Source organism: Synechococcus sp. RC10A2 (assembly GCF_047502605.1).
The window spans coordinates 1-45,133 of sequence record NZ_JANSHP010000090.1 but is presented as its reverse complement, the minus strand read 5'-3'; the positions used below and the strand labels follow the sequence as shown (position 1 = coordinate 45,133).

Below are 45,133 nucleotides of genomic sequence, written 5' to 3'. Positions count from 1 at the left end.
GGTTTGCTAAGTGCTGCTATTGTACCCCTTGAGCCCTTAACAGGCTGTACCACCCATCAACCTTGCGGGTAACGGTAGCAGTCTTGATCGTAAAACCGTCGGGCAAAGGACGGTGCTGGATCAGCTTAACCGGCCCAATTTTGGGCAGATGGATAAACTTCCCTCGAATGCAGTCCTGCTTCATTTGGGGGAAGGTAAAGGAGCGGTACCGCCCAACACCCTTAAATCTCGGCCTTCCTGCCCGCTTGCCGTTGGAGTCACCTTTGATCCATCTATCAAAGGCCCTTTGTACCCGCCGTATGCAGTCTTGGAGCACCTGGGAATAAATCTCTCGGTATTCAGGAAACAAAGCCTTGGTATTGGGCAAGTCCCGCTGCTGCGAGTACAAGTCGGGCTGCTCCTTCAACTCAGGCAGATGACAGACCGTTAAGGAGCAAGCATGGATACCGCAGCGATTTTGCTCCCACCAGCGGAAGCGCTCCGCCAAGCGATAGTTGTACTGTTTACGCAACAACTCCAGCCACTCACCCATTAGGGCGACTTGGCTAGAAGTAGGGCGCAAGCGGTACTGGTAGGCAATTCGCACATGAGATTACGATATCTGTTCATGAGTGTCTTCGCCATTCATCCCGACCCTGACCGGCCCCCCAGTCCCCCCGTGTACGGGGGGATATAGGGGGGTACAGGGCAGGCCTTCCTGGCGAATTAGGTAAACCTTGAACGCTATGACCTCCGCTTCTGCCCCGCCAGACCTGAAAGCCCACGGCCTTTCCCCAGAGGAATACCGCCAGATCCAGCAGCAACTGGGCCGGGATCCCAACCCCACCGAGCTGGCCATGTTTGGGGTGATGTGGTCGGAGCACTGCTGCTACAAGAACTCCCGCCCTCTGCTAAAGCACTTTCCCACCACGGGCGAGCGGGTGGTGGTGGGGCCGGGGGAAAATGCCGGCGTGGTGGATCTGGGGGATGGGGACTGGCTGGCCTTTAAGATCGAGTCCCACAACCATCCTTCCGCCGTGGAACCCTTCCAGGGGGCGGCCACCGGGGTGGGGGGCATCCTGCGGGATATCTTTACCCTGGGCGCCCGCCCCATTGCGCTCTTGAACTCCCTGCGCTTTGGGCCGCTGACGGATCCCCGCAACCGCCGCTTGATGGCCAGAGTGGTGGAGGGGATCGCCCACTACGGCAACTGCGTGGGGGTGCCCACGGTGGGGGGCGAAGTGGCCGTGGATCCCTGCTACAGCGGCAACCCCCTAGTCAACGTCATGGCTTTGGGGCTTTTGGAGACGCCAGCGGTGGTGAAGTCGGCAGCGCGGGGAGTGGGCAACCCGATCTTGTACGTCGGCGCCACCACCGGGCGGGACGGGATCCGCGGGGCCAGCTTTGCCAGCGCCGAGCTCAAGGAGGACGCGCAGCAGGATCGGCCGGCGGTGCAGGTGGGGGATCCCTTTCTGGGCAAATGTCTCATCGAGGCCTGCCTGGAGGCCTTTGCCACGGGAGCGGTGGTGGCGGCCCAGGACATGGGGGCAGCCGGGATCACCTGCTCCACCGCAGAGATGGCCGCCAAAGGAGGGGTGGGGATCCGCTTTGACCTCGACCGCGTGCCGGCGCGGGAAAGCGGCATGGCGGCTTGGGAATACTTGCTCTCGGAGTCCCAGGAGCGGATGCTGCTGGTGGTGCAAAAAGGCCGCGAGGCGGAGGTAATGGAGATCTTCCATCGCTGGGGCCTGCAGGCCAGCGTGGCCGGAGAAGTCATTGCCGAGCCGCTGGTGGAGATCTGGCACCAGGGATCCTGCGTGGTGAGGGTGCCGGCGCGGGCCTTGGCGGAGGATACTCCTGTTTACGTCCGCCCCCTGTTGCCAGAGCCGCCGGAGTATGTGCAAGCGGCATGGCAATGGGATCCCGCCACTCTACCCCCCTGCGATCGCGAAGGGATTCACCTAGGTCAGGCAACGCTGGCCTGGCAAGAGGTGCTGCTGCAGCTTTTGGCCCGCCCCACCCTGGCCAGCAAAGCCTGGATCTATCGCCAGTACGACCACCAGGTGCAAAACAACACCGTCCTTTGGCCGGGACAGGGAGATGCGGCAGTCATCCGCATCCGCCCCCAGAAATTTGGCGTAGGCGAAGTGCCACCCCTGCAGGCTTCCCGCAAGGCGATTGCCGCCACCGTAGACGGCAATGGTCGCTGGGTGTACCTGGATCCCTATGAGGGGGCCAAAGCTGCGGTGGCCGAAGCCGCCCGCAACCTCTCCTGCGTGGGGGCGGATCCCTTGGCCGTAACCGACAACCTTAACTTCGGCAACCCGGAAAATCCGGTGGTGTACTGGCAGTTGGCCCTGGCCTGTCGGGGGATTGGGGATGCCTGCCGCACCCTGGGCACGCCGGTAACCGGGGGGAACGTCTCCCTCTACAACGAGAAGGGATCCCAGGCCATCTACCCCACTCCTGTCATCGGCATGGTGGGTCTCATTCCGGACTTGAAATGCATCTGTGGCCAGGGGTGGCAGCAAGAAGGGGATCTCGTCTACCTCTTGGGATCCCAGGCCGTCACCAGCCTGGGCGGCAGCGAGTATTTGGCGGCAATCTACAACAAGGTCACGGGTCGTCCTGCCCCCGTGGATCTGGAGCTGGAAAAGCGCGTGCAAGGGGCCTGCCGCCACGGCATCCGCCAGGGGTGGGTGCGCTCCGCCCACGACTGCAGCGAGGGAGGGCTGGCGGTGGCCTTGGCAGAAGCCTGCCTGAGTGGGGGCCGCGGCGCCAGCGTCTCCCTAGCTCCTGGATCCCTGCGCTGGGATCAGGCCCTCTTTGGCGAGGGATCCAGCCGCATCCTCGTTTCCGTCGATCCAGCCCAGCGCTCCCCTTGGGAAGCCTACCTAGAGTCGCAGCTTCCCGGCCAGTGGCAGCTTCTAGGAGAGGTGGGCGGGCCAGCGGATCCCTTGGTGGTGACTACTGCAGAAGGGGATCCCCTGTTGTCAGTCTCTTTGGCCGCCCTGCAGGGTGCCTACTACAGCGCCTTTGCCGACTAGCCGCCTAGCTCCCCTCTCCCTCAGGGAGAGGGGCTGGGAGAGGGGCCGGGGGTGAGGGGGACTACCTCAAGCTGATTTTGCCTCAGACAAATTGGCCTGGATCACCTCCCGGTAGTGGGACTTGGGCTTGACACCCACCACCTGAGCCACCAGCTCCTTGTTTTTGAAAAACTGCACCGTCGGCGTGCAGGTGACCCCCCCTGCCTCGGCGATCTCCGGGTCTTTCTCGATGTCGATCTCCACCACATGCAGCTTGTCGGCAAACTCTTCGATGACCTTGTTCAAGATCAGCTTGAGGGCATGACAAGGGGCACAGGTGGGGGCGGTGTACTTGACCATCAGCAGGCGATCGCTTTCGTGGTAGAGCCGCCGCAGGGCATAGCTCCCCTCGTGGCAGGTCTGGCTGAAGTCGAGGTCATCTTGCACCTCCTGCTCAAAACTGGCCTCCTCAACAGCCGAGTCTCCCTCCGGCTCTACCTCGACAGCAGAGGCAGAAGCGGGCTCAAGATGGCTTTGAGGGACGACGTGATACTCCTGTGCCAGGCCGTGTTCGGAGAGCCAGCGCTCCGCCAGCATGGCCGCCATACAGCCGGTGCCGGCAGCGGTGATGGCCTGGCGAAACTCGTGATCCTGCACATCCCCGGCGGCAAACACGCCCTCTACACTGGTGGCTACAGATCCTGGGCGGGTGACAATGTAGCCCACTTCATCCAGTTCCAGTTGCCCTTTGAACAAGTCGGTGTTGGGCTTGTGGCCGATGGCGTAGAACAGGCCGCCCACTGCCATCTCCCGGATCTCGCCCGTCTGGTTGTTGCGCACCTTCACCCCCGTCAGGCGCAGGCCGTCGCCCAGAACCTCCACCGCCTCCGTGTGCCAGTGGACGGTAATCTTGGGGTGGTTGAGCACCCGGTCTTGCATGGCCTTGCTGGCCCGCATCTTGCCACTGCGCACCAGCATGTGGATATGGGATCCAAACTTGGTCAGGTAGGTGGCCTCCTCACAGGCGGTATCGCCGCCGCCAATGACCACCAGCTCCACCCCCCTAAACATGGGCATGGCCCCATCGCAGACGGCGCAGGCCGACATGCCCCGGTTCCAGTAGATCTCCTCTCCGGGCAAGTGCAGGCGCTTGGCCGTGGCCCCGGTGGCAATAATCAGGCTGTGGGTGCGCACTTCCCGTTCGTCAGAGCGAACCACAAAAGGCCGCTGGCTCAGATCCACAAAGGTGACGTCCTCGGGGTAAAGCTCTGCCCCCCACCGCTGCGCCTGGGCACGCATGTTTTTCATCAGTTGGGGGCCACTGATGCCCTCGGGAAAACCCGGAAAGTTCTCCACCTCGGTGGTGGTCATCAACTGCCCGCCCGGGATCCCGCCCACCTGAAACCCCTCAAACACAACCGGCTTCAGGTTGGCACGCCCGGCATAAATGGCCGCCGTAAACCCAGCAGGGCCAGAACCAATAATCACCACGTTCTCAACCCGACTTTGCTCTGTCATCCGATGTCGCTCCTTGCTGTTGCTGAAAACTAAACCAAACTCATAACGACTACGTTTTAGCCTAACACGAGCTGGTACCCTCGGCGAGGCTGGAGCTTGTTAGTCCCATTTTCGCTTTCCTCTAGCTAGGGGGACAGGGTTTTGTCTCTGTCTGGAGGACAACAGGGCAGAAACGCCTGGCTGAGAGGCGCGATGGCCAACCTCTGGAGCAGAAGGCCAAAGCCAGGGCAATTTCGTATCAGAAACTACAAAATGCTGAGATCGGCCTTTCTAGGATGGGTGAGCGCTTTTGGCCCATTCAAGTCGAAGCGTGGGGATCCCGTCTACCTTTGATTACCCCAGTCTCAACCGCAACCCAATCAGGAGAGAGTAATGGCATCCACGCCCCAAGATGTGCTTCAGATGATCCAGGACAACGATGTCCAGATGGTGGATCTCAAGTTTGTGGACATCTTCGGCACCTGGCAGCATGTCTCCTTCCACTCTTCAATGCTGACGGAGCAAGTTTTTAGCGAAGGGCTGCCCTTTGATGGCTCCAGCATCCGGGGTTGGAAAGCGATCAACGAGTCAGACATGTACATGGTGCCAGACCCCAAAACGGCCTGGATCGACCCCTTTTTCCAAGTGCCCACCCTCAGCCTCATCTGTAGCATCATTGAACCCCGCACCGGCCAGCCCTACAGCCGTTGTCCTCGGAGCCTGGCCATGCGGGCTGTGGCTTACCTGCAATCGACAGGCATTGCCGATACGGCTTACTTTGGGCCCGAGGCGGAGTTTTTCATCTTTGAAGATGTACGGTTTGACCAAACTCAGAACGCCGGCTACTACTTCGTCGATTCCATTGAGGGCCGCTGGAACTCAGGCCGGGAGGAGAAAGGGGGCAACCTCGGTTACAAGCCGCGCTACAAAGAAGGCTATTTCCCCGTCCCGCCTACCGATGCTCATCAAGACCTCCGCACCGAGATGCTGCTGACGATGGCCAAGTTGGGGGTGCCTATCGAGAAGCACCACCACGAGGTGGCTACCGGCGGGCAAGGGGAGCTGGGCTACCGCTTTGCCGATCTGATCACGGCTGCCGACTACATGATGATTTACAAGTACGTGATCCGGAACGTGGCTCGCAAGCACGGCAAGACGGTGACGTTCATGCCCAAGCCCCTCTTCAATGACAACGGCAGCGGCATGCACACGCACCAGTCCCTCTGGAAAGACGGTCAGCCCCTGTTCTACCAAGAGGGCAACTATGCCGATCTCAGCGAAACGGCTCTCTACTACATCGGCGGCCTGCTCAAGCACGCCCCGGCCATCCTGGCCTTCACCAATCCCACCACCAACTCCTACAAGCGCTTGGTGCCCGGGTTTGAGGCGCCGGTAAACCTGGCCTACTCGCAGGGCAACCGCTCGGCTTCCATTCGCATTCCGGTCACGGGCAAAAATCCCAAGGCCAAGCGGCTGGAGTTTCGCTGCCCCGATGCCACCTGCAACCCTTACCTTGCCTTCTCGGCTATGCTGATGGCTGGCTTGGACGGGATCAAGAACAAGATCCACCCCGGCGAGCCTCTCGACAAAGACATCTACGATCTAGAGCCAGACGAGCTGGCCAAGATCCCCTCCACGCCCGGATCCCTGCTGGATGCTCTGGAAAACCTGCAGAAGGATCACGCTTTCTTGTTGGAGGGAGGTGTCTTTACCGAAGATCTCATCGAGGCCTACATCGAGTACAAAATTGACAACGAGATCAACCCCATTAATCTGCGGCCTCACCCCTACGAGTTTGCCCTCTATTTCGACGCCTAATCGAGGTTTTCATCTAAAGCATTAGTTCTCGACCAAGGCTTTTGAACGGGATCCCTTCTTGCTGGAGGGATCCCTTTTTTGTGCCTGCTATGGTACTCTGGATGGGGGTGCTGAGTTTACAAACTCAGGGGGGGTTTGGATGGGATCGCTTATTATTTGGGTCCTTATTCTCTTAGGCCTTCTGGCGCTTGTCGTCTATCTAGGTGACTATCTAGAGAAGAAGCGTCGGGAAGCTTTGGAGCAGGTGGCCAGGAGCCTGGGCATGTCGTCTTCAGCAGAGCTACCCGAAGGGATCCGCTCCCGCTTGCTTCAGGCTGGCTTTGAGCTATTCCAACGAAGCGGCGCTCGTTTCTACAACTCGATGTTCAAACGACTGAACGATGGAACCGAAATCGCCATCTTTGACTACAGCTGGAAGGCTTCCAGAAGAAGAAGAAGAGAGAGAGGGTATTACTTTTCTGTTTTCTGGGCCTATTGCGAAGACCTACGGCTACCTCATTTTCGGCTGCACCCAGAAGTTCCCTTGTTCCACGACGTTGCTAAAGCTTTTGGCATGCAGGATATCAATTTCGAGAACCATCCCGACTTTTCTCGCCGCTACCTTTTGCGCGGAGAAGATGAGGCTAAGATTCGCCTGCGCTTCCACCCCAGTTTCCTCAACTTCTTGGAGCAGCATCCTCCTTGTTGCGCTGAGGGATCCGGGCCGCAGCTTATTGTTTGGCGGGACGACCAACAGGTGAGTCCAGAAAAAATGGCAGACTGGCTGCGCTTCGGGGAAGAATGGGTGCAACGACTGCGGCTGCGTCGCGTTTAACTCTCTGGATCGTCCCTCAAGGCCACTCCCTGGGTATGATGAGAGGAAGAGTTTAAAAAACGTAACGTGTCTTCCTCATTGTCCCAGGCGGTTGTTCTCATTACAGGGGCCACAGGGGGCATTGGCAGCGCCCTTGTGCCTCTCCTGGCCCAGGCCGGAGCCCATCTGGTGCTGGCGGCGCGGCGAGAGGATCCCTTGCGCACGCTGGCGGAGAAAGCGATGTCCCTGGGGGCTGCCTCCGGGCTGGGGATCCCTGCCGATGTGACGGATTACGCTCAGGCGGAGGCCCTGGTCAACCAGACCCTCCAAAGGCACGGGCGGATCGACGTGGTGATCAACTTGGCCGGAGCCGGGATCCTCAAGCCTGCCCAGCACATTACCCCTGTTGAGCTGGAGCGGATGCTGGCGGTCAACCTCAAGGGCAGCTTCTACACCAGCCAACTGGCGGCCAACGCCATGCGGGAGCAAAAATCCGGCCACATCCTCAACTTCCCCGGCATTCTGGGCCGCCACCCCATGGCCATGGCCTCTGCCTACTGTGCTGCCAAGTTTGGCGTGGTCGGTTTTACCAAGTGCATGGCTGACGAGCTGAAGCGCTTTGGGGTACGCTTTACTCTGTTTTACTTTGGCGGCATCGACTCCCCCTTCTGGGATCCCATCAGCCTCAAGGTGCAGCGGGACAAAATGCTCAGCCCTGCCACGGCTGCCGAGGCGATTCGCTTTGTCCTGACGATGCCTGCCAATGCCGTGCCCAACGAGGTGGTGTTGCAGCCGGAAAGCCACCAGTTTCTCTAAGGCTTGCCGAGTTCTGGAAGAAATCCCTGCTGCAGGATCCAGAGCTGGCACAAGTCGGTATTGCCAGCGGGAACTTCCCCAGGCAAGAGAGGGTGGGTTGGGGCTGGCCAGATCTCCTTGCGGCCCTTTGGGCAGATTGCCTCCATAATCAGGAAGACGTCCAGCCGGGGGCCTAGCCGATGGAGGCCATACGCTCACTTGTGCAAGAGGAGCCCATCCTCTCCTTTGCTCTGTTGCTGGGGGTGATCCTGGTGGTGCCGCCGCTATTTGAGCGGCTGCGCCTGCCGGGGTTGGTGGGCCTTTTGGTGGCGGGGATCGCCCTGGGTCCTCAGGGACTGAACCTGTTGACTTCAGAGCTGCCGACGGTGCAGTTGCTCTCGGAGATCGGCGTGGTCTATTTGCTGTTTGTGGCCGGGCTGGAGATCGACCTGGAGCAATTTCGGCAGACCCGCAACCGCTCTGCCACCTTTGGCTTGTTGACCTTTGCCATTCCCCTAACCGTGGGCACCGCCATTGGGCGGCTGTTTGGCTTTGGCTGGAACGCGGCCATCCTGCTGGGATCCCTGTTTGCCTCCCACACCCCCCTGGGCTACCCCATCGTCAGCCGCTACGGTTTGGTGAAAAACGAGGCGGTGCTGGTCACCATCGGCGGCACCATCTTCACCGACATTGCCGCGCTGCTGGTCTTGGCGGTCTGTGTCGGCATCCACGGCGGCGAGTTTTCCCTCTGGAGCTTGGTGCGGCTGCTGGGATCCCTGCTGCTGTATGCGGCTGCTGTGCTGTTTGGGGTGGACTGGCTGGGGCAGCGGTTTTTTCGGGTCACCGGCAGCGAAGAGGGCAACCAATTTTTGTTTGTGCTGCTGGCTCTGTTTGTGGCGGCTCTGGGGGCGCAGTGGATTGGGGTAGAGAAGATCATCGGCGCCTTTCTGGCGGGGCTGGCCGTGAACGATGTGCTGCGGGAGGGCTCTGTCAAAGAAAAGATCGTCTTTGTCGGCAGCATCTTGTTCATCCCCGTCTTCTTTGTGGATATAGGGCTGTTGCTTGATCTACGCGCTTTTTTGCAGACCCTTAGCTCCCTTTGGCTGCTGTTGAGTATCCTGCTGGGGCTGGGCCTCAGCAAGTACGCTGCTGCCCAACTCTGTCAGTGGCTCTACCGCTACACCCCGACCCAAAAGCTGATGATGTGGTCGCTCTCCTTGCCCCAGGTGGCGGCTACCTTGGCGGCAACCCTGGTGGGGTACCGCGTGGGGTTGCTCAATGCAGACGTGCTCAACAGCGTGGTGGTGTTGATGTTGGTAACGGCCACCCTGGGCCCAATTTTGACCAGTCGGGCGGCCACGCAAATGGCTATGGAGGAGGAACAGAGTCGGTTCCCATCTCCACCAGGAGTCGCTCCCGCCTCCGCAGCGCCGCCTCCCCAGCCCTACGTGGTCGTGGTGCCGCTGGCCAATCCCGAAACCGAGGAAAACCTGCTGGAGATGGCCTGCCTCCTGGCCAAGCAGGAGGGCGGGCGGGTGGTTCCCCTCTCGGTGGCGACCGGCCACCTGCACATGGACTCTCCCTTGCTGCAAACTTCCCTGGAGCACGGAGACCACCTCCTCAAGCGGGCGACGGAGTTTTGTCGGCCCTTTGGGGTGGAGGTCACCCCTCTCTGCCGCATCGACAGCCACGTGGCCCAGGGGATCAGCCACGCCAGCCGTGAGCAGAACGCCAGCCTCATCGTCATGGGCTGGAGCGATCCCACCCGCTTACAGGCCCGCCTCTTTGGCAGCGTCATCAACAGCGTCCTCTGGGCTGCCCATTGCCCAGTTGCCGTAGCACGCCTGCTCCATCCCCCCCACAAGCTGCGGCGGATCCTGGTGGTGCTGGAAAACTTTCGCTCGCAGACGGCTCGGGCGGTGCGCCTAGCCCAGATCTTGGCCGCCGCCAGCCAGGGAGAAGTTACCTTGCTTCACATCTGCTTCGCCAGCACCCCCGAAAGCGATCGCCAGTGGCTGGAGGCGCAGCTTTTATCCCTAGCCCAACAGCCAGACTTGGGCTACCCCGTCCAGGTCAAGGTCTTGGCCAGTGACGAGGTCGTCAAAACCCTCTTGCAGGAGGCCCAAGGATTTGACCTGGTGGTGCTGCCCTCTTTTCGTCGGCGCAACCCCAGCGGGAGCCTATCCTTCAGCGACACGACCACTCGCCTCCTAGAACGCCTCACCTGCTCTCTGATCATGCTCGGAGAGCCACTGTAAACTGCTCTTCCAAGGGTAGGCCCTGAGGTGGGACTCGATGTATTTGCCTAGTTTCGGCAACAGGGATGTGGTAGCGATAGCTGCTAGCGGGCTTAGAAATGCTGATGGGTGTGGGGGTGCTGCTTGATGTTGTCGGCATCCCTCACTTCCATTGCCGCATTGAGAATCCGCCGCGGCTCAGCGCTGAAATGGAGCTTGAACACCCCCCTCTCTGGCGTGCAGACCTGGTGCAGAGGGATGTGACGAAATTGGGGCTTGCTGCGGTACGTACGGGCCGCCGCTTGTAGCCGCTCCACAAAATCTTCTCCCAGCACCACCCCTGGCGGGAAAACATCGGCGGGCAAAGTCGGGATCCCGTTGTCGACAACTTCTGCGTAAGTAGTGGCGTAGAGAAGGCAGTAGGAAGTGCTGCGGCGCTCTTGGGCCAGGCAATCCAGGGCGGCGGCGGGAACCGGCTCGGCCACCAACACCTCCCTGAGGCGACCGTCCTCATCCCGTTGGAAGCAAGAGGCCACTCCCAGAACTACATAGTCCAGCCCCTGGACGGTGCCTGAGCTGAGGTGAGTTTGTGCCGTATCCGCCATCGCTGCCCTCTCCGCGTTGCTGGTTGAACTTTCTTGACCTCAGGTAAGTGCCGGGATCCCATGACAAGACCCGTGGTCCTCACCTTAGCAACAACTTCAGGGTTGGACACCTTGCTCTGGGCAAGCCCAGCCCGCAGTTACCTGGGCCTAAAACTCCTGCCGCGCTTCTAGGGCACGGGCCAGGGTAACCTCGTCGGCATACTCCAACTCCGATCCCATGGGCAGGCCAAAGGCCAGACGGGTCATGCGCAGGCCGGGGGCAACCGGCTTCAGGTAATCTTTAACCACGTGCATAGTGACCTCCCCCTCCACGCTAGGGCTGAGGGCGAAGATCAGCTCTTGGGGCTTCTCCCGCGCCACCCGGGCCACCAGCTCGCGGATGCGCAACTGCTCGGCCCCGATCCCGTTCATGGGCGAGATCAGACCCCCCAAAACGTGGTAAAGGCCCTTGAACTCGCGGGTGCGCTCCATGGCGATGAGATCCTTGACATCGGCCACTACGCACCAGGTCGACGGATCCCTCTGCGGCGAGCGACAGATCTCGCAGGGATCCTCCGCCGACCAGTTAAAACAGATGGAGCAATGCTTAACGGTTTGCTTAGCCTCCAGCAGGGCTTTGGCCAGGGCCTCGACCTCGCCAGCAGGCCGGTTGAGCAAGTGCAAGGCCAGGCGCTGAGCTGTTTTGGAGCCAATGCCGGGCAGGCGCTGCAGCTCCTCGATCAGGCGAGCCAAAGGGCGAGTGTACATAGGAAGCCAGGCTGGCCGGGATCAGCCCAACCCCAACCCCGGCAGGCTGATGTTTCCGGTCAGCTCCTCCATGCGCTTGCGCATCGTCTCGGCGGACTGAGTGTAGGCGTTCACCATCGCCGTCAGGAGCAAGTCCTCCACCACATCCACCGGCTCCTGGAGCACTTGGGGATCCAGAGAGACCTTGAGGGGCTCCTGGTTGCCGTTCACTGTCACCTTCACTAGCCCATTGCCGGCCTCGCCGACGATCTCCATTTCTTCTAGCTCTTTTTGCAGCCTTTGAGCGCCGTCGCGCACCTCTTGGGCCTTCTTGAGGGCTTCTTGGATTTTGCCGAAGGGACCAAAGCCTCGGGTCATGGGATCCTCTTCTAGACACTGCTGTTCTACTCTACCCCTTTCCTCTTGTCGGTAAAAGTACCCGCCAAGCTGGAAACCCAGGTCAGATCGGCCTTTTTAGCCTGGGGTTAACCCTGACGAATTATCCTCAACAGAGAGGGCAAAAGCGTCCCCTGCCTGGAGGTGTCATGGCTCAACTGTTGCAGGATCCGCAGTCGCTAGCCGCCCAGCCCAGCCCCGTGCGCCAAAAGGCTTCTCCCTTGTCCTGGCGGCGCTGGATCCCGGAGCGCTGGTATGTTCACCTAGGCCTGTGGCTGGCCTGTTTGGCGCTGGGGTTTCCGGTGCTGTATGCGCTGATCGTGAGCACCCAAAACAATGCCGAGGTATTTCGCTATCAATTGACCTTTGGCTCCTCGTTGGCCTTTAACTGGCAGCAGGTGATGGTGGCGCGTCACCTAGGCCATTACATGGTCAACAGCGCCATCGTGGCCACGGCCATCACGGTGGGCAAAACGGTTTTGTCACTATTGGCGGGGCTGGCCTTTGTCTACTTTCGCTTTCCGGGCAAGGGGCTGGCCTTCGGCTTTGTGCTCATTACCCTGATGATGCCCACAGAAATTCTGATCATCGCTCTGCTGCGGCTGGTCACCAACCTGGGCTGGGGATCCACCTACTACGCCCTGATCGTGCCCTTTCTGGCCAGCGCCACCTCGACGTTTTTGTTTCGCCAACATTTTTCCAACATCCCCCGCGAGCTGGCGGAGGCGGCTCAACTGGACGGGGCCAACCCGCTGCAGTTTCTCACCCAGGTGCTGATCCCCCTGAGCTGGAACGCCATCGGAGCCCAGGCGGTGATTCACTTCGTCTACGCTTGGAATATGTACCTGTGGCCCCGCTTGATCGTGCAAGGCCGGGAGCGGCAGGTGGTGCAGGTGGGGCTGCAATCCCTGCTCAACCTGGATAGTTCCGCCTCCTATGGCCCCATGATGCTGGGGGCGATCATCGCCAGTATTCCGCCGCTGGTGGTGTTCATTGCCCTGCAAAAGCCTTTCATGAGCGGCCTGGCCCTCAGCCGCGACAAGTAAGTTAGCGAGATCCTCATCCCCGCGAGTGCTCCCTTCATGCCCAGAGATCTGCGCCGTTTCATCGCCCTGCTGGAGTCCCGTGGCCAGCTTCGCCGCATTTCAGCAGAAGTAGATCCCGACCTGGAAATTGCCGAGATCGCCGATCGCCTCTTGGCCTGCGGGGGGCCGGCGCTGCTGTTTGAGCGGGTGAAGGGATCCTCGATGCCCCTGCTGATCAACGTTTTGGGCACGGTGGAGCGCATCTGCTGGGCGCTGGGGATGGAGCAGCCGCGGGAGCTGGAGGAGCTGGGGAAAAAACTGGCCTTGCTCTACCAGCCGCGCCCGCCCAAAAATTTTGCCCAGGCCCTGGAGCTGGGGCAGGCGCTGTTCCGAGTCTTCCAAGCTCGACCCAGCCGGGATCTCTTCCCCCCCTGTCAGCAGGTGGTGCTGCTGGGTGAGGCGGTGGATCTCACCCAACTGCCCCTGCTGCGGGTCTATCCCGGCGATGCCGGGCGGGTGCTGACCTTGGGGCTGATGGTTACCAAAGACCCGGAAAATGGCATTCCCAATGTGGGGGTGTACCGCCTGCAGCTCCAGAGCCGCAACACGATGACGGTGCAGTGGCTGTCGGTGCGGGGGGCCACCCGGCATTTGCGCAAGGCGGCGGCCCTGGGCCGGAAGCTGGAAGTGGCAGTGGCCATCGGGGTGGATCCCGCCGTGATCCTGGCGGCGGCTACGCCCCTGCCGGTGGATCTGTCGGAGTGGCTGTTTGCCGGCCTCTACGCCGGCGAAGGGTTACACCTGGCCCGCTGCAAGACGGTGGATCTGGAGGTGCCGGCCCACGCCGAGATTGTTCTGGAGGGCACCATCACGCCAGGGGAGGTGGCCCCCGACGGCCCTGCCGGGGATCACATCGGCTACTACGGCCCTCGCAACGAGCAAGCTCCGCTCATCCGCTTCCACTGCCTCACCCACCGCCGCGATCCCATCTACCTCACCACCTTCAGCGGCAAGCCTCCCAAAGAAAACGACATGATGGCGCTGGCCCTGAACCGCATTTACACCCCCATTCTGCGGCAGCAGGTGCCGGAGATCGTGGATTTCTTTTTGCCCATGGAGGGCTTGGGCTACAAGGTGGCGATTCTGTCCATCGACAAGGCCTATCCCGGCCAGGCGCGGCGGGCGGCCCTGGCTTTTTGGAGCGCCTTGCCCCAGTTTAGCTACACCAAGTTCGTCATCGTGGTGGACAAGGACATCAATGTGCGGGATCCGCGGCAGGTGCTCTGGTGCCTGTGTTCGCGGGTGGATCCGCAGCGGGATGTGTTTATTCTGCCGGACAACCCCTTTGACGCCCTGGACTTTGCCACCGAAAAACGGGGTCTGGGGGGCAAGATGGGGATCGATGCCACCACCAAGATCCCCCCGGAAACCGACACCCCCTGGCGGCAACCGCTTGCCCCGGATCCGCAAGTGGCCCGTCTGGTGGATCGCCGCTGGGCGGAATACGGCCTGGCGGATCTGGACTTGCAGCCGGCGGATCCGCGCCTATTTGGCTACGAGTTCTAGGGGTGGCTAAGAGGCTGGCAGGTGCAACAAGCGCTGTCTTGGCTGGTGCTGCTCCTGAGCTATGTCGGGCTGGGGCTGGGATCCCTGCCCAGGCTGCGCATGAACCGGGCCACGATTGCCCTGGCGGGATCCGCTTTGCTGATTGCCCTAGGAACAGTGCCGCTGCTGGAGGCTTGGGCAGCCATCGACGCGACCACGATTGTCTTTCTCCTCAGCATGATGGTGGTGAACGCCAGCTTGTCCCAGGGCGGCGCCTTCCAGCTAGCTTTGCTGGGCCTGATTCGGGTTAGCCGCAGTCCCTTTGGCCTTTTGCTCATGCTGGTGTTCGGCAGCGGGCTGCTCTCGGCCTTTCTCCTCAACGATACCCTGGCACTGGTGTTTACCCCCCTCACGTTGCAGGTGACAGCCGTGCTGGGGCTGAACCCTATTCCTTACCTCTTGGGCTTGGCGGCGGCCACCAACCTAGGGTCTGTAGCCACCCTGAGCGGCAACCCGCAGAACATCCTCATCAGCTCCTTCTCCGGGATCGGCTACCTGGAGTTTGCCGCCCAGATGACCCCGATTGCCGTGGTGGGGCTGCTGTTGGAGGTGGGGCTGCTGTGGCTCTACTACCCCGAGGTGCGCTCGCTGCAGCCCTTCGCCCAGGTGCCTTGGACGCCGCTGCGCCTCTATCCCCCCCTGTTGCGCAAGAGCGTGGCCATTACAGCGGGCCTGTTTGGGGCCTTTGTGGCCGGCCTGCCCCTAGCGGAGTCGGCCCTGGTGGCGGCGGCCTTGCTGCTGATTACCCGCCGGCTGAAGCCGGAGCGGTTTTTGGGGCAGGTGGACTGGAACTTGCTGGTGATGTTCTCCGGGCTGTTTATCCTGACACGGGCAACCCGAGAGCTGCTGGCCGGCTGGGGAACGAGTCTGGGGCCCTGGGCGGAGCAGGTGGCGGGATCCCCGTTGGCGCTGCTGGCCGCTGTCGCCCTCTTGTCCAACCTCATCTCCAACGTGCCGGCGGTGCTGCTGCTGCAGTCGCTGCTCCCGCTGCAGGGAAAGACGGCCTGGCTGTTGCTGTCTGCCGGCTCTACGCTGGCCAGTAACTTGACTCTGTTTGGGGCAGTGGCCAATTTAATTACCGTCGAAGCGGCAGCTAGAAAGGGGTATGTGTTAACGTTCGGGGAACATCTCCGCTTTGGCCTGCCCCTGACGCTGCTTACCCTTGGGTTTAGCGGTCTGTGGCTGGGTCAGCCCTGAGCCTTGCCGGGAGCCCTCACTGGGCACTAAGGGCGGCCAAAAGCTCATCTGCCAACAACACTGCCGTGTAGACCAAAGCCTGTCGCTGCTCAGGCGAGAGATTGCCAATGGCAGTTTGGGGATTGCTGAGCATGCCCTGCAACACCCTGCTGGCCACGTATTCCCGTTTGGAAACGCCGGGGCTAGAGATGGTGGGGTTATCCAGGGAAAACTTCTGGTGGTGCTCGAAGGGAAAGGCATATTCAGAAGCTACCGGCATGGCTCCACTCCAAACCTGGACTCTACGCTGCGCTTGGCCTATTTTCGCATTGTCCCTTGCGGGGAAGCTCCAAAAACAGATGCGCCGTACGCCTATTTGCTTCACCTGAACCGCGTGCGGCATCCCGGCTCCAAAGAGCTTGCCCGTCGCCTGGAGCAGGCGGCCAGGGAGCCCTCCAGTTGTTACCCTGGGGCTCCGGCAGGGGCAGCAGCGTTAGCGACAGGATTGGGCATTCCCAAAAAGATGCAGGAAAATCAGGAGAAGTTGAGCCGGGATCCCAGACCCACCGGCTCTCCATCTCGTTTGCTGAGGAAACCCGATGCACGACCTGGACAGTTTGCCAGAACCGGTAGCCGATGCCCTAATCAAAAGCCTGCTTACAGATGTGGAGCGGCTGATCAACCAGCACGGTTTGTCGGAGGTTTTGGTGGGGTTGGCCATGTATTGCAATGTGCAGTTCAAGGCCAAGTTCAATAAACCCAACCGCACCGAAAAGGATGAGGAGCTGGGATTTTACTTCCGCGACGCCGCCAAAGCTCTGGAGGTAGCGGCCAGCCTCACCTATCGCACCATCGATCGCTCTCGGCCCACCTCGCCTGGCACCTAGACTTTAGGGATCCCTTTTCAACCCTCACCCCCGGCCCCTCTCCCAGCCCTCACCCCCGACCCCTCTCCCAAAGGGAGAGGGGAGTTGGTGAGCGCTCCGGGGTGGCAAGGGATCCCCCTGAGTTTTTATGCTGGTGGGCGAAAGTTGCAGTGAGGCCGCGCGTGAGAGTTGTCTGGGAACGCAGCATTTACGGGGGCAATGGCCGGGTGCCCTGCATCGTCTGCGGTGGATGGGCCGCCCCTATCCCAAAAAAGGGGCAGCAGGTGTTGCTGGCGGTGGTCTATAACGACCGCGGCCAAATCTACGGCGAGATCTGCCGCAGTTGCCTCAGCCTGGGGCCCAAGGGCATCAAAGAGTATCTACGAGAGCGGATTGCCCGCCTGCGCAGGCAACTGCAAGACCTAGAGGAGCTGGAACGAGGAGAGGTGCAGTTGCCCACCCTGGAGCAGGAGCTGAGCGCCTACTTGGATTAACCGCTATACCTTCTTCTCGACCGAAACCTGCAGCCAGCAGCCCAGCTCGGCGGCCAGCCATTGCAACTCCGGATCGTGCAAGTTCTTCAGCTCGTACTTGCAAACGCCCGCCCAGATGTTCAACTGTGGGCCCACCTCTACCCGATCCCCATCGCAATCGCGTCGGGTATGGCGCGGCATCAGCTCCAGCCGGTGAGGAGATCCCGCGCCAGGCGGGTGGGTCTGCCGCTGCACCTGCTCAGCCGCCGCTCCGGTCGATGCCGCTGCTGCCAGGGTGGGCGCTCTGAGACCATATCCCCTCGCTTCTGGGGCTTCTAAACAGGGATCCCTTGAGAAAGTTGTTCTGGATCCCAGAATCATCCCTGGAAAGCCTGTCCGCAAGCCCCCACGCATGGGCCAGCAGCTTTCCCGAAACGGGGAGGATATGCTGGGCGACAGAGAGGGATCCCCACTTGCCGAGGCGATGGTTTTCTAGCTGAGTCTTCCATGTCTACTCCGTCTGTTTTCCCCACCTACTACCAACAGTTGGGGCTTTCTCCCCAAGCCAGCCTGGAGGAGATCAAAGCCGTCTACCGCCGGCGGGTGCGCGAGATTCATCCGGATCGTCTGCCTGCCGATCTCCCCGAGGGGTTGCGGCAATTGGCCCAGCGAGAGTTTCTTCAGCTCCAACAGGCCTACCGCGTCCTCAGCGACAGCCGGCAGCGCCGGGCCTACGATCTCAGCCTCCAGCCTTCTCCTTTGCCGGTGCCGCAGCCGACCGTGGCCCCTGCCGGTTGGCTGGCCCTCTTGAGCGCTGTCTTGAGCGGAGCTGCTCTCTGTTTGGCAAGCTTGGCCCTTTGGAATGCTCGCATCCCGGCCCAAGGTTTGGATGTGGCCGGCAAAACGGCTGTTGTTGGCGCCCCTCAGTTGTCCGGCAACGCGGATCCCTCCCTGGCCACCGTCCCCCAGACATCCGAGACGGGCAACGCCTCGGAAAGGAGGATCTCGGCCCCAGCCGCCCCTTCTGAAGACTTCTTGAAGCCTTCCCCAGAGCAGGTCGACCGCTTCGCCCGCGCTCTGCTGGCGGTGCAGCCCCTTCTGGCGGCCACCCAAACTCGCCTGCAGCAGGCCAAGGGCAGCGAGGAACGTCGGCAAATTGAACAACAGTTTGAAACCGCAGCCGCCAAGATCATCGCCGCCCATCAACTGACCCCAGAGGACTATCACCGCATCTCTGCCAGCGCCCAGTCGGATCCGGGTGTGGCAGCCGCAGTCACCGCAGCCGTGCGCCGCTGGATGTCGCCCTAGCCCGACAAGACCCTGGCCTGTAGGCGGGAAGAAAAAACTTCGTAAATAACAGTCAAAGGCTGGCCTCGGTGCAGCAAAAGATAATGCCTAGCCCAAAAAGGGCCGCGACAGTTGAGCAGCCGGGCAACTGGCTCGGCTTCGCCATAGTAGAGGCGACGCACTTCGCGAAAGGTCTCCAGTTTTTCTTGGATCAGATTTTGGCCAATGGGCAAATCGGGATGGGGCAAGTATTGGGCCAGATGGTCGGAGTTCCACCAAGAGGTGGCATAGAGCAAGGGCTGCTGAGAGGTTGCTCCACACAGCCAAACCCGCCGCCGCATCAAGGGGGATCCCAGCCGCGCCAGATCCTTGGTCAGCCGTTGCATGGACTGGGGGGCGGCGCTCTGCTCTGCCAGCAGCTCGACCCGGCCCGTGTCGAGCAGATGGGCCTGAATCGGCTCTTGGGTCAAGGCAGCCAGAGTGCGGGTGGTCAAGCCATCCCCCAAAAGCAGCAAGCGCAACACAGGATCCACCTGCACCAACTCAGGCTGTAGCGGATCTGCCTCCCCCTGCCAATACAGTTGCAGGGGCCACCAATCGCCTTGGCCAGAGGAGACGTTAGAACAGAGGGCAGCGCTCCAAGGGGATCCCGCAGCGTCGCCATGGCAGGTGAGTGAAGAAGGGAAAAGTTCCAAGGCGGAGGTTGAGTTGTTAAGTTCTGTATCGCTCCTTAGTCTAGCCCACCCCATGTCTCTGCTCTAGGGATGTTCCTAGCTGGTGCCCGGCTGGATCAGCAGCCGTACCAGCCAGGGGACGACCACGATGACGCTGATCAGGCGGGCCAGGTGCATGACCACCACCGTGCTGGCTTGCGCCCCCATGTCCAGGGCTATCAGGCTCATGTCCGAAATGCCTCCCGGAGCGGTGCCCAAGATGGCGGTCAGGCGCTCGATCCCCAGCCAACGGGAGATCAAGTACCCCGACAAAACTCCCGTGCCCACCGCAATCACCGTACAGAGCAGGGCCGGTCGCCACAGATCTTTCAAGGCCAACAGCGTATCGGCGGTGAGCTTGCTGCCCAAAAGAATGCCCAGCACCACCTGCATGACAAAGCGGATCCCGGCTGGGGGAGTGGGGATCGGGATCGCTCCCCAAACATTGACCAAACCCACTGCTACCATCGAACCCACCAAAGCTCCTGCCGGCAGCCTCAGCTTGACTGCAATCAGGGCGCCCGCCAATCCGATTAACAGCGTCCAGAGATAGTTCATCATTGCGGTTTGGCCTCAAGGCAAGAGGATCGCTGTGAGCCAGGGTTGGAGCTGCTCTCCCCACGGCATTCGGCGCAGATGCCGTAGAAGTCAAGCACATGGTACTCGATGACAAATTGGTAGCGGCTGGCAAGCTGCTCCTCCAGGTCTCCCACTGGGCAATCCGGCAGAGGCACCACCCGCCGACATTCGGTGCAAATGAGGTGATGGCGGTTGTGGCCGTTGCTGGGCAAAACCTGATAGTAGGTCTGCTGATCTCCCAAGTTGACCGCTTGCAGCTTGCCCTCGTTGCGCAGAGCCTCCAAAGCCCGGTAGACCGTGGCCAAGCCAACGCTATGGTTGGCATTGCGCAACTCCAGGAAGATCTCTTGGGCCGAGAGGGGCCGCAAGCTCTGCTTCAAGACTTCCAGGATCAGTTTTTGGCTGCGGGTCTGGCGGGAGGAGGACATGATCCCTTTTCGTTCTGAGGGGTCACCAGCAAGGTTAGCGCTCGGCGTCGGCCTCGGCTTTCATGCGCTCTAGGGTTTGGTGCATTTGGTCGAACATTTGGCTGAGGGTGAGCCCAAACCCCCCAAGCTGGGTTTGCAGTTGTTTGATGGTCATCTGAGCCATAAAGTCGTCGGAGAGCTCCAGCCGCTTCATGAAAATGCGCTGCCGCTCCAGCAATTCTTCCATTCGCTCGATGAAGATTTTTTTGCCTTCCCGGTCGAATTGGCCGTAGCGCTCGCCAAGTCGCATCAGGTTTTGGAAGTCCTGAAACAGCTGCTTGGCTTCTTCTTGAACGATCTCCGAGTCGAAGAAGCTCATGGCCTTTCGTCTGCCCTAAATAAACTGCATTGGGTATACCCATCCTATCCGATCGGGTTGGGGGGTCGCAGTCCCTGCCGTTTTCCGGCCAGTACGGGATCCCGTCCTTCGCTTGGGTGGAGAATGGAGTTTTGACCTGTCTGCCCCGCTTATGTTCCCCTTTCCTGGTGTGAAGGCTTATACGCAGCCGTCTTTGGCCCAGCAGTGGTGCCAACGGGTGCAGGGATCCCGACCGCTGTTTTTGGCCTGCCTGGGGTTTACGGAAACGGCCCTTATTCCCGGCATCTCGGCTGCCGGCGCCACGCCCTCCTTGCGGCGCTACACGGCCCTTGCCGATGGAGAGGTGTTGCTGGGGGACTATTCTCACCGCCTGCCCACCTCTCCCGATGGCTATCCTTCACCGGTGGTGATCAGCCGCGCCGTCCTGAGGGAGTTGGGGATCCCCTGTCGCGTGTTCGACTGTGGTTTGCCGGAGCCTCTGCCGGGGGCAGAAACGGTCAGCGCCAGGGGAATAGCCCGCTGCTTGAGCACAGGGCAGGCTCTGTCTTTGGAGCAGGTGGGATCCCTGTGGCAGGAGGGGTATGAGCGGGGATCCCGGCTGGAGTCGAGCTACTGCGTCATCGGAGAATGTGTGGCGGGAGGCACCACCACGGCGCTGGCAGTGTTGTTGGGGCTGGGCTGGCAAGCAGAGGGCATGGTCAACAGCAGCCACCCGGTCTGTAACCACGCCCAAAAGCTGGCCTTGGCCCGGCAGGGATTGGCCAGACTTCCCGCCAGGGCTACCGCCCCAGAGGTGGTGGCCGCTGTGGGGGATCCGATGCAGCCTTTTGTAGCCGGGCTGGCGATGGCGGCAGCCCAGCGGGGGCCGGTGCTGCTGGCGGGCGGCACCCAAATGCTGGCGGTGCTGGCCCTGATGCGGCGCTGGGGGGAAGAGCAAGGGATCCCCTGGCCCCCGGAGAATGTAGCCATAGGTACCACCCGCTGGGTGGCCGAGGATCCCTCGGGCAATACGGTGGGTTTGGCGGAGCTGCTGGGCGAGGTTCCCCTTTTGGCCACCCAACTCAGCTTTGCCCAAAGCCGCTATGCCCCCCTCCGGGCCTACGAGCGGGGCTATGTCAAGGAAGGGGTGGGGGCGGGTGGGCTGGCCATTGTCAGCAGCCTCTATGCCGGCTGGGGCCAGGCAGAGCTACTGGCCGCCGTTGAGCGCAGCTACGAGCAGCTCGTGCTTCAGGCCGGCTCCAGGGGGGCCATCGTCAGGCCCTCCCGCAGCAACTGTTGATGGTAGAGCTCTGCTTGCTCTTGCGGGCCGACCCAAACCACCGCCTGCCCTTCGGCATCCACCTGCACGGTCAGTTGCCGTGCCAGGGGCAGGGTCATGCCGGGGATGTACTTGAGCAAGCATTCGGTAACATGCTGAAAGGTGTTGAAATCGTCATCCAAGACGATCACCTTGAAGTGGGGGTAGGGCTGGCGAACCCGGGTTCTCGACGGAGACGACTGCTGAGCAGGTCGAGTGGGAGCTTCCGTGGTCATAGCAGCAGAACTCAGGACAACATCTGGATACCTAGGTCACATTCAACTTTCTCAACAGCCAAAAATCGGTCGCTGTTGATTCTGAGTCCATTCTAGTTCCTAGTCTCCAGTGGACGCATGGGGTCTGCCGGCAGCCCGTATTTGCCTTTGGATCCCTTGCCGGTGCAAGAGATGGGAAAGAGGTGCGGATCCCCGATCCGCTCTCACAACATCAGCTCTTGCCGCAGGGAGCGACGGGGCTTTTTGCCACCGAAGTGGCGCTCAAAATAGAGGGCGGTGGCTTGCGACAGGATCCCGGCTTCGACAAGCGCCTGGCAGAGGGATCCCCCAGGGGGTAGGTGCTCTTGGATCTGCTGGATTTGCGCGGCGCTGACCAGCCCCGAAGCCTTAAGGTAGTCGGCCACGTGCCGTCCGCCTGCCAGGTAGACAGAGTAGCCGTCTTCGCTGAAAAACTTGACTGTCTCCGGCTTGAGGCCGCTGTGGTGGGTCAGCACGTCTGTGAAAGTGCCGCCCTCTGTTTCCCAGGCGTGGAGGACGGTTTCGATGCCGGCGTTGTCGAGGAGACCGGCTGCGCGCAACTGGGTCAAGATCCGCCGCACCCAAGGGTTGGCCCGCTGCAGCGCTTCCAGATCTTCTTCTCCCAAATACTCCTGAGGCGGCAGCTCGGCATCTGCGGTCGATTCGGCCACGCTCGCAGTTTGGGTAGCCGGGGCAGGCGACGGCGTCCGGTTGGCCTGCACTTGGGCCTGGAGCTGGCGCACCTGCTCTCGGGCCTGTTGGAGCTGGGCTTCGGTGGACTGCAGATGGCTTTGGGTGGCTTGCAGTTGGGCTTGGACTTCCTGCAGGCGTTCTTGAGTTACCTGGAGTTGGGTCTGGGCTTCCTGAAGTTCCCCCCGCAGCCGGTGGATGGTCTGGCTGGCTTCTTGGCGGGCGTGGGCCAGGTCGGCAATGAGGCGGGCCTTCGTCGATTGGGCCACTTGAAGCTGGTGCTGCTGCTCCTGCAGCGATTGGCTGAGAGCGGCCAATTCGGCTTCCTTGTGCTCAAGAGCCTGGCGCAGTTGAGCCTCAGCTTGCTGATGCTGCTGCAGCCGGGATCCCAACTCTTGCAGCTTGAGCTTGGCCTGAGATTGCCATTCCGTCAGCTCGTGGGAGTGGCGCCGCAGGGTCTCCAGCTCGGCCTGGGCAGCTTGCAACTGCTCGGCCAGTGCCTGGACTTGCGCGGATCCCCGATCTTGCTGCGCTCGGAGCTGCTCCTCCAACTCCTGAATGCGCTGCTGGGCAGCCCTGTGTTGCTCGGATCCCTGCTGGATTTGAGCCGCCAGTTGGGCTTCCAACTCGGCAATGCGCTGTTGCTGCTGCTGCTGGCGGGATTGAGACTCAACGAGCTGCTGTCGCTCCCGCTCCAGTTGCGCTTCTAGGGCGGCAACCTGCTCTTGGTAGCGCTCCAGTTGGGCTTGGTATTGCGCGGTAGCTTTGTGAACTTGCTGCGCCACCTGCAGCGGCGAAGCGTAGAGGGGGGGCTGATCCGGAATGGTGGACCACTGCTCCAGCATCACTTCCCAACTGTTGGCAGCTCCTCGCCGTCGCCGGAGCTGCTGCTGCTTGTCGAGGGCCCACTCCAACCAGTGGGGCTGCACCCAGCCCTGCTGCACCAGGATCTGCCCCAACTTGCGCTCGGGGTGGTGCTTTTGCTGAAGCAAAGCTTGATACACGTGCTCCAGTTCCAGATACCCATGCAGCACCAGGATCTCGCCGATGCGCACCAACTCGACCGGGATAAAGGGATAGAGATCTTGCGGGGCAACCCAGCCGTGCTGCATGCACAGCTCCCCCAACATCAAGGGGTTATCCGCCTTTTCCCACATGGCCTGAGCCAACTGGGCGGGGGTGAGCAACCCCGCTTTGTTGAGGGCTTCCCCCAAACGGATCTCAAACTTTTCCTGGTCGGCTGCAGCTAGGGGAGGGTTCATCGGGCTCCTTCGCTGTGACTAGTAAATCTAGTACATCTCTCGTAGCAGAAAACCCTTGAGGAAGGGAGATTTAAACCTACAAGTTAGCTCGATAAACCGCGGATCCACGGATTTTATTGCAGCGCCCGCTTTGGTTAATTCCTGCTCAGGAGGGCTGTTGTTCTTGGCGTCGGGCAAACTGTTGCAACTGCCTCAGGAGCAGCAACTGCCCCAGTCCAAGGGGCAGGAGGGAGACGGCCTCAACCCGGAGCTGTACCCAGCCGTTGCCCCACATCCAGTCGCAGTAGCCATCGGCTCCGCCCCACATTAGTAGGCGTAGCCGTTTCGGCAGCAGGGTTTCCACCTGGTGCGTGATCGAGACGGGGCCCCACTGGACGGCAAAGGTGCTGCCCAGCTCCAGCCTAGCGGGCAGGGATCCCTGCAACTGCTGCGGCCAGAGCCACTGCTGCAACAGCCCCACCTCGGTCAAGCAGCGCTGCAAGGTCGAGGAACTGGCCTCGACCTCGATGCGGATGGTGGAAGATTGGAATGTCCCGAGCATACTTATCCGGCTGAGGCGACCCCAGAACCGAAGCGGCAGCCGGGGCGACAACTTCTAACTCCATTCTGGCCAATTGTTCGAGAGTTGCCTTTGAAAACAGCTCGTCCTCACGTGGTTGCCATCCTGGCCCAGAGTCTGGACGGCAGGATCGCCACCCACCGCGGGCAAAGGCCCCACTTCGCCAGCGCCGAAGACCACCAGCACCTGGAAACCCAAGCTGCCCGGCAACAGGCTTTGATCATGGGGGCGGCCACGCTGCGGGCCTACGGCACCAGCCTGCGCATCCGGGATCCCGAGCTCATCCAACGCCGACTCCAGCAGGGCCTCTCCCCTCAGCCCCTGACGATCATCTGCTCCGGCAGCGGGGAGATTCCTGAGGATTTGCCGTTTTTTCGCCAGCCCCTCACCCGCTGGCTGTGGACAACTCCCCAGGGATCCCGGCTTTGGCAGAACCGAACCGGCTTTGAAGAGATCTGGGTGGCTGCCGATTGGGATCTGCCGGCACGGCTGGCGCGCCTGCGCAGTTTGGGCATCGAACGGGTGGGGTTGCTGGGCGGGGGCCGGCTTTTGGGGGCGTTTTTGCAGGCAGGGGCCTTGGATGAGCTGTGGGTGACCCTGGCGCCGGTGCTGCTGAGTGGGTATGCCGATGCGCCCGCCAGCATCGAGGGCTGGCAGCTGCAGGGATCCCCGCCCCAACTGGAGCTGCTGGAGTGCCACCGTGGCTCTAAGGAGCTGTTTTTGCGCTACCGGGTCGAGTGGCCCTGAGGGGGCTCGCGAGAAAAATTTTTGGACAAATTTAGATTTCTCAGAAATCCACAGGTTTTCCCCAGACTTTCCACAGAGAGGAGGCCTGTTTTCCACAGGCCTGTGACCTCAGGAAACGGCAGCGAGGGTTTTTGTGGAAAAGTCCAAACTGGAAAGTTCAGACGGATACACCTTGAGAAACGCAACGGGATCGCGCCGTTTTTGCCGATGGCATCAAAGCCGGCGGCGGGCTTGAACAAACTTGGAGCCGCTGCCCAGGATTGACACCCCCCATGGGGCAGAGGGCAGAATAGCCGCACCTGAGGTGAGGGGGAGATTTTCCTGGCAGCTCTCCTCAGAGGCAAAGAACCCTTTGCCCAAAAACTCTATCCCTTCTCCTGCCTGAGACAAGGCCAAGGGGCAGTTTGGTATCCTCTGGTCGCTGCCGGACGGGCTAGGGGCAAACTTCTACACACTGTCTTGCTTTTGGCGGGGCCGATGCGGCCCCCGGCGTACCCAAGTTAGAGAGCTGGGTTGGCTTGTTTTTTCCCTTCTGGGCAGGCCCGGTTTTGGCCGGCTCCTTAGGTTTTCTTGGTTTCCCTGTTAACCCCGAGTAGGTGGTTGGGCTATGGATTCTCCCACCGTCAGCATTTTGAGCGAAATTCCCGAGGAGCTACACGACACCCTCAAAAACTACCTCTCTCGTCACCCCGATTGGGATCAAGATCGGGTCGTAACGGCAGCGCTCTCGTTATTCCTGCTCCAGAGCGGAGACACGGATCGGCGCGCTGCCCGTATTTACTTAGACAGCCTGTTTCGCCGCAACTGAGCCCTCGCAAGGCAAGCGCCGAGGATGGCCCGATTCAGGAGCGGGGGGGTAGGAACGCTCTGTCAAGAACGTCCTATTCACCTGAACTGTTAACCTGAGTAGGGAGATGTCCCGCTGTTGCTGAATACCGGCGGGAAGGGCAAAAAAGGGATCCACCAAGGGAAAAACCGTGCCACAGGGCTTTGGGCGAGGAAAGGGCGACCGGCAGACGGCTGGGCCAAAAGGCCTAGGAAGAGGCTCCGGTCTATCCCCCTTCCCTTCCCCAGAGGCGACCCTGGCGCTGGCCGAGCGCCACCGACAAGCAGGGGATCTGGAGACAGCACTGCACCTCTGCCGGCAGCTTACCCGGGCCCATCCCCACCTGTTCGCCGCCCAGGCGTTGCTGGGATCCCTCTATCTGCAGATGGGGGATCCCCGCCAAGCTTTGACCCCTTTGCAACTGGCGCTGCACCTACGGAGAGATTGGGTGCCGGCCTGGCAGGAGCTGGGCGATGCCTGGATGCTGCTGGGCAACCCGGAGGAGGCGGCGCGCGCCTACAAGCAGGGGCTGGCCTTTGCCCCTAACGACGGGCAACTGCTCTTCCGGTTGGGCAGTTGTTGGCTGGCTTTGGGGAAACGGGAGCAGGCGATTGCAGTGCTGCGACAGGCGGCAGCGGCCCAACCTCCTCAGGCTTATGCGCTGGCAGCTCTGGGCAATGCCCTCCTATTCGACAACCAGCTTGCAGAAGCCGAAGCCTGGTTTCGCCGCGCTCTTGTCCTGGCGCCGCAGGAGGGGCGGATCCTCGTCAACCTCGGCCACTGCCTACACCTGCAAGATCGCCTGGAGGAGGCCGCCGACTGTCTGCTACGGGCCATCCCGCTGCTGCCAGGGGAGGCGCAGCCCCACAACAACCTGGGCACCGTCCTGCAAGAGCAAAACCGACTCGAGGCCGCTATCGAGGCCTATCGGCGCGGCCTGCAGTTGGCCCCCGACTGGCCGGAGATCCACTACAACCTGGGCACGGCCCTGCTCACCCTGGGCCGCTACGAGGAGGGGTGGCAGGAGTACGAGTGGCGGCTGCAGCGCCAGGGAGCGGCCTACCCCTGCTTCCCTTTGCCCCTGTGGACGGGATCCCCCTTGGGCCGGCAGACGCTGCTTGTCTACGCCGAACAAGGGCTGGGAGACACAATTCAGTTCGCGCGCTACCTGCCCCTTTTGGCCGCCGCCCATCCGCAGGCCTCCCTCTATTTCCGCTGCCCTCACTCCCTAGTCGAGTTGCTGCGAGCCTCCTTTCCTCAAGTCCAGGTCATTTCCGATACGGATCCCCTGCCCCCCTTCGACTGGCACCTGCCCTTGCTTAGCCTGCCCCATCGCCTGGGCACCACGCTGGAGACAATTCCCGACCGCATCCCCTATCTGGTTTGTCCCGATGGGAGCTCCGCCTGGCCGGAAGATTGGCCAGAGCTTCCCCAGAGGGGGATAAAGGTGGGGCTGGTGTGGGCCAGTGGCCGCCGCGACGACCTCGCCCTCAGCCGGGTGCAGAGGTTAAAAAGCTGTTCTCTTAACCTCTTCCTCGAGTACCTTAATCTGCCCCAGGTGCAGTGGGTTAGCCTGCAGGTGGGTGAAGATCTAAGCCAGGTAGAACCCCTTCTCAAGCAGCACCAGGTGGTGGAGCTGGGATCCCGTTTCCGGAATTTTGTTGATACTGCTAGGGCAGTTGCCCAGTTGGATCTGGTAATTAGCGTCGATACTGCCGTTGCCCACCTGGCTGGGGCGCTGGGCAAGCCGGTGTGGGTGCTGCTGCCCTTTGCCGCTGATTGGCGCTGGCTACTGCAGCGGCAAGACAGCCCCTGGTACCCCAGGGTGATGCGCCTATTCCGCCAAGAAGCCCGCGGCAACTGGGTTGGTGTGCTGCAACAGGTGCGGGCAGCCCTGGAAGAGCTACTAAGGGGGATCCCGTCCTACTCCTCGCCTTTTGGAACGATGCGCTGAAACAGATAGCCGGTACCGCGGGCTGTCAGGATAAGCTCAGGGTTGCTCGGGTCATCCTCCAACTTGGCCCGCAGCCGCGAGATGTGGACATCCACCACCCGCGTATCCACGTGGCGCTCCGGCGTGTAGCCCCACACCTCTTGCAAAATCTCGGCGCGGGAAAACGGCTCCCCCGACCGGCTGACCAGCAGCTCCAGCAAACTAAACTCCATCCCCGTCAGGCGGATGCGCTCGTCCCGCTTGTAAACCTGCCGCTTGTTGGTATCGATGCGAAGATCCCCCACCTGAATTACCCCTGAGCTGGGGATCCCTTCATGGGACGACCGCGCCACCCGCCTCAGCACCGAACGAATGCGGGCCTCCAGTTCTTTGGGCGAAAACGGCTTAACCACGTAGTCGTCTGCCCCCAGTTCCAAGCCAGTAATGCGGTCGGCCACGTCCCCCAACGCCGTGAGCATGATGATCGGGATGTCGGATTCTTTGCGCAACTCCTGGCAGACCCCGTAGCCATCCAGCTTCGGCATCATCACATCCAGCACCACCAGGTCAGGATCCTGCTTGCGAAAAACCTCCAGCGCCTCCTCTCCGTCGGCAGCAGTAACCACGTCGTACCCGATCATCGAGAGGCGGGTCTCCAAAATGCGGCGGATGCTGGCCTCATCATCGACCACGAGAATCCGTTCTTTGCGCTGGGCTTCCACGGTGCTGCAACTCCTAAACTTCTAAATGAAAAGGATTGGAAAAAATTGAGGTGAGCGCGAACTCGAGGTGGTCAGATGCAGCCTCCTCAGGGGCTCCTCCTGGAGGGGTGGACTCACCCCGGGAGCTGCAACGCTGCCAAACCCTTGTTTGTCGGCAACGGAAACCGCAACCCAAGGATGGAGCTTCAGAAAACAAACACCGAAGGCTCGCCCGGCAGTCGATTCAATCTTGTTAAAAGCGCCAACTTCAACTTCACTTGCTCCTGCTCGGTAGCACAGGTGTGGCACTCCTCCCCAAACGCTACCCCGGTCGACCGCCGCCAAACCTGAGAGGCCTTCGTAAGAAGTTACTAAGAGGTTACTTTCTACCACCCAATTTATCATCCAGAAGCGGCTGCTAACCCGCCTTAACCCTTTATTGTGCAGCTATTTTGCTCGACTTGATACATACCTTCACAACTTCTTCAGGTTGCTGCCAAGCGTTTCGGAATCCTCCTCAGAAAAAGCTGCTGCCGCCACTGGGGATCCCTGGCCACTGGGGGTAGGAGGGAGGGTTTCGGCAACAGGGACAGAGTAGCAACTGGCCAGCAGGCCAGCGGAACGGATTGCGCGGTCGGCATGCAGCTCCAAAACCCGCCGCAACAGACGTTCTGCCGCCAGCCAACTCGCCAGAGGCAGCGCACGCTCGGCCAGCGAGGGCAAGGTCGGGTTGGGCAGGGATCCTAAGGCCTGCAGGACAGAACTGGAGACCCAGGCAACTGGGCTGAGCCGCTGCGCCAGCCGACAAGGATCGCAGACCAGGCCACCCGCGTGGGGAGAGAAGAAAGCCTCACCTGCTAACTCCTCCCCACAGGAGTAGCAGGCTTGTACTGAGGGGGCAACCCCCCCCACCACTAAAAGGTGGTAGAGCCCATGGACAAGGAGCGGCAAAACGGCCTCTGTCGCAGGGGCCTGCTCGATGCGCTCCAGATGCTCCACCAGCAGCACAAACAGCTCTTCCTGGGGCTGGTTGGGCAGGGCCAAAAGCAGGGCCACCTCTGCCAAGTACTGCGCCGCCGTCAGATGGGCCAGGCTGCGGCCAAGACGGGGAAAACTCTGCAGGGTTTCTGCCTGGGCGATGCGCTGGAGACACTGCGAGGGATCCGTTTGGGCCGACCAACGCCCCCGCGCCACCAGCAGATCGTTGACAACAAAGGGCTCCATCCGCCCTCCCCACTTGGAAAGCTGCTTACGGGATCCCTTGGCCACCGCCCGAATCAAGCCCTGCTCGCGGGTCAAAATAGTAATAATCCGATCCGCCTCCCCCAGCGGCATCGCTTTGAGGTTAATACCCGTCACCCGGTAGGTGACCCCGCTCATGGGCCGCCGGCTCCTCTAGCCTCCAGCTCTCGCATCAGCTCCAGCCCCCAGGAGGTGCCGATGCGGCTCGCCCCCGCGGCGATCATCGCCTCCGCCTGCGCCACGGTGCGGATGCCGCCGGAAGCTTTGACTCCCACCCTGCCGCGGCTAAGCTGCCACAGCAGTTGCACATCGGCCGGTGTCGCCCCTCCCATCCAGCCGGTGGAGGTCATCAAGAAGGCAACTCCCGCGTCCATGCAGATCTCGGCGGCCAGCTTTTTTTCCTCGTCAGTGAGCTGGGCAGTTTCCAAAATGGCCTTGACGCAAACCCCCGTTTCTTCCACCAGTTGGGCAATCTCGGCATGGAGGCGATCCAGCTCCCCCGCCTTGAGCCAGGCCAAGTTGATGCGGACATCCAGCTCCCGGCACCCCTGCTCCACCGCCAGTTGAGCTTCGTAGAGCTTGACCTCCGCCGTGTTGGTGCCCAGGGGAAACCCCACCACTGTGCTCACCCGTACTGGCGACCCGTGCAGCCGCTCAACCACCCGCGGCACGTAGCAGGGAGGCACACAAAAGGTGGGGAAGCCATAGCGCAGAGCAATTTCACACCCCTGGTCGATCTCCTCTGGGGTCACCATCGGCAGCAGCAGGGTATGGTCGATGTACTCCGCCAAGTTGATCGGGCCGTCTGCCATGATCGGGCCGTCTGCCAGGCCCTTGGGCTCCAGAGAGAGCATCAGTTGCCAGATCCCACAGCACTACCTCTACTTTAGCCCCAAGGATCCCGGAGAGCAGCCGCAGCAGCCAATCCCCCCTACCCCTGAGATTTCAGCCAATTCGACGCCTCCACGGCAAAGCACAGCATCATTTGATAGTCTGGTTTGGGGGCCACCTGTATCCCCCCTCAACCCTGGCAAGGCATGGCGGAAAACCGGACTGGCGCGTTTGTCGGCGGGCTGCTGTTGGGAACGGCGGTGGGCACGGTCATCGGTCTGCTTTTGGCTCCCCGCAGCGGACGGGAGACGCGGCGACTGCTGAAAAAATCGGCAGAGGCCCTGCCGGAAGTGGCAGAAGACGTGACCACCAGCCTGCAATACCAATCGGAAAAGCTGCTCGACTCCGCCCAAAAAAGTCTGGATGAGGCCCTGCTGCGGCTGCAGCAGGCAGTGGCGGTGGGCAGGGAAGCCATGTTGCAGAAACGGCAAGAGCTGATGCAAGCCCAAAACCTGCGTCCCCTCGCCCGGGAGGAAGCCGACTCAGAAGCCCAAGGTCGGGAGGAGGCGGCGCGATGACCGAGCCGGTATTTTGGTTGGGCCTCTCGGTAGGTCTGGTGGCAGTGGCCATTTTGGCGGTGATCCTGACCCTGTTGCCCGCCGTCATTCAATTGGGTCGAGCCGCCCAGAGCGTGGAACGCTTTTTCGACACGCTGCTGCGGGAGTTACCGCCCACGCTGGAGGCTCTGCGTCTGACCAGCTTGGAAGTGAGCGAGATCGCCGACAGCCTCGACGAAGGGGTCAAGGGGGCCGGACAGGTGGTGAAGCAGGTGAACCGCTCCCTGGAAGGGGCCCGCAAGCAAGCCCGCGGCGCTCAGGTCAATGTCCGCAGCTTTTGGGCAGGGGTACGGGCGGCCTGGCAGGCGCTGTCCAGCGAGACTCCCCCCACCGCCATGGGTAACTCTCAGCTGCGCTCGGGCCAGGCTGGCCGTTCTTTCTCTGCTGCTGTGCCAAGCATTTCCTTGGGAGATATGGGTCTTTCCGCCGGCAAGGCAACACCAGAGGGATCCCAGCCTTCCCAACCCGATGCCGCCAATTCTTAGGAGCTACTTGAGTATTCTCTGGAAGACGGGCACAGGAGGTTGGGGCTCTTGCCCAGGCGGAAGCCGGCCCCAACGGGCATCGGGATCCCAGCGCAGTTGTGCGACATCCTGCAAAGGAAACCCCATCTGCTGCAGGATCTTGAGGCTGAGGTTGGGAATGATGGGCGAAAGGGCCACGGCCACCCAGCGCACGCTTTCCAAAACGGCGTAGAGGATCTGGGCCACCTGCTCGCTTTGCCCTTGTTTGTGCAACGTCCAGGGGGCCTGCTCGTCGAGGTATTTGTTGCTGGCCTGGGCCAAGCTGAGAGCTTTGCGGGCGGCAGAGCTGGGATCCAGCCGCTCGTAGGCGTCGGCCACTGTCGGGGCCAGGCGCTCGGCCAGGGTTTTGAGGGGGTGATCCGCAGGGATCTCGACGGCGGGGATGCGGTAGTCGGGCTGGTATTTTTTGAGCATATTGAGGGTGCGGTTGAGCAGGTTCCCCAGGTCGTTGGCTAGGTCAGCGTTGAGAACCTCGATGAAGCGGCCCTCACTAAAGTCTCCATCCTTGCCCAGCTCAATTTCAGTCAAGAAATAGTAGCGCACGGCATCGGCACCGTAGCGCTGCACCAGCTCAAAGGGATCCAGCGTGTTGCCCAGGCTTTTGCCCATCTTGAGGCCATCTTTGGTGAGAAAGCCGTGGCCAAAGATCTGTCTGGGCAGCGGCAGCCCTGCCGACATGAGCATGGCCGGCCAGTAGATGGCGTGGAAGCGGACAATGTCTTTGCCCACTAGGTGCACATCGGCGGGCCAGTAGCGGCGCAAGGCGTTTTCCAGCGTCGGCTCGTCCTCGGGATCCACGGCGGCGCTGAGGTAGTTGATGAGGGCATCAAACCAGACGTAAAGGGTTTGGCTGGGATCCGCCGGGAAGGGGATCCCCCAGGAGACGCTGGGGCGAGAGATGGAGAAGTCCCGCAGGCCCTGCTTGACAAAGTTGATCACCTCATTGCGGCGGCTTTCTGGTTGAATGAACTCCGGGTGCTCCGCATAGAGGGCTTCCAGTTTTTCCTGGTAGCGAGAGAGGCGAAAAAAGTAGTTTTCTTCGTCTTTCCACTCCACTTTTTTGTTGGGGTGAAGCGGGCAAAATCCGCCTTCTAAGAGCTCTGACTCGTCCTTGAACTCCTCGCAGGCAACACAGTACCAGCCCTGCTGCCGGCCAACGAAAATATCCCCCCGATCCCACACTCGCTGGAAAAACTCCCGCACAATGGCTTTGTGGCGAGGGTCGGTGGTGCGGATAAAGCGGTCGTAGCGGATGTCCAGCAACTGCCAAAGCTGGGCAAACTGGGCCGCGATCTCGTCGCAGTGCTGCTGCGGGGGAAGGCCGCGCTCTTCGGCGGTGCGCTGGATCTTCTGGCCGTGCTCGTCGGTTCCCGTTACCATCAGCACATCCTTGCCCCGCAGGCGATGGTAACGGGCGATGGCATCCGCCGCCAGGGTGGTGTAGGCGCTGCCGATGTGGGGGGCAGCGTTGACGTAGTAGATCGGCGTGGTGATGACGAAGGTGGAATTCGGCATGAGCACTCGCAGCGCTTTCCCCCATGATAAAAGTTGCCGGAAAGTCCGACAGGCCCAGTTACGGGGCGGAGGTGGGATGAAACTTCTGTTCAACCTCAAGGGATGGGGCGGCGGCCTTGTGGGGGCCGGGATCCTGGGCGCCGGGGCGGCTCTGGCCCAGCCCTTGTCGGAAACCCGCATCCCCTGTGAGATCTTCATCGCCGGGGGCGGGCTGGGGGGGGTGGCAGCGGCCTACGAGGCTCTGCAACTGGGCCGACAGGTGTGCATGACCGAGATCACCGACTGGATTGGCGGCCAGGTGAGCGCCCAGGGGGTCTCGGCTTTGGATGAGCGGCCCTTGCAGCGGGAAAACGAGATCTTTCCCCAGGGCTATAGAGAGTTTCGCCGCCGGGTGCGGGAAAAGTACGGCGGTGATCCCAATCCCGGCAAGTGCTGGGTGAGTGTGCTCTGCTTCTCGCCCCAGGTGGGCCACCAGGTCCTGCGGGAGATGGTGGATCCCTATCTGCAGTCGGGGCAGTTGCGGCTGTTTACCGAGACGGTGGTCAAGGACTTGCAGATCGAGGATTACCAAATCCGCAGCGTGCAGGCCATCCGCAACATCCCCAAACACGCCGGCGTCCAGCCGGAGAATCGGGGGGATCTCTCCAGCTACTTTCTGGATTTTTACCGCCTAGAGCCCACCGAGGATTGGGACAAAGAGATCCTGCGCTTTGAGCCGCCGCCAGAACGCCAAGGCAAAACCCTGCCCTGGGTGGTTATCGATGCTACCGAAACCGGCGAGCTGCTGCCGCTGGCGCGGGTGCCCTACCGCCTCGGCACGGATGGGGAAAGCCGCTGGGAGCCCAGCTCCAAGCCCTACAGGGATCCCTACTGCACCCAGGGGTTTACCTACACCTTTGTTATGGAGCGCTCTGCTGTGCCGCAGGTGCCCATCAAGCCCAAGTTCTACAACGACCCGCTGCACGGCCCCTACTACAGCTTTGAACATCCACGCTTTAACTTTGGGATGGTCTTTACCTACCGCCGCATCCGCGGCCAGGTGTTTGGCTTTGGGGAAGAGGCCATCCGGGTGGGGGATCAATCCATGCAAAACTGGACCTGGGGCAACGACTGGCGCATCACCGGGCCGGAGATGAACCTGATTCTCACCCACGAGCAACTGCAAGCCTCAGGCCAACTGGATCCCGGCGGCTGGATGGGGGGCTTGCGGGTGGAGGCGCTGCGGCGGGCCGAGCAGCATGCCAAGGGCTTTTTCTACTGGCTGGTGGCGGGGCGGACGGATTTTCTGTTGCAGCAGGCGGATCCCGACTTTCAAAAAGACTTTTACCTGCGCTATGCCTACCTGCGGGGGCCCGATAGCCCCATGGGAACTGCCAGCGGCCTTTCCAAGTACCCCTACATTCGCGAGTCGCGGCGCATCATCGGTCGGCCCAGCCCTGCCTACCCGCAGGGATTTACCATCTACGAGTCGGATATCACCACGCGAGAATCGGAGCTCAATCGCGGGCGGCCCTTTATTTTCTACGACTCGGTGGGGGTGGGCCAGTACCCCATCGACTTTCACGATTGTCTATTGCCGGATTTTTCCCTGCCCCCCAGCCACAACCAGGATGCCCAGGCCCCCAGCTACCCCTACCAGATCCCACTGCGCGCCCTGATCCCACAGCGCATCGACAACCTCTTGGCCGGCAACAAGAACATTGCCACCAGCCGCATTGCCAGCGCCTCCTATCGGGTGCACCCGGTGGAATGGGCCATCGGCACAGCCGCCGGCCACACGGCCCACTTTGCCCTGGAGCGGGATCTGATCCCGGCGGAGATCCTGCGCGAGCCGCTGCTGGACTTGCGGCTGTTGCCGGCTCTCCAGGCCCAGATCCAGAGCCTGGGCAATCCCATCCAATTTCCCGGCACCACCATCACCGCCACTGAGTGGGCCCAATCTCGCTAGCCTAGAAAGGCAAGGTTGGGAGCTGGCCGATGGATGCTATGGGGGTTGAACTGGGGGGACTGGAGGCGATCCGCCCTTCGTTGTGGGCGGCCACAGCCCTGTGGAGTCTGGGGCTGATGTGGGGCTTGTCGCCGCTGCACCGCCGCCTGCAGGAGGGTTGGGAAAAACAGTTGGCCTGGGATCCCAGCGGAGCTCTGGCCTCTTTGCTCAGCGTCCTTCCTTTCTTGCTGGCAGCAGCGGTGGTGGTGGCCCTCACCGAACTCTCTTTGGGCAACAGCTGGGCCGTCTCCTGGGGTCTGATTGCCTGCGTTGGCGGTGGCCTCTACGAGCTGGGCCGGCGGGACAATGCCCGCTAAGCGCTCTGGGCCGGCCCTCACCCCCAGCCCCTTTGACAACGCCAAGTTAGAGCGACTTGAAGCGATGACCCCCCTCGAAGAAGCGGCGGAAGCGGCGGCTAAGCTGCTGGTGTTTCGGGAAATCTGCGCCCACCCCTTGGCCCTGACCTGGCAGGAGCTCACCCAGGAGTTGATGAGCGGGGATCCCTTGCCCTGCTGGAGAGCCTACGGACGCTGGTTTGAGCTTTTGGCCCAGGAGGGCTTGAGCTGGCGGGAGTGGCTAATCCGAGAGATCCGCTGGGCCGATAACCCTTTCTCGCGGGCGGCGCTTCGACCCCAAGGGATCCCAGCCCCCCTTGTGCAAGCGGCCCGCCACGATCTCCGCTGCCTGCAGATCCTGGCCGATAGCCAGGAGACCATTGCCGAGCAGATGCGGGCGCTGGGCCTGGGGATCCCTTGGCCGGATGGGGAAGGGGAGAGCCCTGGCTGGGATCCGCGCTCTTTTGCCGACTGGGGCCTGAGCCTGGAGGCGCTGATCGCCCACTACCGCCGAGCGGGGGTGGGGCTCTGTGGCCGCTATTGGGCCTTTCGCTGGGGGCCGGCAGGGCTAGAGGGGATCCCCACTCCCGACTTGCCCGACTGGGAAGAGATCTACGGCTATGAACGGCAGAAACGGCAGTTGGCTGCCAACACCGAAGCCCTGCTGCGGGGGGATCCGGCGTTGCATGTGCTGCTCTATGGGGCGCGGGGCACCGGCAAGTCTTCGCTGGTGAAGGCGTTGCTGCGCCGCTACGGTTCCCAGGGGCTGCGCCTTTTGGAGCTGAGACGGGGAGATTTGGGTCAATTGCCTCAGATCTTGGCAGATCTGGGAGGGTGGGGGCTGCCCTTTGTCCTGTTTGTGGACGATCTCTCCTTTGAGGCCGACGAAACTGAGTTTAAGCAGCTCAAGGTGCTCCTGGAAGGAGATCTTGTTCCACCACCGCCCAACGTCCGTCTCTACGCCACCAGCAACCGCCGCCACCTTATCCGCGAGTTTTTTGGCGATCGTCCCAGTCCCCAAGATCAAGAGGTCCACGCCTGGGATACGGTGCAGGAAAAGCTGTCGCTGCGGGATCGCTTCGGCCTTACCCTTACCTTCACCCCTTTTAGCCAAGCTGACTACCTGGCCACGGTAGAACACCTGGCGCAACGGCTGGGCCTCCCGCACCCTTTAGATACCTTGCGCCGCCAAGCCCTCCTCTGGGCGCAACAGCAGAACGGCTTTTCCGGTCGCACCGCCCGCCAGTTCCTGCATGCCTTGCAGGCCGGCCTGGTGGAAGTTGGATAGCCGAAGGCCGGCTGAGGTCTGGAGTTTTCGTCATAGGGACGAACCTGTCGGTTGCTGCAATTGCAAACTCCCCTTCAGGGAAGAGCCGGGGGCGAGGAAGACTACAGCAGCCACTCGGAGGCGCGCTCTCCCACCCCTTGCAAATTCAAAGGAATGGCCACCGCCTTGCCTATGCGGGGTTTCTGACGGGTAGCCTCAATTTCTCGCTGCACCGCTTCCCACACGCCCCACGCCTGCAAATGGGCCATGACAGACTCCAGGCGAGCCAGATACTCGGCCTCGCTCAAGGGGAAAGAGGGCTGCTCCAGGTAGCGCCACATCACCAACAGAACCACCCTGCCCCCCATGCGGCGCAGTTGCACGTCGTAGGAATAGCCCCACTTCTCCCGCAGCAAAGCTTGAAAGTCGGATCCCGTCATGGTCTGGCTCGGATTGGGTTGGGACTGAGCTGGGCCGCAGCAGAAAAACCGCCGCCTCTTCCCTTGCACTTCCTTTAGCTTTGCATTTCTTAATGATATTAGCCAAGGAGCTCGGTTAGGATGATGTCGTTTGTCAACGAACATTAAAACTTCTCAGGTTTGTACTGGCCATTATGACGGAAGCGGTTAGCAACTTCGAGGCACCCCCCATGAGCCGGCGGGTTTTTCTGAATGCCCTCCTCAGCAGCTCGGTGGGGGTGGTGGTGGTGGGCACCCTCTACCCGGTGGTGAAGTATTTTATTCCGCCCTCTTCCGGTGGGGCAGGAGAAGGTGTGATAGCTCAAGATGCTCTCGGCAAGCCCATCAGCGTCAGTGAGCTGTTGGCCACTCACGCCGCCACGGATCGCGTGCTGGCCCAAGGCTTGAAGGGGGATCCCACCTACATTGTGATCGACAACGGGGCGGTGGCCAACTACGGCCTCAACGCGGTTTGCACCCACCTCGGCTGTGTGGTGCCCTGGAACGCGGGGGAAAACCTGTTCAAGTGCCCCTGCCACGGATCCCAGTACGCGGCCAACGGCAAGGTCATCCGGGGGCCGGCTCCCCGCTCCCTGGAGCTGGTGAGCGCCACGGTGGACGGCGACAACGTTCGCTTCAGCCCCTGGCAAGGCCCCGATTTCCGCGAGGCCTGAGGCGTTACGATAGGCTCCAGAGAGACCCCTGTAAGGGGCCACAGCCGGGTCAGAAGTGGGGGAAAAGGCCAGAGAGGTTGCTGCGCTAGTCCTGGCTAGAGCATGAGTTGTGAGCTTTGAGGAGATTGCCCCAAAGGGCTTGCGAGAATTTTGATTGAGATTCTGAGCTAACTTATGAAGCGAATTTACTTGGCCTTGTGTGCGCTGCTGCTGTTGCTGGGGACGGGATCCCGTCCGGCAGCAGCCTATCCGTACTACGCCCAGATGGCCTACGACAACCCGCGCGAGGCCACCGGGAAAATCGTCTGTGCCAACTGCCACCTGAACGCCATGCCTGCCCGTGCCGAAGTGCCGCAGGCAGTTACCCCGGGCCAGGTGTTCACCATCAAGGTCGGGATCCCCTATGACTTGAGCAAGCAACAGGTGTTGGCGGATGGCAGCAAGGGCGGCTTGAACGTTGGCGCTGTGGTGGTGTTGCCAGAAGGCTTCCGCCTGGCCACCGAGGAGGAGATGACGGAGGAGCAGCGCCAGGAAACCGCTGAGACCTACATCACTCCCTACAGCGACGAGAAGCCCAACATTCTCCTGGTGGGTCCCCTGCCCGGCGAGCAGCACCAGGAAATCGTCTTCCCGGTGGTCGCCCCTGACCCGAAGGAGGATCCCTCCGTGGCCTTCATGAAATATCGGGTTTACATTGGCGCCAACCGCGGTCGTGGCCAGATCAACCCCGATGGCAGCCTCAGCAACAACAACGTCTTCCGCGCTCCTGCCACGGGTCGTCTGACAAGCATCGCCACCATCGAATCTGACCTCAGCGATCTGCCGCCTGAGCTGGCCGCCCTGGTGCCGCCCGAATACGAGTTGCCGGGCACGCGGGTGCTCAGCTTCGAGACTGAAGGCGGACTGAAGCACTTGGTGGTGCCGCCGGGGCCGGAGTTGGTGGTTAACATTGGCGACAGCGTCCAAGAAGGGGATCCGGTTACCAACAACCCCAACGTGGGCGGCTTTGGCCAAGTGGAGCGGGATCTGGTGGTGCAGAACCCGGAACGGGTGAAGTGGTTGGTGGCCTTCCTGGCAGCGGTGGCCATCACCCAGCTTCTGCTAGTGCTCAAGAAAAAGCAAGTGGAGCTCATCCAGGCGGCAGAACTTTTGGGCTAGCTTGCGCACTTATTCTTCGCGAGAGTCTTCCCAGCACCTCGGAGCCAGCCGGGGTGTTTTTTTAGGGAATCCTCAGCTCTCCCGCTATCACCAGCACCGCCTGCCCGGCAATCTCCACCCGAGTGCCGAGATCGCGACACCACAGCTCGCCTCCCCGCGCCGAGAGCTGGCGGGCTTTGAGCTCAGTCCGGCCCAGGCGCTGCGACCAATAGGGTGTCAACAGGCACTGGGCAGACCCGGTCACCGGATCCTCCGGGATCCCCAACTGGGGGGCAAAAACACGACAGACAAAATCTGGCTGGTCTTCTAGATCCCCTCCCGAGGCAGTGACGATCAACCCAGAAACAGGCAGTGCCTGAACCCGCTCCCAATCCGGCTGCAGCTGCTGCACCTGCTGGGCCGAAGTCAGCACCGCTACCCCCATGCTGCCGCGGTACAACTCCAGAGGAGGGATCCCCAATGCCGCAGCCACCTGCTCTTGGCCTTCCGGCCAGGGTTGCGGGAACTGGGCGGGAAAATCCATCGCCAGCCGCTCCCCCTGCCGCCGCACCTGCAGCCGGCCACTGCGGGTGGAAAAGGCCACCCCCTGAGCTTCCGGGTGAATCTCGGTCAAGAGCACATAGGCGCTGCCCAACGTGGCATGGCCACAGAGTTCTACCTCCGTGGTGGGAGTAAACCAGCGCAGCCCATAGTGGGGAACCTCGCCTTCGGATCCCTGGGGAAGTAAAAAAGCCGTCTCCGACAAATTGTTCTCTGCGGCAATGGCCTGCATCAGCGCCTCTGGCAACTCCTGGGGCAGCAGACACACCGCCGCGGGGTTACCTGCAAAAGGCACTGCCGTAAACGCATCCACCTGAAACAACGGGATCCACACCTTCTCAACCCAGCCCAACTCAGGCCATGATCCCACACCGGCACCAAAAGTAGGGGGATCCGCACCCCGACCGTACCCGCCAAAAGCGGGATCCCACCGACAAAGGCTATTGTCAGGCCAGAAAGTTGGCTGATAAACTAGCACTCGTAAGTCGAGAGTGCTAAGTCGCTTCCCCTCGGGAAGCGGAATTAATGGAAAGAGGAGGACATTCGTCATGGCTGCAGTGGCTCTTAACGTCTCTACCCTGAAGCCGCTGGGCGACCGCGTGCTGGTCAAAATCGCTCAGCAGGACGAGAAAACCGCAGGTGGGATCTTCTTGCCGGACACTGCCAAGGAAAAGCCCCAGGTGGGGGAAGTGGTTGCTGTTGGCCCTGGCAAGCGCAACGACGAGGGCAAGCTGATCCCGATGGAACTGAAAGCCGGCGACAGAGTGCTCTACTCCAAGTACGCCGGCACGGAAGTGAAGCTGGGCAGCGATGAGTACGTGCTGCTGGCCGAGCGGGATATTCTCGCTATCGTTCAGTAATTTTCAGTCCTTCAGCGATCGATCCTCTACATCGCCCTTAGTTCATTCAGCGATCGATCCTCTACATCGCCCTTAGTTCATTCACGTCTGAGAGGTTGAGTATGGCCAAGTCGATCATTTTTAGCGAAGAAGCCCGTCGTGCCCTTGAACACGGCATGGACATTTTGGCGGAAGCTGTAGCCGTTACTCTCGGCCCCAAAGGGCGCAACGTCGTCCTGGAGAAGAAGTTTGGCGCACCCCAAATTGTTAACGATGGGGTAACCATCGCCAAAGAGATCGAGCTGGAAGACCACATTGAAAACACTGGCGTCTCCTTGATCCGTCAGGCGGCTTCCAAGACCAATGACACGGCTGGGGACGGCACCACCACCGCCACCGTCCTGGCCCACGCCATGGTTAAAGAAGGGCTGAAAAACGTGGCCGCCGGCGCCAACCCGATTGCCCTCAAGCGCGGCATCGACAAAGCCGTGAAGTTCCTGGTGGACAAGATCGCCGAACATGCCCGCCCGGTGGAAGACTCCAAAGCCATTGCCCAGGTGGCGGCCATTTCCGCCGGCAACGATGAGGAAGTGGGCCGCATGATCGCCGAGGCCATGGACAAAGTGGGCCGCGAAGGGGTGATCTCCCTGGAAGAAGGCAAGTCCATGACCACTGAGCTGGAAGTGACGGAGGGGATGCGCTTTGACAAAGGCTACATCTCCCCCTACTTCGTCACCGACACGGAGCGGATGGAGGCGGTTCTGGAAAACCCCTACATCCTGATTACCGATAAGAAAATCACCCTGGTACAAGACCTGGTGCCGGTGCTGGAGCAAGTGGCCCGCGCCGGTCGTCCGCTGCTGATCATCGCCGAAGACATCGAGAAAGAAGCCCTGGCCACTCTGGTGGTGAACAAGCTGCGGGGCGTGCTGAGCGTGGTGGCGGTGAAAGCGCCTGGCTTTGGGGATCGCCGTAAGGCCATGCTGGAAGACATCGCCATCCTCACTGGCGGTGAGGTCATCAGCGAAGAGCGCGGCCTGAAGCTAGAGAACGCCCGTCTCGACTCCTTCGGCTCGGCCCGTCGCGTCACGGTAACCAAAGACCACACCACCATCGTGGCGGAAGGCAACGAAGCGGCTGTCAAAGCCCGCTGTGAGCAAATCCGTCGCCAAATTGAAGAAACCGACTCCACCTACGACAAAGAAAAACTGCAAGAGCGCCTGGCCAAGCTCTCCGGCGGTGTGGCGGTGATCAAAGTGGGCGCGGCCACCGAAACTGAGATGAAGGATCGCAAGCTGCGCCTGGAGGACGCCATCAACGCCACCAAGGCGGCGGTGGAAGAGGGGATCGTCCCCGGCGGCGGCACTACCCTGGCGCACCTGATGCCGGCGGTAACGGAGTGGGCGCAGGCCAACTTGTCCGGCGATGAGCTGGTAGGGGCCATGCTGGTTGCCCGCGCGCTGGGCGCTCCGCTGCGCCGCATTGCCGAGAATGCCGGCCAGAACGGCTCGATCGTGCTGGAGCGGGTGAAAGAGAAACCCTTCACGGTGGGTTACGACGCCCAGAACGACGCCTATGTGGATATGTTTGAGGCGGGCATCGTTGACCCGGCCAAAGTCACTCGCTCTGCCCTGCAAAACGCCGCCTCGATTGCCAGCATGGTGCTCACCACCGAGGCCATCGTGGTAGACAAGCCGGAGCCCAAGAGCAACAAGCCCGCTGGCGGTGGCGGCGGCGTGGATGACTACGACTACTAATCTTCGGGCAGGAAGAGGCAGAGGCTTCGCCAGCTAGCGGAAAGTCTGCTGCCTTGTCAGAGCAACCATCTTCCGGGATCCCGGCTGGGATCCCTTTATTCTTGGGCATTTCCCTCTCCCAGGCGTCCGGGGGGTGAGGGCGAGCCATCCTACTAACGGAAGGAGAAGGCGGCGTGGCACGGTTAATCTGCATTGGCCTAGACCTGGCCTGGTCGGCCCGCAACCCCTCTGGCGTGGCAACGCTGGAGGTTGAGAGCGGGGATCCCCAAGCCCCGAACCTGACGGGCCACCTGCGGGACAACCGCCTCTTGCAAACCGACCAGGAGATTGTGGACTTCATCCAAGCCCAAGCGGGAGGGGATCCCTGCCTGGTGGCGGTGGATGCCCCCCTGCGCGTCCCCAACCCCAGCGGCCAGCGGCGGGCGGAAGCCGAGCTGAACCGGGTGTTTCGCGCCTATGCCGCTGGCGCCCACCCGGCCAACCGCCGCCTCTTGGCCAAAAACGGCCAGGTGCGAGGGGAGGCCCTGGTGCAAGCTCTCTCCCGTTATGGCTTTCGCGAGCAGGCCAGCATCGAGCAGGGATCCCTGGCCCGGCAGATCACCGAAGTCTTCCCCCACAGCGCCATGGTGAGCCTGTTTGGCCTCAGCCGCAGCCTCCCCTACAAAGCGCGTCCCCGCCGCACCTGGCTGCAACGAGAACAGGCGTGGCGGCTGTACCAGCAACATCTGCGCGCCTTGGCCAGCGCCGATCCGTCTCTGCAAGGCCACGAGCCCCTGCTCCAAGTGGAGGTGGGATCCCTTAGGGGCCGCCAACTCAAAAACTACGAAGACCAAGTCGATGCCTTAATGTGCGCCTACATCGCCCTCTACGGCTTCCGCTGGGGATCCGAGCGCTGCCACAGCTTCGGCAACCTGCAAGAAGGCCACATTTTCACTCCCCTGCCCCCCTCATTGCAAGGGAAGAGCCCTGTTTCCTCGCCGGAAACTCCACAAGGGCTTTAACTCGGGCGAGGGTATGGCTTCTGCCAGACCGGCCAGACTTCCGTTGAGGCAGAGACAAGCGAAGCTAAACCGGAGGGAAAACCCGGCTCTTGCTAGTCTCAAATCACACGTTGGCGGCATGATAGGAAGAAGGGATCCTGTCAGAGGGGAGGGAAATGAACGCACAACTGGGGCGCAATCGGCAGGCAAGACGCGCTTACGGGCTGGATGAGATCGCGCTGGTGCCGGGCAGGCGAACCCTGGATCCCAGCCTGGTGGATACCCACTTCACCCTGGGAGGGATCCAACGGCCCATCCCCATCATCGCCAGCGCCATGGACGGCGTGGTGGACGTCAAGATGGCCATCTTGCTCTCCAAGCTGGGGGCAATGGGCGTGCTCAACCTGGACGGGATCCAAACCCGCTACGCCGATCCCGACGAGGTGCTGGATCAGATTGCCGCGGTCGGCAAAGACGAGTTCGTTCCCCTGATGCAGCGCCTCTACAGCGAGCCGGTCAAGCCGGAGCTGATCCAAGAGCGCATCCGCCAAATCAAAGCGGCCGGCGCCATCGCGGCCGCTAGCTGTGTGCCCGCCCACGCAGCTGAATATGGCCCCCTGGTGGCGGAAGCAGGCGGGGATCTGTTCTTCGTCCAGGCCACCGTGGTTTCCGTCCACCACAAGGTGCCTGAAGGCATGCAAAAGCTGGATCTGGCCGCCTTCTGCCGCTCCATGCCCATTCCCGTGGTGGTCGGCAACTGCGTCACCTATGATGTCGCCCTGGAGCTGATGCAAGCGGGAGCCGCAGGAGTCCTGGTGGGCATCGGCCCCGGCGCTGCCTGCACCTCCCGCGGCGTGCTGGGGGTGGGAGTACCTCAGGCTACCGCCATCGCCGACTGTGCAGCCGCCCGCGACCAGTTCTTGACGGAAAGTGGCACCTACGTTCCCATCATTGCCGACGGCGGCTTGGTAACCGGCGGGGATATTTGCAAGGCCATCGCCTGCGGAGCCGACGCCGTGATGATCGGATCTCCCTTGGCCCGTGCTCAGGAGGCGCCGGGTCGCGGCTTTCACTGGGGCATGGCCACCCCCAGCCCCGTTTTGCCCCGCGGCACCCGCATCCGCGTGGGATCCACCGGCACCCTGGAAGAGATCTTGTGCGGCCCCGCCCGCCTGGACGACGGCACCCACAACCTCTGGGGTGCTCTGCGCACTAGCATGGCCACCCTGGGGGCTGCCAATCTCCGAGAAATGCAGCAGGTGGAGATCTGCATCGCCCCCTCCCTCCTGACCGAGGGCAAGGTGTACCAGAAGGCGCAGAGCTTGGGTATGGGGAAATAGTCCTTTGGGAATGCTAAACTCGGTGGACTGGGATCCCTCGGGGGCGGTTAGCTCAGCGGTAGAGCGCCTGCCTTACAAGCAGGATGTCACTGGTTCGAGTCCGGTACCGCCCATCCCCACCGGAGCTTGCAGCTTGAGAGCTCTGTCTCAGTTTGAGATACACCCGCTAGCCAGAGCCGGATCCCTGAGGTAGAGTAGTGGATATCGAGCCTCGATCATCTACCGCAGTTGGGTCTCGCATTGAGTCTCGCGCAGAAAGTGTGTAAAGTGGTAGACGATGTGGACTTCGGCTGTATCATGTCTTCCCAGAGTCCGCGATTGCCAGGCTCGTTGTTGAGGTAGGCAGTTTGTCGCTTCTATGAGGACATCCCTACAGCCAAAAAGGTGTGAGGAAAAGAACAAGGAGAGAAACATGCCC

The 45,133-nt window shown here is 61.5% G+C and carries 46 protein-coding genes and 1 tRNA gene; 27 read left to right on the top strand and 20 right to left on the bottom strand.

Features of this window, described 5'->3' with window-relative positions; translation table 11 throughout:
* Positions 1-16: 16 nt before the first annotated feature.
* On the bottom strand, positions 17-586 hold the full coding sequence (locus NW848_RS12375; RefSeq protein ID WP_011430209.1) for an RNA-guided endonuclease InsQ/TnpB family protein: 570 nt from the start codon (positions 584-586) through the stop codon (positions 17-19).
* A 139-nt stretch (positions 587-725) separates the two neighbouring features.
* On the opposite strand from NW848_RS12375, the gene purL reads away from it, so the two are divergent.
* On the top strand, positions 726-3,026 hold the full coding sequence (purL, locus tag NW848_RS12370) for a phosphoribosylformylglycinamidine synthase subunit PurL (RefSeq protein ID WP_414508736.1): 2,301 nt from the start codon (positions 726-728) through the stop codon (positions 3,024-3,026).
* A gap of 66 nt (positions 3,027-3,092) precedes the next feature.
* Here the strand turns inward: purL and trxB are convergent, their stop codons facing one another.
* On the bottom strand, positions 3,093-4,523 hold the full coding sequence (gene trxB, locus NW848_RS12365) for a thioredoxin-disulfide reductase (RefSeq protein WP_011430211.1): 1,431 nt from the start codon (positions 4,521-4,523) through the stop codon (positions 3,093-3,095).
* A 372-nt stretch (positions 4,524-4,895) separates the two neighbouring features.
* Here trxB and glnA point away from each other — a divergent pair, with 372 nt between their 5' ends.
* The 4 genes from glnA to NW848_RS12345 all read left to right on the top strand — a co-directional run bounded on the left by glnA (position 4,896) and on the right by NW848_RS12345 (position 10,166).
* Positions 4,896-6,320, top strand: a complete 1,425-nt coding sequence (gene glnA / locus NW848_RS12360) for a type I glutamate--ammonia ligase (RefSeq protein ID WP_414508737.1) — start codon at positions 4,896-4,898, stop codon at positions 6,318-6,320.
* A 262-nt stretch (positions 6,321-6,582) separates the two neighbouring features.
* Positions 6,583-7,134 (top strand): hypothetical protein, encoded by a 552-nt coding sequence (locus NW848_RS12355; protein WP_414402738.1) that lies wholly within the window; start codon positions 6,583-6,585, stop codon positions 7,132-7,134.
* Positions 7,135-7,200: 66 nt separating this feature from the next.
* On the top strand, positions 7,201-7,929 hold the full coding sequence (locus tag NW848_RS12350; RefSeq protein ID WP_099834908.1) for an SDR family oxidoreductase: 729 nt from the start codon (positions 7,201-7,203) through the stop codon (positions 7,927-7,929).
* 179 nt (positions 7,930-8,108) lie between these two features.
* Positions 8,109-10,166 carry a cation:proton antiporter gene (locus tag NW848_RS12345; protein WP_011430215.1) on the top strand — a complete coding sequence of 686 codons (2,058 nt, stop codon included), beginning with the start codon at positions 8,109-8,111 and terminating at the stop codon, positions 10,164-10,166.
* A gap of 92 nt (positions 10,167-10,258) precedes the next feature.
* Here NW848_RS12345 and NW848_RS12340 read toward each other — a convergent pair whose 3' ends face one another.
* The 3 genes from NW848_RS12340 to NW848_RS12330 all read right to left on the bottom strand — a co-directional run bounded on the left by NW848_RS12340 (position 10,259) and on the right by NW848_RS12330 (position 11,854).
* On the bottom strand, positions 10,259-10,750 hold the full coding sequence (locus NW848_RS12340) for a hypothetical protein (RefSeq protein WP_011430216.1): 492 nt from the start codon (positions 10,748-10,750) through the stop codon (positions 10,259-10,261).
* Between the two features lie 147 nt (positions 10,751-10,897).
* Positions 10,898-11,497 carry a recombination mediator RecR gene (gene recR / locus NW848_RS12335; protein WP_011430217.1) on the bottom strand — a complete coding sequence of 200 codons (600 nt, stop codon included), beginning with the start codon at positions 11,495-11,497 and terminating at the stop codon, positions 10,898-10,900.
* Positions 11,498-11,518: 21 nt separating this feature from the next.
* Positions 11,519-11,854, bottom strand: coding sequence for a YbaB/EbfC family nucleoid-associated protein (locus NW848_RS12330; protein ID WP_011430218.1), 336 nt, complete (start codon positions 11,852-11,854; stop codon positions 11,519-11,521).
* 167 nt (positions 11,855-12,021) lie between these two features.
* On the opposite strand from NW848_RS12330, the gene NW848_RS12325 reads away from it, so the two are divergent.
* From NW848_RS12325 to NW848_RS12315, 3 genes are read left to right on the top strand one after another with little or no spacing between them, the layout of a single operon-like run.
* Positions 12,022-12,918 (top strand): carbohydrate ABC transporter permease, encoded by an 897-nt coding sequence (locus NW848_RS12325; protein WP_099812146.1) that lies wholly within the window; start codon positions 12,022-12,024, stop codon positions 12,916-12,918.
* A 36-nt stretch (positions 12,919-12,954) separates the two neighbouring features.
* Positions 12,955-14,463 (top strand): UbiD family decarboxylase, encoded by a 1,509-nt coding sequence (locus NW848_RS12320; protein WP_099812145.1) that lies wholly within the window; start codon positions 12,955-12,957, stop codon positions 14,461-14,463.
* A gap of 21 nt (positions 14,464-14,484) precedes the next feature.
* Positions 14,485-15,699 carry an SLC13 family permease gene (locus NW848_RS12315; protein ID WP_414511171.1) on the top strand — a complete coding sequence of 405 codons (1,215 nt, stop codon included), beginning with the start codon at positions 14,485-14,487 and terminating at the stop codon, positions 15,697-15,699.
* 16 nt (positions 15,700-15,715) lie between these two features.
* Here the strand turns inward: NW848_RS12315 and NW848_RS12310 are convergent, their stop codons facing one another.
* Positions 15,716-15,958, bottom strand: coding sequence for a hypothetical protein (locus tag NW848_RS12310; protein ID WP_041438297.1), 243 nt, complete (start codon positions 15,956-15,958; stop codon positions 15,716-15,718).
* Between the two features lie 319 nt (positions 15,959-16,277).
* Here NW848_RS12310 and NW848_RS12305 point away from each other — a divergent pair, with 319 nt between their 5' ends.
* Both NW848_RS12305 and NW848_RS12300 read left to right on the top strand, forming a co-directional pair.
* On the top strand, positions 16,278-16,565 hold the full coding sequence (locus NW848_RS12305) for a hypothetical protein (protein ID WP_011430225.1): 288 nt from the start codon (positions 16,278-16,280) through the stop codon (positions 16,563-16,565).
* A gap of 161 nt (positions 16,566-16,726) precedes the next feature.
* Entirely contained in the window at positions 16,727-17,038 is a 312-nt protein-coding gene (locus tag NW848_RS12300) for a hypothetical protein (RefSeq protein WP_011430227.1), read from the top strand.
* Between the two features lie 3 nt (positions 17,039-17,041).
* Here the strand turns inward: NW848_RS12300 and NW848_RS12295 are convergent, their stop codons facing one another.
* The gene (locus NW848_RS12295; RefSeq protein WP_041438301.1) at positions 17,042-17,272 is read right to left on the bottom strand and encodes a hypothetical protein; all 231 of its coding nucleotides are present in this window, start codon (positions 17,270-17,272) and stop codon (positions 17,042-17,044) included.
* 252 nt (positions 17,273-17,524) lie between these two features.
* On the opposite strand from NW848_RS12295, the gene NW848_RS12290 reads away from it, so the two are divergent.
* Complete coding sequence (locus NW848_RS12290; RefSeq protein WP_099812143.1) at positions 17,525-18,325, top strand: DnaJ domain-containing protein; 801 nt, start codon at positions 17,525-17,527, stop codon at positions 18,323-18,325.
* On the opposite strand, the gene NW848_RS12285 is transcribed toward NW848_RS12290, so the two are convergent.
* The 4 genes from NW848_RS12285 to NW848_RS12270 all read right to left on the bottom strand — a co-directional run bounded on the left by NW848_RS12285 (position 18,322) and on the right by NW848_RS12270 (position 20,382).
* On the bottom strand, positions 18,322-18,999 hold the full coding sequence (locus NW848_RS12285; protein ID WP_414508738.1) for a chorismate pyruvate-lyase family protein: 678 nt from the start codon (positions 18,997-18,999) through the stop codon (positions 18,322-18,324). The two genes, NW848_RS12290 and NW848_RS12285, sit on opposite strands and share 4 nt — an antisense overlap.
* 75 nt (positions 19,000-19,074) lie before the next feature.
* Positions 19,075-19,578 (bottom strand): AbrB family transcriptional regulator, encoded by a 504-nt coding sequence (locus NW848_RS12280; RefSeq protein WP_228375487.1) that lies wholly within the window; start codon positions 19,576-19,578, stop codon positions 19,075-19,077.
* Complete coding sequence (locus NW848_RS12275) at positions 19,575-20,024, bottom strand: Fur family transcriptional regulator (RefSeq protein WP_011430231.1); 450 nt, start codon at positions 20,022-20,024, stop codon at positions 19,575-19,577. The genes NW848_RS12280 and NW848_RS12275 overlap by 4 nt, the downstream gene beginning before the upstream one ends.
* A gap of 34 nt (positions 20,025-20,058) precedes the next feature.
* Complete coding sequence (locus tag NW848_RS12270) at positions 20,059-20,382, bottom strand: DUF1825 family protein (RefSeq protein ID WP_011430232.1); 324 nt, start codon at positions 20,380-20,382, stop codon at positions 20,059-20,061.
* Positions 20,383-20,533: 151 nt separating this feature from the next.
* Between NW848_RS12270 and cobT the strand changes: the two genes are divergently transcribed.
* Positions 20,534-21,661 carry a nicotinate mononucleotide-dependent phosphoribosyltransferase CobT gene (gene cobT / locus NW848_RS12265; RefSeq protein ID WP_011430233.1) on the top strand — a complete coding sequence of 376 codons (1,128 nt, stop codon included), beginning with the start codon at positions 20,534-20,536 and terminating at the stop codon, positions 21,659-21,661.
* Here the strand turns inward: cobT and clpS are convergent.
* The 3 genes from clpS to NW848_RS12250 all read right to left on the bottom strand — a co-directional run bounded on the left by clpS (position 21,610) and on the right by NW848_RS12250 (position 24,426).
* A complete protein-coding gene (clpS, locus tag NW848_RS12260; protein ID WP_011430234.1) occupies positions 21,610-21,915 on the bottom strand; it encodes an ATP-dependent Clp protease adapter ClpS in 306 nt (101 codons plus the stop codon). The genes cobT and clpS overlap by 52 nt on opposite strands.
* 203 nt (positions 21,916-22,118) lie before the next feature.
* Positions 22,119-23,885, bottom strand: coding sequence for a hypothetical protein (locus NW848_RS12255; protein WP_414402868.1), 1,767 nt, complete (start codon positions 23,883-23,885; stop codon positions 22,119-22,121).
* A gap of 145 nt (positions 23,886-24,030) precedes the next feature.
* The gene (locus NW848_RS12250; RefSeq protein ID WP_099812140.1) at positions 24,031-24,426 is read right to left on the bottom strand and encodes a hypothetical protein; all 396 of its coding nucleotides are present in this window, start codon (positions 24,424-24,426) and stop codon (positions 24,031-24,033) included.
* A 90-nt stretch (positions 24,427-24,516) separates the two neighbouring features.
* On the opposite strand from NW848_RS12250, the gene NW848_RS12245 reads away from it, so the two are divergent.
* The 3 genes from NW848_RS12245 to NW848_RS12235 all read left to right on the top strand — a co-directional run bounded on the left by NW848_RS12245 (position 24,517) and on the right by NW848_RS12235 (position 27,971).
* Positions 24,517-25,191 carry a RibD family protein gene (locus NW848_RS12245; protein WP_011430237.1) on the top strand — a complete coding sequence of 225 codons (675 nt, stop codon included), beginning with the start codon at positions 24,517-24,519 and terminating at the stop codon, positions 25,189-25,191.
* 607 nt (positions 25,192-25,798) lie between these two features.
* Complete coding sequence (locus NW848_RS12240; protein ID WP_011430239.1) at positions 25,799-25,999, top strand: DUF2811 domain-containing protein; 201 nt, start codon at positions 25,799-25,801, stop codon at positions 25,997-25,999.
* A 169-nt stretch (positions 26,000-26,168) separates the two neighbouring features.
* Entirely contained in the window at positions 26,169-27,971 is a 1,803-nt protein-coding gene (locus NW848_RS12235; protein ID WP_011430240.1) for a tetratricopeptide repeat protein, read from the top strand.
* On the opposite strand, the gene rpaB is transcribed toward NW848_RS12235, so the two are convergent.
* The 3 genes from rpaB to deoC all read right to left on the bottom strand — a co-directional run bounded on the left by rpaB (position 27,941) and on the right by deoC (position 30,747).
* Entirely contained in the window at positions 27,941-28,672 is a 732-nt protein-coding gene (rpaB, locus tag NW848_RS12230; protein ID WP_011430241.1) for a response regulator transcription factor RpaB, read from the bottom strand. The two genes, NW848_RS12235 and rpaB, sit on opposite strands and share 31 nt — an antisense overlap.
* A gap of 453 nt (positions 28,673-29,125) precedes the next feature.
* Complete coding sequence (gene recO / locus NW848_RS12225) at positions 29,126-30,031, bottom strand: DNA repair protein RecO (RefSeq protein WP_011430242.1); 906 nt, start codon at positions 30,029-30,031, stop codon at positions 29,126-29,128.
* Positions 30,028-30,747 carry a deoxyribose-phosphate aldolase gene (gene deoC, locus NW848_RS12220; protein WP_414508739.1) on the bottom strand — a complete coding sequence of 240 codons (720 nt, stop codon included), beginning with the start codon at positions 30,745-30,747 and terminating at the stop codon, positions 30,028-30,030. Before deoC ends, recO begins: the two co-directional genes overlap by 4 nt.
* A gap of 183 nt (positions 30,748-30,930) precedes the next feature.
* Between deoC and NW848_RS12215 the strand changes: the two genes are divergently transcribed.
* Both NW848_RS12215 and NW848_RS12210 read left to right on the top strand, forming a co-directional pair.
* The gene (locus tag NW848_RS12215; protein WP_011430244.1) at positions 30,931-31,302 is read left to right on the top strand and encodes a YtxH domain-containing protein; all 372 of its coding nucleotides are present in this window, start codon (positions 30,931-30,933) and stop codon (positions 31,300-31,302) included.
* Positions 31,299-31,826, top strand: a complete 528-nt coding sequence (locus tag NW848_RS12210; protein WP_011430245.1) for a hypothetical protein — start codon at positions 31,299-31,301, stop codon at positions 31,824-31,826. The genes NW848_RS12215 and NW848_RS12210 overlap by 4 nt, the downstream gene beginning before the upstream one ends.
* A 3-nt stretch (positions 31,827-31,829) precedes the next feature.
* Here NW848_RS12210 and metG read toward each other — a convergent pair whose 3' ends face one another.
* A complete protein-coding gene (metG, locus tag NW848_RS12205) occupies positions 31,830-33,380 on the bottom strand; it encodes a methionine--tRNA ligase (protein WP_011430246.1) in 1,551 nt (516 codons plus the stop codon).
* A 76-nt stretch (positions 33,381-33,456) separates the two neighbouring features.
* On the opposite strand from metG, the gene NW848_RS12200 reads away from it, so the two are divergent.
* From NW848_RS12200 to NW848_RS12190, 3 genes are read left to right on the top strand one after another with little or no spacing between them, the layout of a single operon-like run.
* On the top strand, positions 33,457-35,328 hold the full coding sequence (locus NW848_RS12200) for an FAD-dependent oxidoreductase (protein ID WP_041438306.1): 1,872 nt from the start codon (positions 33,457-33,459) through the stop codon (positions 35,326-35,328).
* Positions 35,329-35,357: 29 nt separating this feature from the next.
* Positions 35,358-35,684 carry a hypothetical protein gene (locus NW848_RS12195; RefSeq protein ID WP_011430248.1) on the top strand — a complete coding sequence of 109 codons (327 nt, stop codon included), beginning with the start codon at positions 35,358-35,360 and terminating at the stop codon, positions 35,682-35,684.
* Positions 35,644-36,990, top strand: a complete 1,347-nt coding sequence (locus NW848_RS12190; RefSeq protein ID WP_240527913.1) for an ATP-binding protein — start codon at positions 35,644-35,646, stop codon at positions 36,988-36,990. The genes NW848_RS12195 and NW848_RS12190 overlap by 41 nt, the downstream gene beginning before the upstream one ends.
* Before the next feature lie 101 nt (positions 36,991-37,091).
* Here NW848_RS12190 and NW848_RS12185 read toward each other — a convergent pair whose 3' ends face one another.
* Entirely contained in the window at positions 37,092-37,409 is a 318-nt protein-coding gene (locus NW848_RS12185) for a DUF3067 family protein (RefSeq protein ID WP_041439037.1), read from the bottom strand.
* A 173-nt stretch (positions 37,410-37,582) separates the two neighbouring features.
* Here NW848_RS12185 and NW848_RS12180 point away from each other — a divergent pair, with 173 nt between their 5' ends.
* Complete coding sequence (locus tag NW848_RS12180) at positions 37,583-38,101, top strand: cytochrome b6-f complex iron-sulfur subunit (protein WP_011430251.1); 519 nt, start codon at positions 37,583-37,585, stop codon at positions 38,099-38,101.
* 174 nt (positions 38,102-38,275) lie between these two features.
* Positions 38,276-39,259, top strand: coding sequence for an apocytochrome f (locus tag NW848_RS12175; RefSeq protein ID WP_414508740.1), 984 nt, complete (start codon positions 38,276-38,278; stop codon positions 39,257-39,259).
* A 61-nt stretch (positions 39,260-39,320) separates the two neighbouring features.
* Here the strand turns inward: NW848_RS12175 and NW848_RS12170 are convergent, their stop codons facing one another.
* The gene (locus tag NW848_RS12170) at positions 39,321-40,169 is read right to left on the bottom strand and encodes a PhzF family phenazine biosynthesis protein (RefSeq protein WP_414508741.1); all 849 of its coding nucleotides are present in this window, start codon (positions 40,167-40,169) and stop codon (positions 39,321-39,323) included.
* Positions 40,170-40,347: 178 nt separating this feature from the next.
* Here NW848_RS12170 and groES point away from each other — a divergent pair, with 178 nt between their 5' ends.
* The 5 genes from groES (at position 40,348) to NW848_RS12145 (ending at position 44,828) form a co-directional block, all read left to right on the top strand.
* A complete protein-coding gene (groES, locus tag NW848_RS12165) occupies positions 40,348-40,659 on the top strand; it encodes a co-chaperone GroES (RefSeq protein ID WP_414508742.1) in 312 nt (103 codons plus the stop codon).
* Between the two features lie 101 nt (positions 40,660-40,760).
* Positions 40,761-42,395 (top strand): chaperonin GroEL, encoded by a 1,635-nt coding sequence (groL, locus tag NW848_RS12160; RefSeq protein WP_011430255.1) that lies wholly within the window; start codon positions 40,761-40,763, stop codon positions 42,393-42,395.
* A gap of 173 nt (positions 42,396-42,568) precedes the next feature.
* On the top strand, positions 42,569-43,396 hold the full coding sequence (locus tag NW848_RS12155) for a DUF429 domain-containing protein (protein WP_414403001.1): 828 nt from the start codon (positions 42,569-42,571) through the stop codon (positions 43,394-43,396).
* 155 nt (positions 43,397-43,551) lie between these two features.
* Positions 43,552-44,715 carry a GuaB3 family IMP dehydrogenase-related protein gene (locus tag NW848_RS12150; RefSeq protein WP_414403000.1) on the top strand — a complete coding sequence of 388 codons (1,164 nt, stop codon included), beginning with the start codon at positions 43,552-43,554 and terminating at the stop codon, positions 44,713-44,715.
* Between the two features lie 41 nt (positions 44,716-44,756).
* Positions 44,757-44,828, top strand: a tRNA-Val gene (locus tag NW848_RS12145).
* Positions 44,829-45,133: the final 305 nt, after the last annotated feature.

Excerpts from the sequence above, each read along its gene's own strand:
- purL (WP_414508736.1), top strand. The coding sequence starts at position 726 with ATGACCTCCGCTTCTGCCCCGCCAGACCTGAAAGCCCACGGCCTTTCC.
- trxB (WP_011430211.1), bottom strand. The coding sequence starts at position 4,523 with ATGACAGAGCAAAGTCGGGTTGAGAACGTGGTGATTATTGGTTCTGGC.
- glnA (WP_414508737.1), top strand. The coding sequence starts at position 4,896 with ATGGCATCCACGCCCCAAGATGTGCTTCAGATGATCCAGGACAACGAT.
- NW848_RS12355 (WP_414402738.1), top strand. The coding sequence starts at position 6,583 with ATGTCGTCTTCAGCAGAGCTACCCGAAGGGATCCGCTCCCGCTTGCTT.
- NW848_RS12345 (WP_011430215.1), top strand. The coding sequence starts at position 8,109 with ATGGAGGCCATACGCTCACTTGTGCAAGAGGAGCCCATCCTCTCCTTT.
- NW848_RS12340 (WP_011430216.1), bottom strand. The coding sequence starts at position 10,750 with ATGGCGGATACGGCACAAACTCACCTCAGCTCAGGCACCGTCCAGGGG.
- recR (WP_011430217.1), bottom strand. The coding sequence starts at position 11,497 with ATGTACACTCGCCCTTTGGCTCGCCTGATCGAGGAGCTGCAGCGCCTG.
- NW848_RS12330 (WP_011430218.1), bottom strand. The coding sequence starts at position 11,854 with ATGACCCGAGGCTTTGGTCCCTTCGGCAAAATCCAAGAAGCCCTCAAG.
- NW848_RS12325 (WP_099812146.1), top strand. The coding sequence starts at position 12,022 with ATGGCTCAACTGTTGCAGGATCCGCAGTCGCTAGCCGCCCAGCCCAGC.
- NW848_RS12320 (WP_099812145.1), top strand. The coding sequence starts at position 12,955 with ATGCCCAGAGATCTGCGCCGTTTCATCGCCCTGCTGGAGTCCCGTGGC.
- NW848_RS12310 (WP_041438297.1), bottom strand. The coding sequence starts at position 15,958 with ATGCCGGTAGCTTCTGAATATGCCTTTCCCTTCGAGCACCACCAGAAG.
- NW848_RS12305 (WP_011430225.1), top strand. The coding sequence starts at position 16,278 with ATGCACGACCTGGACAGTTTGCCAGAACCGGTAGCCGATGCCCTAATC.
- NW848_RS12290 (WP_099812143.1), top strand. The coding sequence starts at position 17,525 with ATGTCTACTCCGTCTGTTTTCCCCACCTACTACCAACAGTTGGGGCTT.
- NW848_RS12280 (WP_228375487.1), bottom strand. The coding sequence starts at position 19,578 with ATGATGAACTATCTCTGGACGCTGTTAATCGGATTGGCGGGCGCCCTG.
- NW848_RS12275 (WP_011430231.1), bottom strand. The coding sequence starts at position 20,024 with ATGTCCTCCTCCCGCCAGACCCGCAGCCAAAAACTGATCCTGGAAGTC.
- NW848_RS12270 (WP_011430232.1), bottom strand. The coding sequence starts at position 20,382 with ATGAGCTTCTTCGACTCGGAGATCGTTCAAGAAGAAGCCAAGCAGCTG.
- cobT (WP_011430233.1), top strand. The coding sequence starts at position 20,534 with ATGTTCCCCTTTCCTGGTGTGAAGGCTTATACGCAGCCGTCTTTGGCC.
- clpS (WP_011430234.1), bottom strand. The coding sequence starts at position 21,915 with ATGACCACGGAAGCTCCCACTCGACCTGCTCAGCAGTCGTCTCCGTCG.
- NW848_RS12255 (WP_414402868.1), bottom strand. The coding sequence starts at position 23,885 with ATGAACCCTCCCCTAGCTGCAGCCGACCAGGAAAAGTTTGAGATCCGT.
- NW848_RS12250 (WP_099812140.1), bottom strand. The coding sequence starts at position 24,426 with ATGCTCGGGACATTCCAATCTTCCACCATCCGCATCGAGGTCGAGGCC.
- NW848_RS12240 (WP_011430239.1), top strand. The coding sequence starts at position 25,799 with ATGGATTCTCCCACCGTCAGCATTTTGAGCGAAATTCCCGAGGAGCTA.
- recO (WP_011430242.1), bottom strand. The coding sequence starts at position 30,031 with ATGAGCGGGGTCACCTACCGGGTGACGGGTATTAACCTCAAAGCGATG.
- deoC (WP_414508739.1), bottom strand. The coding sequence starts at position 30,747 with ATGCTCTCTCTGGAGCCCAAGGGCCTGGCAGACGGCCCGATCATGGCA.
- NW848_RS12215 (WP_011430244.1), top strand. The coding sequence starts at position 30,931 with ATGGCGGAAAACCGGACTGGCGCGTTTGTCGGCGGGCTGCTGTTGGGA.
- NW848_RS12210 (WP_011430245.1), top strand. The coding sequence starts at position 31,299 with ATGACCGAGCCGGTATTTTGGTTGGGCCTCTCGGTAGGTCTGGTGGCA.
- metG (WP_011430246.1), bottom strand. The coding sequence starts at position 33,380 with ATGCCGAATTCCACCTTCGTCATCACCACGCCGATCTACTACGTCAAC.
- NW848_RS12200 (WP_041438306.1), top strand. The coding sequence starts at position 33,457 with ATGAAACTTCTGTTCAACCTCAAGGGATGGGGCGGCGGCCTTGTGGGG.
- NW848_RS12195 (WP_011430248.1), top strand. The coding sequence starts at position 35,358 with ATGGATGCTATGGGGGTTGAACTGGGGGGACTGGAGGCGATCCGCCCT.
- NW848_RS12185 (WP_041439037.1), bottom strand. The coding sequence starts at position 37,409 with ATGACGGGATCCGACTTTCAAGCTTTGCTGCGGGAGAAGTGGGGCTAT.
- NW848_RS12180 (WP_011430251.1), top strand. The coding sequence starts at position 37,583 with ATGACGGAAGCGGTTAGCAACTTCGAGGCACCCCCCATGAGCCGGCGG.
- NW848_RS12175 (WP_414508740.1), top strand. The coding sequence starts at position 38,276 with ATGAAGCGAATTTACTTGGCCTTGTGTGCGCTGCTGCTGTTGCTGGGG.
- groES (WP_414508742.1), top strand. The coding sequence starts at position 40,348 with ATGGCTGCAGTGGCTCTTAACGTCTCTACCCTGAAGCCGCTGGGCGAC.
- groL (WP_011430255.1), top strand. The coding sequence starts at position 40,761 with ATGGCCAAGTCGATCATTTTTAGCGAAGAAGCCCGTCGTGCCCTTGAA.
- NW848_RS12150 (WP_414403000.1), top strand. The coding sequence starts at position 43,552 with ATGAACGCACAACTGGGGCGCAATCGGCAGGCAAGACGCGCTTACGGG.